Origin of the sequence: Brevundimonas sp., from assembly GCF_029946145.1 — a bacterium.
Classification (GTDB): Bacteria; Pseudomonadota; Alphaproteobacteria; order Caulobacterales; family Caulobacteraceae; genus Brevundimonas.
Window position 1 is genome coordinate 1 of sequence record NZ_JAQSDY010000011.1, and the last position, 44,833, is coordinate 44,833.

The 44,833-nt window shown below is 69.9% G+C and carries 46 protein-coding genes; 12 read left to right on the forward strand and 34 right to left on the reverse strand.

Going from position 1 to position 44,833, the window contains the following annotated elements; all coding sequences use genetic code 11:
• Nucleotides 1-109 precede the first annotated feature (109 nt).
• From pgsA to PSV23_RS04140, 5 genes are all read right to left on the reverse strand, one after another.
• Nucleotides 110-745 (reverse strand): CDP-diacylglycerol--glycerol-3-phosphate 3-phosphatidyltransferase, encoded by a 636-nt coding sequence (gene pgsA, locus PSV23_RS04120; RefSeq protein ID WP_300466252.1) that lies wholly within the window; start codon nucleotides 743-745, stop codon nucleotides 110-112.
• 73 nt (nucleotides 746-818) lie between these two features.
• Nucleotides 819-1,442: a carbonic anhydrase gene (locus PSV23_RS04125; protein ID WP_300466253.1), complete on the reverse strand. Its 624-nt coding sequence runs from the start codon at nucleotides 1,440-1,442 to the stop codon at nucleotides 819-821.
• A 40-nt stretch (nucleotides 1,443-1,482) separates the two neighbouring features.
• The gene (locus tag PSV23_RS04130) at nucleotides 1,483-2,760 is read right to left on the reverse strand and encodes a divalent metal cation transporter (protein ID WP_300466254.1); all 1,278 of its coding nucleotides are present in this window, start codon (nucleotides 2,758-2,760) and stop codon (nucleotides 1,483-1,485) included.
• A gap of 97 nt (nucleotides 2,761-2,857) precedes the next feature.
• Nucleotides 2,858-4,747 carry an excinuclease ABC subunit UvrC gene (gene uvrC / locus PSV23_RS04135; RefSeq protein ID WP_300466255.1) on the reverse strand — a complete coding sequence of 630 codons (1,890 nt, stop codon included), beginning with the start codon at nucleotides 4,745-4,747 and terminating at the stop codon, nucleotides 2,858-2,860.
• 16 nt (nucleotides 4,748-4,763) lie between these two features.
• Nucleotides 4,764-5,210, reverse strand: coding sequence for a DMT family transporter (locus tag PSV23_RS04140; RefSeq protein WP_300466256.1), 447 nt, complete (start codon nucleotides 5,208-5,210; stop codon nucleotides 4,764-4,766).
• A gap of 205 nt (nucleotides 5,211-5,415) precedes the next feature.
• Between PSV23_RS04140 and PSV23_RS04145 the strand changes: the two genes are divergently transcribed.
• The 6 genes from PSV23_RS04145 (at nucleotide 5,416) to PSV23_RS04170 (ending at nucleotide 8,944) form a co-directional block, all read left to right on the forward strand.
• A complete protein-coding gene (locus PSV23_RS04145) occupies nucleotides 5,416-6,177 on the forward strand; it encodes an SDR family oxidoreductase (protein WP_300466257.1) in 762 nt (253 codons plus the stop codon).
• A gap of 3 nt (nucleotides 6,178-6,180) precedes the next feature.
• The gene (folB, locus tag PSV23_RS04150; protein ID WP_300466258.1) at nucleotides 6,181-6,573 is read left to right on the forward strand and encodes a dihydroneopterin aldolase; all 393 of its coding nucleotides are present in this window, start codon (nucleotides 6,181-6,183) and stop codon (nucleotides 6,571-6,573) included.
• 76 nt (nucleotides 6,574-6,649) lie between these two features.
• A complete protein-coding gene (locus PSV23_RS04155; protein WP_300466259.1) occupies nucleotides 6,650-7,387 on the forward strand; it encodes a hypothetical protein in 738 nt (245 codons plus the stop codon).
• 14 nt (nucleotides 7,388-7,401) lie between these two features.
• On the forward strand, nucleotides 7,402-7,821 hold the full coding sequence (locus PSV23_RS04160; RefSeq protein WP_300466260.1) for a hypothetical protein: 420 nt from the start codon (nucleotides 7,402-7,404) through the stop codon (nucleotides 7,819-7,821).
• A 120-nt stretch (nucleotides 7,822-7,941) separates the two neighbouring features.
• Entirely contained in the window at nucleotides 7,942-8,229 is a 288-nt protein-coding gene (locus PSV23_RS04165) for a GNAT family N-acetyltransferase (protein WP_300466261.1), read from the forward strand.
• Between the two features lie 88 nt (nucleotides 8,230-8,317).
• On the forward strand, nucleotides 8,318-8,944 hold the full coding sequence (locus tag PSV23_RS04170) for a DUF4126 domain-containing protein (RefSeq protein ID WP_300466262.1): 627 nt from the start codon (nucleotides 8,318-8,320) through the stop codon (nucleotides 8,942-8,944).
• Here the strand turns inward: PSV23_RS04170 and PSV23_RS04175 are convergent.
• From PSV23_RS04175 to PSV23_RS04185, 3 genes are all read right to left on the reverse strand, one after another.
• Nucleotides 8,941-9,252, reverse strand: a complete 312-nt coding sequence (locus PSV23_RS04175) for a hypothetical protein (protein ID WP_300466263.1) — start codon at nucleotides 9,250-9,252, stop codon at nucleotides 8,941-8,943. The genes PSV23_RS04170 and PSV23_RS04175 overlap by 4 nt on opposite strands.
• Nucleotides 9,253-9,354: 102 nt before the next feature.
• Nucleotides 9,355-10,380, reverse strand: a complete 1,026-nt coding sequence (dusA, locus tag PSV23_RS04180) for a tRNA dihydrouridine(20/20a) synthase DusA (protein WP_300466264.1) — start codon at nucleotides 10,378-10,380, stop codon at nucleotides 9,355-9,357.
• A 40-nt stretch (nucleotides 10,381-10,420) separates the two neighbouring features.
• Entirely contained in the window at nucleotides 10,421-12,277 is a 1,857-nt protein-coding gene (locus PSV23_RS04185) for a monovalent cation:proton antiporter-2 (CPA2) family protein (protein WP_300466265.1), read from the reverse strand.
• A 150-nt stretch (nucleotides 12,278-12,427) separates the two neighbouring features.
• Between PSV23_RS04185 and PSV23_RS04190 the strand changes: the two genes are divergently transcribed.
• Entirely contained in the window at nucleotides 12,428-14,266 is a 1,839-nt protein-coding gene (locus tag PSV23_RS04190; protein ID WP_300466266.1) for a von Willebrand factor type A domain-containing protein, read from the forward strand.
• 196 nt (nucleotides 14,267-14,462) lie between these two features.
• Complete coding sequence (locus PSV23_RS04195) at nucleotides 14,463-15,653, forward strand: winged helix-turn-helix domain-containing protein (RefSeq protein WP_300466267.1); 1,191 nt, start codon at nucleotides 14,463-14,465, stop codon at nucleotides 15,651-15,653.
• Nucleotides 15,654-15,795: 142 nt separating this feature from the next.
• On the opposite strand, the gene PSV23_RS04200 is transcribed toward PSV23_RS04195, so the two are convergent.
• Together PSV23_RS04200 and PSV23_RS04205 are read right to left on the reverse strand one after the other, a co-directional pair.
• A complete protein-coding gene (locus PSV23_RS04200) occupies nucleotides 15,796-17,289 on the reverse strand; it encodes an aldehyde dehydrogenase family protein (RefSeq protein WP_370460996.1) in 1,494 nt (497 codons plus the stop codon).
• A 96-nt stretch (nucleotides 17,290-17,385) separates the two neighbouring features.
• The gene (locus tag PSV23_RS04205) at nucleotides 17,386-17,778 is read right to left on the reverse strand and encodes a hypothetical protein (protein WP_300466269.1); all 393 of its coding nucleotides are present in this window, start codon (nucleotides 17,776-17,778) and stop codon (nucleotides 17,386-17,388) included.
• Nucleotides 17,779-17,943: 165 nt separating this feature from the next.
• On the opposite strand from PSV23_RS04205, the gene PSV23_RS04210 reads away from it, so the two are divergent.
• The 3 genes from PSV23_RS04210 to PSV23_RS04220 all read left to right on the forward strand — a co-directional run bounded on the left by PSV23_RS04210 (nucleotide 17,944) and on the right by PSV23_RS04220 (nucleotide 21,540).
• Nucleotides 17,944-18,354, forward strand: coding sequence for a CBS domain-containing protein (locus PSV23_RS04210; protein WP_300466270.1), 411 nt, complete (start codon nucleotides 17,944-17,946; stop codon nucleotides 18,352-18,354).
• Between the two features lie 104 nt (nucleotides 18,355-18,458).
• Nucleotides 18,459-19,037: a hypothetical protein gene (locus PSV23_RS04215; protein ID WP_300466271.1), complete on the forward strand. Its 579-nt coding sequence runs from the start codon at nucleotides 18,459-18,461 to the stop codon at nucleotides 19,035-19,037.
• A 91-nt stretch (nucleotides 19,038-19,128) separates the two neighbouring features.
• Nucleotides 19,129-21,540: an ATP-binding protein gene (locus PSV23_RS04220; protein WP_300466272.1), complete on the forward strand. Its 2,412-nt coding sequence runs from the start codon at nucleotides 19,129-19,131 to the stop codon at nucleotides 21,538-21,540.
• A gap of 6 nt (nucleotides 21,541-21,546) precedes the next feature.
• Here the strand turns inward: PSV23_RS04220 and PSV23_RS04225 are convergent, their stop codons facing one another.
• The 17 genes from PSV23_RS04225 to PSV23_RS04300 form a co-directional block, all read right to left on the reverse strand.
• Nucleotides 21,547-22,047 (reverse strand): periplasmic heavy metal sensor, encoded by a 501-nt coding sequence (locus tag PSV23_RS04225; protein WP_300466273.1) that lies wholly within the window; start codon nucleotides 22,045-22,047, stop codon nucleotides 21,547-21,549.
• On the reverse strand, nucleotides 22,044-22,472 hold the full coding sequence (locus PSV23_RS04230; protein WP_300466274.1) for a hypothetical protein: 429 nt from the start codon (nucleotides 22,470-22,472) through the stop codon (nucleotides 22,044-22,046). The genes PSV23_RS04225 and PSV23_RS04230 overlap by 4 nt, the downstream gene beginning before the upstream one ends.
• 5 nt (nucleotides 22,473-22,477) lie before the next feature.
• A complete protein-coding gene (locus PSV23_RS04235) occupies nucleotides 22,478-23,041 on the reverse strand; it encodes an RNA polymerase sigma factor (RefSeq protein ID WP_300466275.1) in 564 nt (187 codons plus the stop codon).
• Nucleotides 23,042-23,106: 65 nt separating this feature from the next.
• Entirely contained in the window at nucleotides 23,107-23,721 is a 615-nt protein-coding gene (locus PSV23_RS04240) for an EF-hand domain-containing protein (RefSeq protein WP_300466276.1), read from the reverse strand.
• A gap of 68 nt (nucleotides 23,722-23,789) precedes the next feature.
• Entirely contained in the window at nucleotides 23,790-26,678 is a 2,889-nt protein-coding gene (locus PSV23_RS04245; protein ID WP_300466277.1) for a bifunctional [glutamine synthetase] adenylyltransferase/[glutamine synthetase]-adenylyl-L-tyrosine phosphorylase, read from the reverse strand.
• A complete protein-coding gene (locus PSV23_RS04250; protein WP_300466278.1) occupies nucleotides 26,675-28,081 on the reverse strand; it encodes a HAMP domain-containing sensor histidine kinase in 1,407 nt (468 codons plus the stop codon). Before PSV23_RS04250 ends, PSV23_RS04245 begins: the two co-directional genes overlap by 4 nt.
• Nucleotides 28,078-28,479: a DUF559 domain-containing protein gene (locus PSV23_RS17365; protein ID WP_366524206.1), complete on the reverse strand. Its 402-nt coding sequence runs from the start codon at nucleotides 28,477-28,479 to the stop codon at nucleotides 28,078-28,080. The genes PSV23_RS04250 and PSV23_RS17365 overlap by 4 nt, the downstream gene beginning before the upstream one ends.
• A gap of 80 nt (nucleotides 28,480-28,559) precedes the next feature.
• The gene (locus PSV23_RS04255; RefSeq protein WP_055830951.1) at nucleotides 28,560-29,231 is read right to left on the reverse strand and encodes a response regulator transcription factor; all 672 of its coding nucleotides are present in this window, start codon (nucleotides 29,229-29,231) and stop codon (nucleotides 28,560-28,562) included.
• A 69-nt stretch (nucleotides 29,232-29,300) separates the two neighbouring features.
• Nucleotides 29,301-30,851: a S1C family serine protease gene (locus PSV23_RS04260; protein ID WP_300466279.1), complete on the reverse strand. Its 1,551-nt coding sequence runs from the start codon at nucleotides 30,849-30,851 to the stop codon at nucleotides 29,301-29,303.
• 108 nt (nucleotides 30,852-30,959) lie between these two features.
• Nucleotides 30,960-31,451, reverse strand: a complete 492-nt coding sequence (locus PSV23_RS04265) for a cytochrome c-type biogenesis protein CcmH (RefSeq protein ID WP_300466280.1) — start codon at nucleotides 31,449-31,451, stop codon at nucleotides 30,960-30,962.
• Nucleotides 31,448-33,433, reverse strand: a complete 1,986-nt coding sequence (locus tag PSV23_RS04270; RefSeq protein ID WP_300466281.1) for a heme lyase CcmF/NrfE family subunit — start codon at nucleotides 33,431-33,433, stop codon at nucleotides 31,448-31,450. Before PSV23_RS04270 ends, PSV23_RS04265 begins: the two co-directional genes overlap by 4 nt.
• The gene (gene ccmE, locus PSV23_RS04275; protein WP_300466282.1) at nucleotides 33,430-33,900 is read right to left on the reverse strand and encodes a cytochrome c maturation protein CcmE; all 471 of its coding nucleotides are present in this window, start codon (nucleotides 33,898-33,900) and stop codon (nucleotides 33,430-33,432) included. Before ccmE ends, PSV23_RS04270 begins: the two co-directional genes overlap by 4 nt.
• The gene (gene ccmI / locus PSV23_RS04280) at nucleotides 33,897-34,721 is read right to left on the reverse strand and encodes a c-type cytochrome biogenesis protein CcmI (RefSeq protein WP_300466283.1); all 825 of its coding nucleotides are present in this window, start codon (nucleotides 34,719-34,721) and stop codon (nucleotides 33,897-33,899) included. The genes ccmE and ccmI overlap by 4 nt, the downstream gene beginning before the upstream one ends.
• A 19-nt stretch (nucleotides 34,722-34,740) precedes the next feature.
• The gene (locus PSV23_RS04285) at nucleotides 34,741-36,096 is read right to left on the reverse strand and encodes a hypothetical protein (RefSeq protein ID WP_300466284.1); all 1,356 of its coding nucleotides are present in this window, start codon (nucleotides 36,094-36,096) and stop codon (nucleotides 34,741-34,743) included.
• Between the two features lie 84 nt (nucleotides 36,097-36,180).
• Nucleotides 36,181-37,632, reverse strand: a complete 1,452-nt coding sequence (locus tag PSV23_RS04290; protein WP_300466285.1) for a sensor histidine kinase — start codon at nucleotides 37,630-37,632, stop codon at nucleotides 36,181-36,183.
• Nucleotides 37,629-38,309, reverse strand: a complete 681-nt coding sequence (locus PSV23_RS04295) for a response regulator transcription factor (RefSeq protein WP_300466286.1) — start codon at nucleotides 38,307-38,309, stop codon at nucleotides 37,629-37,631. Before PSV23_RS04295 ends, PSV23_RS04290 begins: the two co-directional genes overlap by 4 nt.
• Nucleotides 38,310-38,615, reverse strand: a complete 306-nt coding sequence (locus PSV23_RS04300) for a hypothetical protein (RefSeq protein ID WP_300466287.1) — start codon at nucleotides 38,613-38,615, stop codon at nucleotides 38,310-38,312.
• A 252-nt stretch (nucleotides 38,616-38,867) separates the two neighbouring features.
• Between PSV23_RS04300 and PSV23_RS04305 the strand changes: the two genes are divergently transcribed.
• Nucleotides 38,868-39,317 carry a hypothetical protein gene (locus PSV23_RS04305; RefSeq protein WP_300466288.1) on the forward strand — a complete coding sequence of 150 codons (450 nt, stop codon included), beginning with the start codon at nucleotides 38,868-38,870 and terminating at the stop codon, nucleotides 39,315-39,317.
• Between the two features lie 61 nt (nucleotides 39,318-39,378).
• Here the strand turns inward: PSV23_RS04305 and PSV23_RS04310 are convergent, their stop codons facing one another.
• From PSV23_RS04310 to PSV23_RS04340, 7 genes are read right to left on the reverse strand one after another with little or no spacing between them, the layout of a single operon-like run.
• Complete coding sequence (locus PSV23_RS04310; RefSeq protein WP_300466289.1) at nucleotides 39,379-40,197, reverse strand: PhzF family phenazine biosynthesis protein; 819 nt, start codon at nucleotides 40,195-40,197, stop codon at nucleotides 39,379-39,381.
• Nucleotides 40,197-40,778, reverse strand: coding sequence for a nucleotidyltransferase family protein (locus PSV23_RS04315; RefSeq protein WP_300466290.1), 582 nt, complete (start codon nucleotides 40,776-40,778; stop codon nucleotides 40,197-40,199). The genes PSV23_RS04310 and PSV23_RS04315 overlap by 1 nt, the downstream gene beginning before the upstream one ends.
• On the reverse strand, nucleotides 40,775-41,578 hold the full coding sequence (thiD, locus tag PSV23_RS04320; protein WP_300466295.1) for a bifunctional hydroxymethylpyrimidine kinase/phosphomethylpyrimidine kinase: 804 nt from the start codon (nucleotides 41,576-41,578) through the stop codon (nucleotides 40,775-40,777). Before thiD ends, PSV23_RS04315 begins: the two co-directional genes overlap by 4 nt.
• A gap of 51 nt (nucleotides 41,579-41,629) precedes the next feature.
• Nucleotides 41,630-42,439 carry a dihydropteroate synthase gene (gene folP, locus PSV23_RS04325; RefSeq protein WP_300466291.1) on the reverse strand — a complete coding sequence of 270 codons (810 nt, stop codon included), beginning with the start codon at nucleotides 42,437-42,439 and terminating at the stop codon, nucleotides 41,630-41,632.
• Entirely contained in the window at nucleotides 42,436-42,741 is a 306-nt protein-coding gene (locus tag PSV23_RS04330; protein WP_300466292.1) for a transcriptional regulator, read from the reverse strand. Before PSV23_RS04330 ends, folP begins: the two co-directional genes overlap by 4 nt.
• Nucleotides 42,742-42,744: 3 nt before the next feature.
• The gene (locus PSV23_RS04335) at nucleotides 42,745-43,410 is read right to left on the reverse strand and encodes a hypothetical protein (protein WP_300466293.1); all 666 of its coding nucleotides are present in this window, start codon (nucleotides 43,408-43,410) and stop codon (nucleotides 42,745-42,747) included.
• 60 nt (nucleotides 43,411-43,470) lie between these two features.
• A complete protein-coding gene (locus tag PSV23_RS04340; RefSeq protein ID WP_300466294.1) occupies nucleotides 43,471-44,691 on the reverse strand; it encodes an acyltransferase family protein in 1,221 nt (406 codons plus the stop codon).
• Nucleotides 44,692-44,833: the final 142 nt, after the last annotated feature.

Consider the following 44,833-nt stretch of genomic DNA (forward strand, 5'->3'; position numbering starts at 1 on the left):
AGTGGCTAGTGGCTAGTGGCTAGTGGCTAGTGGCTAGTGGCTAGTGGCTAGTGGCGCACGACGCCCAACCAGCGCAAGTCACTAATCACTAGCCACTAGCCACTGCTTCCTACAGCTGGCTCATCTTCTGCTGGGCCTTCGAGAAATACTGCCAGCCGGTCCACAGGGTGACGACGGCGGCCAGCCAGATCAGGATGTAGGCGAAGACCTGGAAGTGAGGCTGCCACTCCAGCGGCAGGCCGAAGCCGTCCCACAGCAGGGCGATCTGAAGGCAGCCGAGGGCGACCATCTGCAGCACCGTCTTCCACTTGGCCAGCAGGGTGACCGGCAGCTTGACCTTGCCGGCGACGGTCTCGCGCAGGGCCGAGACGGCGAACTCGCGGAACAGGATCAGGCCGCAGGGGATGGCGATCTGCGGCAGGGCGCCCCAGGCCAGGACGCCCAGGATGGCCCCCGTGACCAGCACCTTGTCGGCGATCGGATCGAGGATGGCGCCCCAGCGGGTCGTGGCGTGCCAGCGGCGGGCCAGGAAGCCGTCGACCCAGTCGGTCGAGGCGGCGACCACGAAGATGACGAAGGCGGTGCGGCCGAAGCGGAACTGGTCGTCGGGGCTCAGATACTCGGACAGGAACGGAATGCCCTGCGGCGCCGCCCCGGCCAGGATCAGGAACATGATGACCCCCGCGATCAGACGCAGGCCGGTCAGGATGTTCGGAATGGGATTGGCGTGGGGATTGGGTGTCATTGGGGGCGCTCCGATACCTCAACGCGATCTGCCACGCTTCGCTGCATGAAGCGAGACGTCTGGTCTCGCCGACCTAGCCCAGCACCTCGAACCGGGCGCCGCGCAGGGAGCGCAGAATCCCGTCGGCGATGCCGAAATGGACGCCGCTGAGCGCCAGCGTGCCCGCCGCCTCGCGTTCGGCGATCCACGGGAAGGTGCGCAGATTGTCCAGCGACAGGCGAACCACGGCCTCCTCGGCGGCCTGCATGAGATCCTCGGGCGGGCATTCCTCGCAGACGCGGCGGACGGCCGACGCGCCCTGCGCCACCCAGGGGGCGACGAAGTCCTGGCAGTCCGCGGGCGCGCCGTGGATCATGGCGTTCACGCCGCCGCAGAGAGCGTGGCCCATGACCATGATGCGCGAGACGTTCAGCACCTTGACCCCGAACTCCAGCGCCGCCGAGACGCCGTGCAGATGGCCGTCGGGTTCATAGGGCGGGACCAGATTGGCGACGTTGCGGACCACGAACAGCTGGCCGGGCGCCGTGTCGAAGATCAGGGCGGGATCGGCGCGGCTGTCGGAACAGGCCACGACCAGGGTGTGCGGCTTCTGGCCATCGGCGGCGAGCGCTTCGTATTCGGCCCGGGCCTCGGGCCAGTGGTCTTCACGGAAGCGGCGGTAACCGGAGAGCAGGGCGTCGCGGGATTCGTCGGTCATGGGATCGGTATAGGCAATCCGCGCTCATTGGGGGAGAGGGTCACCGCCAGCTCATGACGAACATCGTAACCGCCGCGGCGCCCATGCAGGCGGTGGCGAACCAGCCCATGACGCGCAGCGGCAGCGGGGCGACAAACACGCCCATTTCGTCGCGACGCGACGCGACGATCATCATCGCCGCCATCAGCGGCACCGCGATCACGCCGTTGACAACGGCGCTCCAGAACAGCGCCTTGATCGGGTCCAGCGGCGAATAATCGATCGCCACGCCCACCAGCACCGCCAGGCCGATCACCGTGTAGAAGCCTATGGCGTCGCGAGGCTTGTGCTCGAGCCCGACGGGCCAGCCCCGCGATTCACACACGGCGTAGGCGGCCGATCCCGCCAGCACGGGCACCGCGAGCAGGCCTGTGCCGATGACGCCCATGCTGAACAGCGCATAGGCCAGGTCGCCCGCGATCGGACGCAGGGCGCGGGCGGCGTCGGCGGATGTCTGGATGTTGGTCACGCCTGCGGCGTGCAAGGTCACAGCCGTGGTCAGGATGATGAAGAAGGCGGCCAGATTGGCGAAGCCCATGCCGAAATAGGTGTCCCAGCGAATGCGGCTGAGCTGGGCCGGCCCCTGCTCGGGATGGTCGATCAGCGGGTCGGTCGTCGGATCGGCTTCTTCGTCCTCGACTTCCTCTGACGCCTGCCAGAACAACAGATAGGGGCTGATCGTGGTGCCGAAGAGCGCCACGATCATCGTCACCGTCGCCCCGGTGAGCGCGAGTTGCGGCATGACCGTGCGCCGCGCGACTTCGCCCCAGTCGATATGCACCGTCAGCGCGACCGCGAAATACGCCAGAAGCGCCAGCGTCAGCCATTTGAGGAAGCGGACATAGCGGTGATAGGGCACCAGGATCTGAAGCGTCAGGGACAGGCCCGCGAAGATCAGGGTGAAGACGTGACGCCCCCAGCCCAGGGCCAGCTCCGCCGCCGCGCCCATGGCGGCGAGGTCCGCGCCGATGTTGATCGTGTTGGCGATGAACAACAGCGCGACCAGGCCGGTCACCACAGGCTGGGGAAACACCCGACGCAGATTGGCGGCGAGCCCGTGTCCGGTGACGCGGCCGATCCGGGCGCTGATCAGCTGGATCGAGGACACCAGCGGATACAGGAACACCATGGACCAGAGCATGTTGACGCCAAACTGCGCGCCCGCTTGCGAATAGGTGGCGATGCCGCTCGGATCGTCGTCAGCCGCGCCCGTTATGACCCCTGGGCCCAGCCGCTTGAACATCGCCGCGCGGCGCAGCTTGCCGGATGTGGGTTCCATCGCATGATCCAGTCCGACCGGCGCTCAGGGCGCATTCCCGATACAGCCGCGCGCACCGTACCCGATAACTGAGGGTGCTGCACAAACACCCGCTGACTCAGCGCTGCGCCGCCGGATGGAAGAAGGCGTGAATGCGTTCGGCCATGGGCTGGTTGATGCCCTCGACCTTGACCAGATCGACCACCGAGGCGCGGCCGACGCCCTTGGCCGAGCCGAAGGCGTGCAGCAGGGCCTTCTTGCGGCCGGGGCCGACGCCCTCGATTTCGTCGAGGGGGTTCTTCTTGATGTCCATCGAGCGGCGGGTGCGGTGGGCGCCGTTGGCGAAGCGATGGGCCTCGTCGCGCAGGCGCTGGATGTAGTAGAGGGCCGGCGATTTCAGGGGCAGCATGAAGGGCGGGCGGCCCGGCATGAAGAACCGCTCCATGCCCGCGTCGCGGTCCGGCCCCTTGGCCACGCCGACGGCGGTGATGTCGTCCAGACCCAGATCGGCCAGCACGGCCAGCACCTCGGCCAGCTGGCCGGCGCCGCCGTCGATCAGCAGCAGGTCGGGGCGGACCACCTCCTCGCCGGCGTCCTCGTCCTTCACGAGGCGCGAGAAGCGGCGGCGCATGACCTCGCGCATCATGCCGTAGTCGTCGCCGGGGGTCAGGTCCTCGCCGCGGATGTTGAACTTGCGATATTGCGACTTCTGGAAGCCCTCGGGCCCGGCCACGACCATGCCGCCGACGGCGTTGGTCCCCTGGATGTGGGCGTTGTCGTAGATCTCGATCCGCTCGGGCCGGCTGTCCAGGCCGAAGGCCTCGCACACCTCGTCGAGGATTTTGCCCTGGGCCGAGCCCTCGGCCATCTTGCGGCCCAGCGCCTCGCGGGCGTTGGTCAGGGCGTGGTCGACGAGGCCGAGCTTGTCCCCGCGCATCGGCCGCGCGATCTCGACCTTGCGTTCGGCCTTCATCGAGAAGGCCTCTTCCAGCAGCTCCAGCTCGTGCGGCCGGACATTGGACAGGATCAGGCGCGGGATCGGCTTGTCCTCGTAGAACTGGCCGAGGAAGGCGGCGAGGATTTCGGGGTCGGTGTCGGTCTTGTCGACGCGCGGGAAATAGGCCCGGCCGCCCCAGTTCTGGCCGCCGCGGTAGAAGAAGACCTGGACGCAGGCCTGACCGCCCTCGGAGAACAGGGCGAAGACGTCGGCCTCGGCGACGCCGTCGGCGCTGACGGAATTTTCCATCGAGATGGCCGACAGGGCGCGGATACGGTCGCGGACGCGGGCGGCCTGTTCATAGTCCATGGCCTCGGCGGCGGCGCTCATCTCGTCGGACAGGCGGGCGATGACGGCGCGCGACTTGCCCTTCAGGAAGGCCGAGGCCTCGTCGACCAGACCGGCGTAGTCCTCGAGCGAGATCAGACCGGTGCAGGGGGCCGAACAGCGCTTGATCTGGTGCAGCATGCAGGGCCGGGTGCGGGTCTCATAGACGCTGTCCGAGCACGACCGGAGCAGGAAGGCCTTCTGCAGGGTGTTCAGGGTCCGGTTGACCGCCCAGGTCGAGGCGAAGGGGCCGAAATAGTCGCCGGGCGTGGTGTGGGCCCCGCGATGCTTTCGGACCTGTGGGGCCCGGTGGTCCTTGCGGATCATCAGCTCGGCGAACGACTTGTCGTCGCGCAGCACGACGTTGAAGCGCGGCTTGAGCTGTTTGATGAAGCTGGATTCGAGCAGCAGGGCCTCGGTCTCGGAGGCGGTGATGACCAGCTCCATCGAGCGGGTCAGGGAGACCATCAGGCCGATGCGCTGGGTGTGGAACCGGCCCTGGGCGTACTGGAGGATGCGCTTCCTGATCGAGCGCGCCTTGCCGACATAGAGGCAGGTTCCGTCCTCGCCGTACATGCGGTAGACGCCCGGTTTGTCGGGCGCCCGCCGCGCCTCGTCGCGGATCAGGTCGGCCGCGACCAGGGCGGTCGGCGGCGAATCGGCGGGCAAGGTCTCCTCGGTCATCGGGACCGATATAGGCCTAGAAGCGGCGGACCATAAGCACACCGGCCAGAACCAGGGCGACGCCGGCGGCGCGGCCGAGGCTGATCGGAGCTTTCGGTACGCCGAAGGCGCCGAAATGGTCGAGCATCAGACCGGCGAGCAGCTGTCCGGCGACCATCAGGGTGATGGTCAGGGCGACCCCCAGACGCGGCACGCCCCAGGCCGCGGCGACGACGAAGATCGCGCCGTACAGGCCGCCGACCCAGGCGTACCAGGGCAGGGCGCGGGCGGCCGTGATGTCCGGCTTCGCCTGCAGGATCATGGCGACGATGCCCAGGGCCGCCGTACCGACGGCGAACGAGACGAAGGCGGCGTTCACCGGCGAGCCGACGGCGCCCATCAGCCTGGCGTTCGTCGGGGCCTGAAGGGCGGTGGCGCCGCCCGCGAGAATGACGGCGATCATCGAGAAAAGCGCGGGGTTCATTCCGTCGCCTGTATCATCCCGGCCGGCACGCCGCACCGGTCAAGATTCCGGTCGCGCCCAACGATCGCGCCCCGCCATCCTTGAACAGCGGGGCGCGGCGCTTTATTGCGGGCGGCGTTCAAGGAGCTTTCCATGCTGGCCCTCTACATCATCCTCGGTTTCGTCGCGGTTATCGCCGTCATCAACTTCATCGAGTTCGGCCGGGTTGACTGACCACCCCGTCCGTTCCGGCGCCGCGCTGGTTACGGGCGGCGGCAAGCGGATCGGGCGCGCGATCGCCCTTGAGCTGGCGCGAGCCGGCTTTGACGTCGTCATCCACTATTGTGCGTCGGAAGAGGCGGCCGAAGCGGTCGCCGAAGAGATTCGCGCGCTCGGCCGCAAGGCCGCGACCGTAAAGGCCGATCTGGCCGTCGAGGCGCAGGTGACGACGCTGGTCCCCGCCGCCGCCGAGGCTATCGGCGGGCCGCTGGCCGTGCTGGTCAACAACGCCTCTGTTTTCGAGGACGACCGGGTCGGGTCGCTGGGCCGCGACACCTGGGACGCCCATATCGAGACCAATCTGCGCGCGCCGATCGTGCTGGCCGAGGCCTTTGCCGGACAGGCGCCGGACGGGTCCGCGATCGTAAACCTGCTGGACCAGAGGGTGCTGAAGCCCGATCCCCGCTTCATCTCCTACGCCCTGTCGCGGAACGGTCTGTGGTGGGCCACGCGGACGCTGGCGCAGGCGCTGGCCCCCCGCATTCGCGTCAATGGCGTCGGGCCCGGGCCGACCCTGCCCTCGGTGCACCAGAGCGCGGCTGACTTCGAAGCCGAGGCCCGCGCCGTGCCTCTGCAACGCGCCGGCAGCCCTGAAGCCGTGGCCCAGGCCGTGCGCTGGCTGGTGGACGCGGAACTGGTGACGGGCCAGATGATCGCCGTCGACGGGGGCCAGCATCTGGCGTGGCGCACCCCGGACATCCTGGAGTAGGCCGTGAGCGTAACCCCCCTGCCCTTTGCCGGCGCCGGCGCCCCCCGTCTGGAGGGGCTGACGGTGTTCGTTCGCGGGCTGACGCTCGAGGCCGGAATCGGCATCCACGACCATGAGCTGGGACGGCTGCAGCGGCTGGTCATCGACGTGACGCTGGAGCTGTCGCCGGAGCCGGTCGAACGACTGGGCGACACCGTCAACTACGAGACCGTGGCCGCGGCCGCGCGCGCCATCGTCGCCGAGGGCCATGTGGGCCTGGTCGAGACCTTCGCCCAGCGGCTGGCGACCGCCTGCCTGACGGATCCGCGGGTGCGGCGCTGCGCCGTGCGAATCGAGAAGCCCGGGGCGCTGGACGGCGCGGCGGCGGCGGGTTGCGAGGTCGTGCTTTCGCGCTGACCGCGCCTTGGGACTGGGCGGTTGCGCGGGGCGCGAGGGGCCGTCATACCTTGGACCAGACGACAAGGACCCGTTGATGGCCGAACCGGGCGATCCCTCGAATGCTGACGATCACGACGACCTGATCGGCTTCGCCTCCCCGGCGTCGCTGCAGGGCCGCACGCGCGAGCCGGCGGCGGGCGCCGCGGACGATGCGGAACCGACAGCGGCGATCGAGCCGGAGCTTCCGCCGGCGTCCGAAGCCGAGCCGGAGCCGGAGGTTCAGCCCGAACCAGCGCCCGAGCCCGATCTGTTCGAGACACGCACGGTCTGGACGTCGGCCCCGGCGCAGCCTGAACCGGTCGCGGCCGCGCCCGAGCCGGCTGCCGTCGCCGCTCCCGCCGAGCCGGCCGCGAGGCCCGTCGAGGCGGGGTCCGTGTTCGAGCTGTCTCCCGAGACGCCGATGCGCCGACGCCGCCGCGATCCCGGCGCCGACCTGCCCAACGGAGGAATGGGTCTGTATGCGGTCTATGCCCTGATCCTGTTCGCCGTGCCGACGGTGGGGGTGTCGGCCGTGGTCGGCCTGCTGGCCGTGACGGGCCGTTCGGGGCCGGACGATGCACTGTCGCGCTCGCACTTCATCTACCAGCAGCGCACCCTGTGGACCGCCGCCGTCGCGACCGTGGCCGGCCTGATCCTTCTGGCCGCGCCGTTCGCCCTGGGCGTGCCGATTCTGTTCCTTCTGGCGCTGTGGCTGGTGCTTCGCGGCGCTTCGGGCGTTTGGACGCTGAAGTCCGGCCAGCCGATCGCTGATCCGCGCGGCTGGTGGATCTGACGGAGAGACGACCCATGGCCGATGCGAATCCCGTCGCGGGCAAGGCGATAGAACCGCGCCCGGGCCATGAGTCCGAGGGCAAGCCGGCGGCGCTGATCGCCTGGGGGCTGTACATCCTGTCCCTGCCCAGCGCGAACCTGCTGGTGATCGTCGGCCTGATCGTCGCCTATGCCGGACGGGGCGGCGCCACCGGCCTGGCCCGGGCGCACATCGAGGCCCAGATCGGCCTGTTCTGGTCGGTGTTCTGGTGGACCATCCTGCTGTGGATCGGGATCGCCATCTGCGGGATCAGCTTCTTCGCCGCGCCCGTGACGGGGATCGTCCTGGTGCCGCTGGCGCTGCTGCTGGGCCTGGCGCTGTTTTTCCTGACCGTCTGGTTCACGATCAAGAGCATCATCGGCCTGATCCGTCTGTTCGACGACAAGGCCCCCTGATCGCCTGAGGCGGCGGCGTCACGACCGGCGCCAAAATCCGCATTTCGGTGATTGAAGGGGGAACACCCTCCCGGCCGCCGTGTTGGCCCCCTGTCCGCCGGCAAACACGAGAGCACCGAGATGACCGAGTTCCGCGACGTTCGAGACGAACACAGATTCGAGCAGGGCTTCACGGACGCCGACGGTCAGTTGCGGACGGTGTTCGCCGACTATGCCGTGCAGGGATCGACGCGGGTGATCCTGCATGTCGAGGCTGATCCGGCGCTGCGAGGTTCGGGCGCGGCGGGTCGGTTCATGCAGGCGCTGGCCGAACATGCGCGGGCGGAACAGTTGAAGCTTCAGCCGCGCTGCAGCTACGCCGTCGCCTGGCTGAAACGCCACCCGGAATTCGACGACATCGTCGCCTGAAATCCTCCCCATCGGGTTTGACGGAATAGCCGATGGAGCGGGCAGGCGTTCCCGCGCATTGTCATGTTTGACGATACGGAGCCGCCCCATGCCCGACCTCGACCTGTCTTCCGTCAGCGCCGCCGCGGGGCCGTTGCAGACCTGGATCCTGCCTGCCCTGCTGGGGCTGGGACTGGCGTCGGCGACGGGCCTGCGGACCTTTCTGCCGCTGCTGATGCTGGCGTTGGCGGCGCGGTTCGAGATGTTCGGCGTGCGTCTGATCGATCAGATGGACTGGCTGGTCTCGTGGCCGGCCATCGCGGCCCTGACCACCGCCACGGTCGCCGAGTTCGCGGGCGACAAGGTGCCGGCCATCGACCACGCGCTGAACGCCGTCGGCTATGTCACCCGACCGGTGGCGGGGGCCGTGGCGGCGGGCAGCGTGTTCTGGGGCGTGGACCCGGCGGCCGCGGCCATCGCCGGGATCATCGTCGGCGCGCCGGCGGCCCTGGCCTTCAACGCGGCGCAGACGGGGGTGCGGGTGGGATCGACGGCCATGACCGCAGGGCTGGGCAATCCAGTGGTGTCGCTGGTCGAGGATTTCCTGGCCTTCGTGACGGTGATGATCGCGTTTCTGGCGCCGATCCTGATCCCCATCGTGATGGTCGTCTTCGCGGTGCTGGTGTTCCGGCTGGCGCGGCGCATCCGCGACCGGAACGATCCAGGGCCGGCCTAGAGGCTGCGGCCGACGATGGCCTTCAGGGTTTGCGCCCTGGCGGGCAGGTCGGACGCCAGCCGGCCCGCCAGTTCGCGGGCGCCGACGGGATAGGCGTCGCCTCCCCGGGCGATCTCCTCCGCCATGGCGGAGGCCTGCATCAGGACCTTTTCCAGGGCCTCGACCTGTTCAACCGCGAGGGCGCGGGCTTCCATCTGAAGCCGTTTGACGCGGTCCGAAGTGGTCTCGGGCGCGCGCATCAGATCGTAGATTTCGGACTCGGCCGCGACCAGGCGAAGGTCGGGTTTGGCGGTCGGGTTCTTGGTCATGGGTTCAGGTCTCCTGACCTGAAGCAATGCGAAGCGCCGCCGTGGCGTTCCCGCTTTAACCCTCTCGGACGCGTCATCCGCGCGGGCTGTGACTCCGGTGCATCAGGCGGCCTCGCCACGCCGGTCCAGGCGGGACTCGGCCTCACGCACGGCGTCCACAGCCTTGTCCACAACCTCGAGCCCGGCGCCCGGGCGAATGGCCTCGACGGTCAGGATGCGGCGGAAGGCGCGGGCCCCGGCGCGGCCGTGCATCACGCCCAGCATGTGGCGGGTCATGGCCGCCAGATGGACGCCCTCGGCCAGACGCGCGGCCATGTAGGGACGGTAGGCGTCGATGGCTCCGAAGGCGTCGACATCGGGCGTCGCCGCGCCATACAGGCGACGGTCGGCCTGGCCGAGAATGGCGGGCTCGTGATAGGCGGCGCGGCCCAGCATGACGCCGTCCAGCCGGACCCCGTCGCCAGGATCGTCATGGGCGTCCAGATGCGCCTCGGCCTCGTCCAGCGAGGCGATTCCGCCGTTGATCGAGATCGACAGATGCGGCCGCTCGCGCTTCAGCCGCCGCACCAGCGCATAGTCGAGCGGGGGCACGTCGCGGTTCTCCCTGGGCGACAGACCCTTCAGCCAGGCCATGCGGGCGTGGACGATGAAGGTCCCGATCCCGGCGGCGGCGCAGGCGTCGACGGTTTCGAACAGCGAGACCCGCGGGTCCTGATCGTCGACGCCGATGCGGCATTTGACCGTGGCGGGGACGGAGACGGCGTCCTTGATGGCGGCCATGCAGTCCGCGACCAGCTGCGGCTCGCGCATCAGGCAGGCGCCGAAGCGGCCGGACTGGACCCGGTCGGAGGGGCAGCCGACGTTCAGATTGATCTCGTCATAGCCGAAGGCCGCGCCGATGCGGGCGGCCTCGGCCAGCTGATCCGGATCGGAACCGCCGAGTTGCAACGCCACCGGATGCTCGACCGCGTCGAAGCCCAGCAGGCGCTGGTGGTCGCCGTGCAGGATCGCCGGGGCCGTGACCATCTCGGTGTAGAGCAGGGCGTTCGTCGTCAGGGCGCGATGGAACGCCCGGCAATGCCGGTCGGTCCAGTCCATCATGGGCGCGATCGAGAGGCGGCGGTTCATCGGGCGCGGGCTCTACACCAAAGCGGCGGCCGATGCGACATCAGACGCCGGCCTTCTGCCGCTCCTCGCCGTCCTCCAGCGCCTCGGCGGCTTCCTCGTTGAGCGCCTGGCCCTCGCGGCGGGGTTTGACATAGGGCTCGGGACGGGTGGTGCGGATGTTGCCGCGCATCAACGAGCGGCCCCCCCGGATGCCTTCGGCCAGCTGAAGGTCGAAGCGCGCCTCGTCGCGGCGACGCACGTCCTCGATGGTGTCGCGCGCCTCCTCCTCGGAGAAGCCCAGGTCGATCAGCACCTGATAGCCGAACACCAGGGCGCTCTCGAAGGTCTCGCGCAGCTGGTATTCGACGCCGGCCTGGACGAGGCGGATGGAGTGGCCGCGGTCGAAGGCGCGGACGAACAGTTTGGTCAGGGGGAAGGCTTCCTTGACCACCGACACGATCTGGTCGGCGACCTCGGGCTTGTCGACGCAGACCAGAATGGTCTCCGCCTTCCCGGCGCCGGAAGCGCGCAGCACGTCCAGCCGCGAGCCGTCGCCGTAATAGACCTTGAAGCCGAACGTGCCGGCGGCCTGGATCATCTCGACGTCCGTATCGATGATGGAGACATCGACATCGCGCGCCAGCAGGGGTTGGGACACCACCTGGGCGAAACGGCCGAAGCCGATGATCAGCACGCGCTCGCGCAGGTCGCGGGCGTGGTCCACGCCATCCGCGTCGTCCGCCGACAGGGATTCGTCGGGCCGCAGCCGGTCGGCCAGCATGACCCGGAGCGGAGTCAGGGCCATGGACAGGATGACCACCGCCGACAGGATCGCGGCCGTTCGGGCGTCGAACAGGCCCAGGACGAAGGCGGTGGAATACAGAACGAAGGCGAACTCGCCCCCCTCGCCCATCAGGGCGGCGCGCAGCAGGCCTTCGCCGTGCTTCTGCCTGAGCCGGGCCACGGCGTAGACCGCGACCATCTTGGCGGTCATGAAGGCGGCCAGCCCGCCCAGCACCCAGGCCCAGTCGGCGACCACGACACGCAGGTCCAGCGACATGCCGACGCTGAGGAAGAACAGACCCAGCAGGAGACCCCGGAACGGCTCCACGTCCGCCTCGAGCTGATGGCGGAAGGTCGATTCCGACAGCAGCACGCCGGCCAGGAAGGCCCCCATGGCCATCGACAGCCCGCCGAGGTTCATGGCCCAGGCCGCGCCCAGCACGACCAGAAGGGCGCCCATGGTCATGACCTCGCGCCCGCCGTAACGGGCCAGCAGGCGGAAGAAGGGGTTCACCACCCACCGGCCGGCGACATAGACCAGGGCCACGGCGGCCACGGCCAGACCGATGGTCATCCAGATCGGATTGCCGGTCTCGACCGCCGAGCCGTAGGTCCCGGCCAGAACCGCGATCAGGGCCAGCAGCGGCACGATGGCGAGGTCTTCGAACAGCAGTATCGAGACCACCCGCTGCCCCGCGGGGTCGGCGTTCTCGTTGCGCTCTTCCAGCAGCTGCATGACGATTGCGGTGGACGACAGGGCGAAGCCGAAACCGGCGATGACGGCGGCGTGCCAGGCCAGCCCGGCCAGCATGGCGATGCCTGTCAGCAGGATGGCGCAGGCCAGGACCTGGACGGCGCCCAGACCGAATATCTCCTTGCGCAGGCTCCACAAACGGGCGGGCCGCATCTCCAGTCCGATGATGAACAGGAACATGACCACGCCGAACTCGGCGACGTGCAGCACCGACTCCGGATCGTCCACCACGCCCAGCACCGAAGGCCCGATCAGCAGGCCGGCGGCGAGATAGCCGAGCACGGCGCCCAGACCGAAACGGCGGAACAGGGTGGCGGCCACGACCATGGCGGCCAGCAGGGCCACCGCGTGGCCCAGACCCATGCTGGTCGTCTCGTGCATGCCGGTCCCCTGTTGCGAGGCCGGATAGTGGGGGGTGATGCGCGGTTGCGCCACCCCGCGATTGTCGAACGCCGTCCGCCGAGAACGCCACAGTTTCGCCCGAGACGGGTCCGCCTCATGATGATCTGACAACCTAGGAGAGATGCGCCGATGACCGTCGTTCCGCTGAAACAGGCCATGGCCGGGGTGATGAGCCTGGCGTTGGCGTCTCCCGTCGCCCCCGGCGCGCTGGCGCAGTCCGGCGGGAGGCCGATCGATCCCGACAAACCGTCGGACGGCGTGGTCTCCGCCGCGGCCTGCGCGCCCTTCGGCTTCAACATTCCCGACCGGACATCGCTGGAGCACGTCGTGGTCACGGGCAGCCGCATAACCCCCGGCGCGCCGGTCACGGGCGGACCGCCCCCGCCCATGCCAATGGCTCCCCCACCTCCGCCTCCGCCACCGCCACCGCCGGCCTATGTCGCAGCGAACGGGACCCTCGCCATAGCGCCCACCCAGCGCCAGGACCGGCTCGCCCCTGCCTCTCCTCCGGTCATCGGCCGGATCACGCAACCCGACACCGAACGCTATCCCGACGCCACGCCCAATCCGGTCCGGCGGGTGGCCGACGAGCCGGTCTCGACCTTCTCGATCGACGTCGACACGGCCAGCTATTCCAATGTCCGGCGCTTCATCGACGAGGGCCGCGCCCCGCCCGCCGACGCCGTGCGGGTCGAGGAGATGATCAATTATTTCGACTACGGCTATGACCGCCCGGCCTCGGCGACCCAGCCGTTCGCCGTCACCACGGCGGTCGCGGCCTCGCCGTGGTCGCCGGGCCGTCAGATCGTGCATGTGGGCCTGCAGGGCTATGAGCTGCCCGCCGACGAGCAGCGGCCCCTGAACCTGACCTTCATGGTCGACGTCTCCGGCTCGATGCAGACGGCCGACAAGCTGGCGCTGGCGAAGAAGTCGATGAACCTGATCATCGACCGGCTGCGGCCGCAGGACCGGGTGGCTGTCACCTTCTACGCCTCGGACGTCGGCACCGCCGTGGGGCCCACGCCCGGCGACCAGAAGCTGAAGCTGCGCTGCGCCGTCGAGACGCTGAACGCCGGCGGCTCGACCGCCGGGGCGCAGGGGATGGTCAACGCCTACCAGCAGGCCGAGGCCGCCTTCGGCCGCGACAAGGTCAACCGGATCCTGATGTTCACCGACGGCGACTTCAACGTCGGCGTGACCGACAACCAGCGGATCGAGGACTATGTCGCCGCCAAGCGGGGCACGGGCATCTATCTGTCGGTCTACGGCTTCGGGCGCGGCAACTACCAGGACGACCGGATGCAGACGATCGCCCAGGCGGGCAACGGCGTGGCGGCCTATGTCGACGACCTGAACGAGGCGCGGCGGCTGTTCGGCCCGGCCTTCGGAAGGGGCGCCTTCCCCATCGCCGACGACGTCAAGATCCAGGTCGAGTTCAATCCGGCGCGGGTCAGCGAATATCGCCTGATCGGCTACGAGACCCGGTTGCTGAACGAGGAGGATTTCGCCAACGACCGCATCGACGCGGGCGAGGTCGGGTCCGGCGCCTCGGTCACGGCGCTCTACGAGATCACGCCGGTCGGCGGTCCCAGCCAGATTCCGGAGCGGCGCTATGACCAGAACCGGATCGGCGTCGGCGGCGGCGATCCGGACGGCGAGGTCGGCTTCGTCCAGGTGCGCTACAAGCTGCCGGGCGAGCGGGACTCGCGGCTGATGCAGCATGTGCTGTCCAACGCCGGGGGCGGCCGGGTCAGCGCCCAGCCGCCGGAAAGCACGCGCTGGGCCATGGCGGTCGCGGCCTTCGGCCAGCGGCTGCGAGGCGATCCGTGGATGGCGGAAGGCTATGGCTGGAACGACATCCTCGAACAGGCGCAAGGGGCGCGCGGCGAGGACCCGTACGGTGAACGGGCCGAGTTCGTGCAGATGGTCAGGGCGGCGCAGGGGCTGCCGGCGCGGGCGAGGCCGTAACGATTCCCTTCTCCCCTCGGGGGAGAAGGTGGGCCGCGAAGCGGCTCGGATGAGGGGGCTTTCGCCGATACGACACGGCGGCTGGCGAGCGAACCGAGCCAGCCCCCTCATCCGTCAGGCCGCGCCTGACACCTTCTCCCCCGAGGGGAGAAGGACGAGGGTCGCGCCGGCTATCGATCCCGCATAGCTTCCTGACGTGACCGAAACCCTCTCCCCCAGAACCGCACGCCGCATCGCCCTGGCCGCCCAGGGCTTCGGCAAGCTCCGCCCGGCGGCGCCCGGACGGACCCATGTCCGCGACGTCGCGCGCCGCCTGGGCGTGATCCAGATCGACAGCGTCAATGTGGTGACGCGGACCCACTATCTGCCTGCCTTCTCGCGGCTGGGCGACTATCCGCGCGAGGCGCTGGAGGCCGAGGCCTGGGGGGCGCGCCGCGGTCTGTTCGAATACTGGGGACATGAGGCGTCGCTGTTGCCGCTGGAGATGCAGCCGCTGCTGCGCTGGCGGATGGAGCGGGCGCGCGGCGGGGCCATGTGGACCGGGCTGTCCCGGTTCGGACGCGAGAAACGGGACTATATCGACGGGGTCCTGGCCCGGATCGAACGGCGCGGACCGGTGACCGGCGCGGACTTCGCGGAGGGTCCGCGCGGGGCGCCCGGCTGGTGGTCATGGTCAGACGGCAAGCGGGCGCTGGAATGGTTGTTCTGGTCCGGACTGATCACCACGAAGACGCGCAATGGCTTCGAGCGGGTCTATGACCTGACGGAACGGGCCCTGCCCGCCCGGATCGTCGACCTGCCGACACCCGACGACGCGGACGCCCAGCGCGAACTGGTGCGCATTTCGGCGCGGGCCATGGGGGTGGCGACGGGAGCCGATCTGCGGGACTATTTCCGGCTGCCGCTGGCCGACACGCGCGAACGGGTGGCGGAGCTGGTCGAGGCCGGGGAGCTGACGCCGGTGTCAGTGAAAGGATGGCGGCAGCCGGCCTATGTCGCCGTCGGCGCAAGGACGCCGCGCAAGGTGGCCGGTGCGGCCCTGCTGTCGCCCTTCGACAATCTGATCTGGGCGCGCGACCGGACCGAGCGCCTGTTCGACGTGAAGGTGCGGCTGGAAATCTACACCCCGGCCCACAAGCGGGCCCACGGCTATTACGTCCTGCCCTTCCTCGAGGACGAGGCGATCACGGCGCGGGTCGATCTGAAGTCGGACCGCAAGGCGGCGAGACTGCTGGTGCAGGCGGCGTGGCGCGAGCCGGACGCGACGGCGGAAACAGCCGTGCGGCTGGCGGCGGAGCTGCGGCGGATGGCGGGGTGGTTGGGGCTGGAGAGCGTCGAGGTGGTCGGCAAGGGCGACCTGGCCGCCGCACTGAAAGACGCGCTGTAGCTCTCCCTCCCCCTGCATGGGGAGGGACGATGGCGAAGCCATCCGGGTGGGGTTCGAAGGGGCCGGAGCTCGGACTGACATGCCCCACCCTGTCGTCGCTGCGCGCCGACATCCCTCCCCACAAGGGGGAGGGAGAAGCAGGTCAAACGTCGAACTTCACGCCCTGGGCCAGCGGCAGGCTGGTGGAAAAATTCACCGTCTGGGTCTGGCGGCGCATATAGGCCTTCCAGGCGTCAGAGCCGGATTCACGACCGCCGCCGGTGTCCTTTTCGCCGCCGAAGGCCCCGCCGATCTCGGCGCCGGACGGGCCGATGTTGACGTTGGCGATGCCGCAGTCCGAACCCCAGGCGGACAGGAAGGCTTCCGCCTCGCGCACACTGTCAGTGAAGACACAGGAGCTCAGGCCCTGCGGGACGTCGTTCTGCATGGCCACGGCTTCTTCGAAATCAGACCAGGTCAGGACGTAGAGGATGGGGGCGAAGGTCTCGTGCTGAACCACCGCGGTCTGGGCCGGCATACGAACGATGGCGGGATGGACATAGACGCCGTCGCACTGGACCCGGTCGCCGCCGACGACGATCTGGCCGCCCTGTTCGACAGCCTGCGACAGGGCCGTCTCGAACCCGTGCGCCGCCGCGTCATCGATCAGCGGGCCGATCAGGACCCCGGCCTCGCGCGGATCGCCGATGGGCAGGGTTTCGTAGGCCGCCTTCAGCCGGGCGATCAGGCCGTCCGCGATGCTCTCGTGCACCAGCAGACGTCGCAGGGTGGTGCAGCGCTGGCCGCAGGTGCCGACGGCCGAGAAGGCGATGGCGCGGACGGCCATGTCGAGGTCGGCGCTGGGGGTCACGATCATGGCGTTGTTGCCGCCGAGTTCCAGCAGACTGCGGCCGAGGCGGGCGGCCACGGTCCGGGCCACGGCCTTGCCCATCCGGGTCGAGCCGGTGGCGGAAACCAGAGCGATGCGCGGATCGGCGGTCAGGGTTTCGCCGGCCTCGCGGCCGCCGATCACGAGTTGGGACAGACTCTCGGGGGCGTCCCCGAAGCGGGCGGCGGCGCGATCGAAGATGGCCTGTGTCGCCAGCGCCGTCAGCGGCGTTTTCTCAGACGGCTTCCAGATCACCGGATCGCCGCAGACAAGGGCGAGGCAGGCGTTCCAGGCCCAGACCGCGACCGGGAAGTTGAAGGCCGAAATGACCAGCACCGGCCCCAGCGGCTGCCACGTCTCGCGCATGTGGTGGCCGGGACGTTCGGAGGCGAGGGTGAGGCCGTACAGCTGGCGCGACAGGCCGACGGCGAAGTCGCAGATGTCGATCATCTCCTGAACCTCGCCGAGGCCTTCGGAGACGATCTTTCCGGCTTCCAGCGTGACCAGGCGCGCAAGGTCGTCCTTCGACGCGCGCAACTCCTCGCCCAGCAGGCGGACCAGTTCGCCGCGGCGGGGCGCCGGGACGCGCTTCCATGCGTGGAAGGCGGTCACGGAACGGGCCGTGACGCCTTCGAGATCGCCTGTTTCGGCCAGGGCGCCGGCGCTGGAGCCATCGACCGGCGAGCGGGTCGTCAGCGCTCCGCCCCAGACGGCCCCGTCCACACCCAGTCGTTGCAGGATGGCCTTCGCCTCGTTCGCCGCCGTCATCGTCATCTCCGGTTCGAGGCTGCGGCTTAGCCGCAGAGCCGGACAAACGAAAGGCCGCCCCGTCGCCGGGGCGGCCTTCTGTTCTCCCCGCCGGTCCTACCAGCGGTCGCGGCGGTCCATCCGGAGCATGGCCTGGATGCGGTCCAGACGGTAGCTCAGGGCCGCGTACTCCCGCTGGCCAAGTCGGCCGTCGCGGGCGTAGCGCCATTCCAGGCTGCGGTACTGCTGCATCTCCCAGCCCAGGCGCCGGGCTTCGCCCCGGCTGACGCGGCCGTTGTAGGCGACGCGGTTGATCTGCTGCGCGAGGCGCTGCGCGCGGTACTGCAGGTCGTTGCCGTAGCCGCGGTTGTAGCCGTAGCCCTGGTCATACCCCGGCGAGCCGACGCCGATGGAGAAGGTGACGTTCTGGGCCAGCGCCGGCGTGGCCGTCATGACCGCCGTCGCCGCCAGCGTGGAAAGCAGGGCCTTCCGGATCATGGCGGTTTTCATTGTCGTATTCCTCATCCTTCCGATCCGGAGCGGACCGTGGAGGCAGAAAACCACGCGGGGCCTGACACGACCCTGAGGGCCTCGTTGTCTGGCAGTCATGTGGCTGAACCGGAACCGGCGGCGCGGGCGGGGGTTTTGACGGCAACCCATCCAAGGAGAGACCCGATGAAAGTTCGCGACGTAATGAGCAAGGACGTCCAGGTCGCCCGCCCGGGCGATACCGTCCAGGAGGTCGCCTCGCGCATGGCGGCCGGCGATTTCGGCTTCATGCCGGTGGCCGACGGCGACACGCTGATCGGCACGATCACCGACCGGGACCTGACCGTCCGGGCCCTGGCCCAGGGCGCCGCGGCCAGCGCGCCGGTGGTGGAATACATCACCCGTGATCCGCATACGGCCAATGCCGACGATGACCTGAAGACCGTGCTGGACGCCATGGGTACGAAGCAGATCCGCCGCCTGCCCGTCCTGGACAAGGACAGCCGTCTGGTCGGGGTCGTCTCGCTGGGCGACCTGTCGACCCGGGTGAAGGAAAAGTACGCGGGCGAAGCGCTGGAAGACATTTCGCGGGCCTGATCCGGCTCGGGTGAAGCCGGCGTTTACGTCTGCTTCACCCTATCGCGGAACCGGCTGTTCATCCGCGACGGCGCACTCTGGGCGTCCAGGATCGGGAGACATGGATGGCGCGCGCGCAGTTCCAGAAGGGACAGAAGGTCTGGGTCGAATGCGTCGGCGCATGGGCCCAGATCGAGAAGGTCCAGCCCGTCTGGGCCAAGGGATTCGAGGAACCCGTCCGCGTCACCTACGACGTCGGCCTGGGCCGGGAATTCCTGGGGCACGAACTTCTGCTGCCGACCGAGGACCCCGCCGCCAACACGGGCGAGGCGTGGCGGCTGATGCGGGCCCGCAACAAGTGGCAGAGTGCGGACGACTGTCCCCATCATCCCTTCCCCGGCACCTATCCCGTGGTCGTGACCGACAAGGCCGACTGGGGTGGATGGCGCGTGCCCGGCGCGGAGTATGACCGCGACCCCGACCAGATCGAATTCCAGGCCCGCCTGATCGCGGCCTCGCCCCGGCTGCTGGCCCTGGCCGAGCGCCTGGTAGGGTCGGTGGACGAGGCGCCCGACGACGCGCCGCCGGAGCTTCAGGAACTGGCGCGCGTGGCGCGCGCGGTGCTGAAGACAGTCACGGACGTTCTGGTCTCGCCGACCGAGATCGCGGGCGGCGCAACCCAGCGGGAAACGCAGGCCGCCTGAAACCGTTGATGGTTCCGAACCAAGGCTCGACAGGAATCCGCGACGCAGCCTAGATTCCTCTGATCGACGTCGATTTCTCGGGGAGAGCGCCTTGCGGGGCAACGAGCGCCGCATAACCAGCGAGGGAAGGCGTTCAGCGGACCGGCGCAAGGGCCCGCCGGCGTGGCTTCGCATCGCCCTGCTGACCGTCACCCTGGCCGTCGCCGCCTATGTCTTGCTGTTCGCCCGTGAAATGGCGCGACCGGGACTGGAGGCCGACGCCCTGCGCCTGAGCGCCATCGATCGCGAGGCCCGCCTGCTGGCCCTCGATCTCGAAACCCGCATCGCCCCCGTACAGGCCGCCGTCCGCGTCGCCGCGGTCAGCGCCGGTTCTCCCGCGGAAATCCTGCAGCGCGCCCGCGCCGCCGCACCGGGCGGAGCTTTCGCCGTTCTCGACGGCGCGGGGCGCCCGGTCGCGGTCACGGGCGGAGACGCCCGGCTGTTCATCGCCGCCCTCGACCGCCCGCGCCTGAGCGCCGACGGCAAGGCCGTCCTGATCTCGCATCCGCTTGGCGGCGGACGCCGACTGGTCGGCCGCGCGCCCCTGCCGGCGCTGGTCGCTCAGGATGGCGTCAACCGCTCGATCCTGTCCGCGCCGGACACCGTCCTGACCAGCGCCCGGATGGACGCCGCCGCACTGGGCCTTTCGGTTGTGCCCGTGGCCGCCAACGGCCAGGGGGTCACCCTGCGCGACGACGGGCACGCCATCCGCCGCACTGGCGCGGCGGTCGGGGACTCCGGCCTGATCGCCGTCGCCTCGACGCCGGTCACCGTCGGGACCGACGCCCTGCTGGACGATGTCTGGGTGCTGACCGCGCCGGTCGGAATCGGCGCGTTCGTGGTCCTGCTGGCGCTGCTGCTGCAACGCCGGCAGCAGGGCATAAGCCAGGAATGGGCGGCCTCGGAACAGCGGTTCCGCGGCGCCGTCGAGGCGGCCCGGTGCGGCGTGTGGGAATGGGACACCGACAGCGACGTGGTCACCATCTCGGACTACATGGCCCAGCTGATGGGCCTGGAGCAGCGCGGCACGGTCACGAGCGACGAGATGCTGGCCCGGATCCACCCGCGCTATCACGAGGCGGTGCTGCACGCCGTGCGTCAGGCCCAGACCTTCGGCACCTTCGACGTCAGCTTCCCCGTTTCGGACGCCCAGGGCAGGGCGCGCTGGATCGACGCACGGGGCCAGGCGCGTGGCGACCGGGGCGATGAAGGCTTCACCAGCGTGCTGGGCGTGGCCCTGGACACCACCGAGGCCCGCCGCGCCAAGGCCCAGGCCCAGGCCGCCGAGAGCCGGCTGCGTGACGGAATCGAGAGCGTGTCGGACGCCTTCGTCCTGTTCGACAAACAGGGCCGGCTGATCCTGTCCAACCAGGCGTTCCAGGACGCGTTCGGCTTCGAAGAGGGCGTCGTTCGCCGCGGCGCCTTCAAACAGGACCTGAACCGCATCGCCGCCCTGGCCATCACCTCGGACCAGCCCGCGGCGGGCGGACGGGCCGGCGCGCGCGAGATCGAACTGAACGACGGGCGCTGGCTGCAACTGGTCGAGCGTTTCACCTCGGACGGCGGCTCGGTCGTGACGGCGGCGGACATCACCGCCATCAAGCGCAAGGAGGCCGAGCGCCAGCGGGCCACCGAACGACTGCACGTCACGATCACCGAGCTGGAGGACCGCGAGGAGCGCCTGTCGCTGCTGGCGCGCAAATACGAGGTGGCCATGACGCGGGCCGAGGCGGCCAACCAGGCCAAGTCGGAGTTCCTGGCCAATATGAGCCATGAATTGCGCACCCCGCTGAACGCCATCAACGGCTTCTCGGAAATCATGGCCGGAGAGATGTTCGGACCGCTGGGCGACGCCCGGTACAAGGGCTATGCCGCCGACATCCTGAGGTCGGGCCAGCATTTGCTGAGTCTGATCAACGACATCCTCGACATGGCCAAGATCGAGGCCGGCAAGCTGACGCTGCACTATGAAACGGTGTCGCTGAAGGAGGTGGTCGAGGACGCGACGCGGCTGATGCGCGGCAAGATCCAGGAGGCCGGTCTGAACCTGCTGGTCGACGCCCCCGAGATGCCCGAGATCGACGCCGACTATCGCGGTCTGAAGCAGGTGGTCCTGAACCTGATCTCGAACGCGGTGAAGTTCACGCCCGAGGGCGGCGACATCGTCGTGGCCCTGTCACGCGAGGACGATGACCGGGTGCGGGTGGCCGTGACCGACACCGGCATCGGCATCGCGGCCAAGGACCTGGACCGGCTGGCGCGGCCGTTCGAACAGGTCGAGGGCCAGCACTCCAAGACCACCCAGGGCACCGGCCTGGGCCTGGCCCTGACCAAGTCGCTGATCGAGCTGCACGGCGGTGTCCTGACCATCGCCAGCGAGCCCGGGCGGGGAACCACTGTGGGCTTCGTCCTGCCGATCCGGCGGCCCGGCGCCGCCCGGACGGAACAGGCCCGCGCGGCCTGAGGCCGTTCAGTTGGCCGGAGCCGACCCCTTTTTCTGATTGTCGCTGCGCACGACGCCGCGGCCGCGACGCGTCAGGATTTGCGACAGGGCCTTGCGATCGGCGGGCTCCAGCGTGTCCAGCACGGCGACGGCGTCCGTCTCAAGCCGGGCGCGGCCCCGCAGTTCGGCTTCGCGGGACTCCGCCAGCAGGGTGGTCACCCGGGCGCTGTCGAAGGCGTCGGACGAGGCGATCCGGACCGCCTCGCGCCGCTTCTGGCGGGCTTCCTCGAAATCCGGACGGCCCTCGAGAGCCGAGGCGCGCAGGGTGTCGCGCACCCGGTCGCGCACCGCCGGGTCCAGCTGGCCGATCAGCGCCATGGGCGAGTTCGCGCGGGGCGCCCGGTGCTGCGCCTCGACCCGCTTTTCGACCTGGGCGCGGGTGACCAACAGGCTGCCCCCCGCGGCGATGGCGAACAGATTCAGGGCCACCGAAGCGGCGAGGGCGATCTTCAGCGTTCGGGACGTCATCCCAGCACCTCGGTGTCATCCACGCCCATCAACGACGCCTGATACAGGACCGCGTCAGCCTGGGCGTCGGCGGTCAGGTGGGTCGTCATCATGAAGCCCGCGGCCACGCCCGCGCAGGCGGCGGCAGCCCAGCCGGCGCCGAACGCCAGGGTCAGGCGGTCCAGCCAGCGACGGCCTTCGCGCCGCGCCTTCAGGCCGGCTTCGGCAGCCGAGGCGATCACGCGGTCGCGCAGCGCCATTGAAGGATGGGGCGCGCGCGACAGGTGCAGCAGGGCGTCCACCGCATCCGCTTCGGCCAGGGCCGCGTGCGCGGTTTCGGGATGGGCCGCGGCGAAAGCCCGGGCTTCCGCACGTTCGTTTTCGGGCCAACGCCGGGCGTCGGCGCCCCAGGCGGCGATCAGGGCGAGGAACCGTTCGGATGTCATCGCTCTCAAACTCCTTCAGTCCCCGGCCGGATATCGGCCAGGGCCAGTCTCAACGCCCGCCGCCCACGCGCCAGCAGACTTTCCAGCGCATCGACGCTGATCTCCATCAGGGCCGCGGCCTCGATATTGGTCAGTTCCTGATAATGACACAGGACGACCGCTTCGCGCTGACGAACGGGCAGACGCGCAAGCGCCGCATTCACCCGCGCGCCAACATCCGCGGCCATCAGGCCCCGGTCGGGCGAGGGGCCGTCGTCGGGCCGGTCCGGCGGAGCATCCGTCGGGACCTCGCGCCGCCGGCGCAGCCGGTCGTAGCAGAGATTCAGACCCACCCGGTGAAGCCAGGTGTCGAACTTGGCCTGCCCCGGCGTCCAGCGGGGCGCCTGTTTCCAGGCCCTCAGCATGGCGTCCTGGGCCACGTCCTCGGCCTCGACGGGATCGCCCAGCATGCGCTGGGCGAGCGCCAGCATCCGCGGCAGCTTGCGGGCCACCATGGCCTGGATGGCCGCGGGGTCGCCCTGACCCACGCGGCGCACCAGTTCCTCGTCGGGGTCGGCGATCAACGCCAATCCTGCCCTCTCCCGTCGTTCGCGAAAGGGTCAGTCGGCCAATGACCGTCGCCCCATCCATCATCCTACTCCGAAGCGGGCGCCGGAGGCGACGCCTGGCGCGCGGCGCGGTGTTCGCTCATCCGCCCGTGGCGCTGTTCGCGCATCGCCTGCATGCCGGCCTGGCGTTCCGCCGCGGTGATGAAGCCGTCGCGGTCAGCGTCCATGCGGGTGAAGGCCTGTTCGGCCTTGCCCTGCGCCTCGGCGATCGAGACCGGGCCTCGTCCCTCCATGTGCTGGCCGCGATGGGCCATGCCGGCGCCGGGATGCATACGGCCCGGACGGGCGGCGCGTTGCGAACCGGCCTCGGCGCGTGCCGCACGCCGGCTGTCGAACTCGGCGCGGCTGATGGCGCCGTCACTGTTCGCGTCCAGACGCTGGAAACGGGCGTCGGCGCGTTGGGCCATGTGCGCCTGGGCGGCGGCGCGCATTTCCTCGGGCGCGACAGAGCCGTCGCCGTTGGCGTCGGCGGTGGTCAGGCGCTGCACGCGTCGGCCGACGAACTCAGCCCGGCTGATGCGGCCGTCGCCATCGGCGTCGGCCCGCAAGCCCCGGGCCGGGGATTGCTGCGCCAGGGCGACGCCGCCCGCGGCGGCCAGGGTCAGGGCGGCGAGGGCGCCGGCCAGAAGGGTCTTTCTCATCAGATGATCTCCAGGGCCGCCCAACGCGGCCGTTTCGTCCCTGTCTGGAGAGTGAAACGGCGGCCGGGTCAGTCTCCGTCGCCGACGGCCGGCAGGGCGTTTTCAAAGGCCGCCCGCGCCGCGATCCGGATCCCGGCCAGATGCGCCTTCAGGACTTCGAAATCCTCCATCCCCGCCGCCTCGGCCAGGCGGCGGCGGAAGCCCTCGGGCTCCTGGTCCGGGTCCGGTCTGTCGTCAAAGGCGGCGCTGAGGATCTGGTTCAGCGCCTGCTGCAGCCGCCATGCAGCCGCCAGGGCCGGCTGGTCCGACAGGGCGTCCAGCGTCGACACCGTCAGCGGGCCGCCGACCGCCGCTCCGGCCAGCTGCCCGGCCTGGGCCACGAACTCGGCATCGACCTGGCCTCCCGGTGACAGCTTCAGATCCCAGAAGCCCTGCCCCGACCGCTCGCGGGCCATCAGGTCCCGCATGCGCCGGGCGTCCGCCGCCACGTCCACGCCCGGACGGGGCCGACGCAGGATGGCCTCGATCATCGCCTCCACCCGCGCGCCGAACGCGGGGTCGTCGGTCCAGACCACCCGCGCCCGCGTCAGGGCCATGAACTCCCAGGTGTCAGCCTCGGCGGCGTAGTAGTCCCGCACCGCTTCCAGTCTGAGCGACACCGGGCCCTTGGCCGCGCCGGGCCGCAGCCGCATGTCGACCTCGTACAGTCCGCCCTCGGCCGTATGCGCTGACAGGGCCGCGATCAGCCGCTGGGTGAAGCGGGAATAGAAGACGCCGGGCGCCCAGCCCTTGCCGCCCGATACGGCCTCGGCCGGGGCGTCATAGAGGGTCATCAGGTCGAGGTCGGACCTGGCTGTCATCTCCCGCGAGCCGGCCTTGCCGAGGGCGATCACGGCCGCCGCGCCGCCGGTCAGGGCCCCGCCCTGCCGCACGGCCTCGGCCATGGCGGCGGGCGCCAGGGCGGCGATGACGGCGTCCGCAAGGGCCGTATAGGCGCGGCCCGCCGCTTCGGGGTCCGCGCGGCCGGTCAGGGTCTGGATGCCGATGCGGAACATCTGCTCGCGATGCACCCGGCGCGCGCCGTCGAGCGCTGATTCGAAGTCGGGCGCCGCGGCGGCGTCCGCCAGAAGCTGGTCAGCGAGGCCGGAATCTTCGTCAATGACCTGTGCGAAGCGGGCGTCCAGCATGCTGTCCAGCGCTGCGGGATAGCGGCCCAAGGTTCGCGCCAGACGGGGCGCGAAGGCCATCACGCCGACGACCTGTTCGAACAATCCAGGCTGGGCGAGGAACAGGGCCTGGACCTGGACCCCGGCGCTTAGCCCGGCGAAGAAGACCGCGAACCGGCGGAAGGCGGCGTCCGCCGCGCCGGTGTCGGCCAGCAGGGTCAGCAGACGGGGCGCCAGGCGGGTGAACAGTTCTCGCCCGCGCGACGAGCGGGTGGCCGGAATGCGTCCGTGGTGCCAGCTGCGGATCGTATCGGCCACGCCCGCCGGCTCGGCGAACCCCATCCGCGCCAGGGTCAGCAGGGTCTCGGGGTCGTTCTCCACCCCCGTGAAGACCAGTGAGCCATAGGGGGACGACAGCGCTTCCTCGCCCTCGAACAGTTCGCCATAGCGGCGGTTGACCCCGACCAGCAGCGTCTCCACCCCGGCGTCGAAGACGGCGAGATCGCCTTCGCCCGCCAGCGCCGCCACGGCCGCGCGACGGACGGGATCGACCGGCAGGGTGTGGCTCTGTTCGTCGTCGAGCATCTGCACCCGGTGTTCCAGACCGCGAAGGGTGGCGTAGGCGGCGGTCAGTTCGGCGCAGGCCTCCGGGGTCACGTGGCCGGCAGCACGCAGCAGGGCCAGCGCCTCGACCGTGCGGGGATTGCGCAGGGCGGGGTCACGCCCGCCGAGGATCAGCTGCTGGGTCTGGGCGAAGAATTCGATTTCGCGGATACCGCCCCGGCCCAGCTTCAGATTGGCGCCGGCGGCGTCCAGCCCCTCGCCGGTCTTGTGCACGTGGATCTGCCGCTTGATCGACTGGATGTCGAGGATGGCGGGAAAGTCGAGGCTGCGCCGCCAGATGAAGGGCGTCAGGGCCTTCAGGAAATCGCGCCCGGCGGCGATGTCGCCCAGCATGGCCCGGGCCTTGATGAAGGCCGCCCGCTCCCAGTTCTGGCCGACGCCCTCGTAGTAGGACAGGGCGAAGGGCGTGGCGACGACCGGCGGGGTCGATGACGGATCGGGCCGCAGCCTCAGATCGACGCGGAAGACATAGCCGTCGCCGGTCCGCTCCTGCATCAGGGACGACAGGGCCTGGGCGACGCGATCGAGGAATTTCTGCGGCTCGACGCCCTCGGCCAGGGCGCTTTCCAGCGCCTCGGGCTCCCAGAACAGGCTGATGTCGATGTCGGAGGAATAGTTGAGCTCGAACGCGCCGTGCTTGCCCATGGCCAGGCCGAAGAGGCCGGGGATCGGGCCGCGCGGATCATCCGTGGCCGAGATCAGCTTGCCGCGGTCCCGCTGGTCATGCGCCACGGCGCGCAGGGCGGCCTGCGTCGAGGCGTCGGCGAAGCGGCTGAGGGCCCGGGTGACGCCGTCGAGGTCCCAGACCCCGCCGAGGTCGCAGAGAGCGGTCAGCAGGTGGAGTTCGCCCTTCAGCCGGCGCAGGGGCGCCCGGACCTCGTCGGCGCCGCCGGTCAGGGCGTCAGTGGTCGCCAGAATCTCCGCCAGCCGCTCGTCGGGCCCATCCTCCAGCACCGCGCGCAGCCGCTCGGGCCAACGGCGGGCGAGGCCGAACAGATAGGGCGAGGCGGCGAACGCAGGCGCCAGGGCGGGCCAGGCGGCTCGCAGGGGCGAGGTCCAGCCGCCCTCCGCGGCCGCCTCGGTCAGGCGCTCCTCGGCCCGGGCGGCGGCGGCGGCGTCGACGACGGGACCACAGGCGCCCAGGCGCGAGCCCAGGGCGGCGGTCATTCCGCCGCCGGCAGAACCAGCGCCACCCGCAGGCCGGGACCGAAGCCGCCGTAGGCGCCGGGACCCTCGTCCAGAATGATGCGGCCGCCGTGCGCCTCCATCACCGCGCCGACGAGGGACAGGCCCAGACCCGAGCCCGCCTCGGTGCGGCTGTTGTCCAGACGCACGAACCGTTCGATGACGCGCTCGCGGTCCCCTTCGGGCACGCCGGGGCCGGTGTCGGTGACCGAGTATTCGATCTCGCCCGACGACCGCCGCCGCGCGCGCAGCATCACCGCGCCGCCGGTCGGGGTGTATTTGATGGCGTTGTCGATGATGTTGGCCAGGGCCTGGGCGAGGAAGGGCTGGTTGCCCTCGATCATCAGGCCACGCTCGATCTCGGCCGAGAATTCCAGTCCCTTGTCCTCGCTGGCGGGCTCGTAGAGTTCGGCCATGTCGGCGGCGAGGTCGGCGGCGTCGAACAGCCTGGGGTCCGGCGTGCGGCCCGCCGCGGCCTGCAGGCGGGCGATGGCCAGGACGGTGTTGAAGGTCTTGAGCAGGCTGTCCGCCTCGTCCAGCGCCAGCTGCACGGCGTCGACGCCGTCGATCTTGCCGGCTTCGGCGTCCATCAGGGCCACTTCCAGCTTGGCCCGCATCCGCGTCAGGGGCGAACGCAGGTCGTGGGCGATGGCGTCCCCGGCGTGCCGGATCGAGGCCATGGACCCCTCGAGCCGATCCAGCATGGTGTTCAGCCCCGCGCCGAGCTCGTCCAGTTCGTCGCCGGAGTTCCTGACCACCGCCCGCGCCTTGAGGTCTCCCTCCTGAACCGCGGTGACGACCTTGCCGAGCCGGCCCATGGCCCGTTCGAGATTGCGGCTGACCAGAATGCCGCCCGCGAGGCCCAGCAGCAGGACGATGCCCATGGCGGCCCACAGGGCCTGGGTCAGACGGGCCAGATAGGCCTCCGTGTCGCTGAGCGAGGCGCCCACGAGCAACATTTCGCCACCTGACAGGCGCTGCTGCACGGCCCGCACCTGCGGCCGGGTCACATTCCCTTCAGCGTCCGTGTCGGTGAAGGTGAAGGTGATCCACTGGCGATCGCCCTCCATCGTCTCGATCGGCGAGATGCTGAGGCTGCCGGTCACCCGGCTCTCGTCCGGATTCATCAGCAGGTAGACGAACGAGCTGCGCGTCAGCGACCGGTCGATCAGCGCGCGGTTCAGGGCGTCGAAGCCGCGCTGGTTGTAGATGCCGGTCAGGACCTGCATCTCGCCGCGCACGTCTCGCTCGGCCTTGGTCCGCGCCTCGGACGCAGAGGCGAAATAGACCCAGGCCAGGATGGCGCTGGCCGCCGCCGCGAACAGGGCGAGGAACAGCAGCGTCAGCCGGAAGGGGGTGCGGCGAAGGAGGGAGGGGAGTTTCATACAGATTCTCCCTCCCCCGCCGGGGGAGGGCGGTTGGCGCATCGCGCCAACCGGGTGGGGAGGGCTCGGCAACCGGCCCGAACCTCCTCGACGATCCGCTCAATGTCGTGAAGCACGGTCTCGTTTGCATACCGCAGCGTCAAAAAGCCTTCCCGAGCCAAAACAGCGTCCCTAACCCGATCCTTCCGCGCCCGATCATCATCGTGATGCGAACCGCCGTCCACCTCCACGACCAGCCTGCGGTCCAGGCAGACAAAATCCAGAATATAGCCCCGTCGGGGCGACTGGCGACGGAAATGAAGCCCTTCGTTTCGCAAATCTCGCAACCGAACCCAAAGGCGGGCCTCAGCCGGCGTCATCTTCTTTCGCAGGGCGCGGGCCCGGGCAATTATCGCCATGTCGCCGAGCCCTCCCCACCCGGTCGCTTCGCGACCACCCTCCCCCGGAGGGGGAGGGAGAAACAAGGCGCCTGACTCGCCTACGGCTCCAGCCGGTAGCCCGCCCCGCGCACGGTCTGCAGCATGGCGTGATCGAAGCCCTTGTCGATCTTGGCGCGCAGGCGGCTGATATGGACGTCGATGACGTTGGTCTGCGGATCGAAATGGTATTCCCAGACCTTCTCCAGCAGCATGGTGCGGGTCACCGACTGGCCGGCGTGGCGCATCAGGAACTCCAGCAGCTGGAATTCGCGCGGCTGCAGGTCGATCTCCTTGCCGGCGCGGTGCACCGAGCGCGAGATCAGGTTCATCTCCAGATCGCCGACCTTCAGCATGGTGGCGACCGAGCCGGTCTCGCGGCGGCGCGACAGGGCCTCGACGCGGGCGATCAGTTCGGAGAAGGCGTAGGGCTTGACCAGATAGTCGTCGGCGCCGGCCTTGAGGCCCGTGACGCGGTCCTCGACCTCGCCGAGGGCGGACAGGAACAGCACCGGCGTCTGGTCGCCGTCCTTGCGCAGGGTCTCGACCATGCCGATGCCGTCGAGGCGGGGCATCATGCGGTCGACGACATAGACGTCATAGCCGCCCTTCTGGGCCTCCAGCAGGCCGAAGGCGCCGTCGACGGCGTGGGTGGGCTCATGGCCCGCCTCGGTCAGGCCCCGGACCATCGCGGTCGCGGCCTCGGCATCGTCCTCGACCACCAGAATACGCATCGATCAGTCCCCCAAAACGAGAATCGCCGCCGATGTTAGCGCATCGGCGGCGATCGGGGCAGTTAAGGCTTATTCAGACTTCGGAACGTCCAGCACCACGGGCACGCTGCCCTGATCCGGCGTCCAGACCACGAGGAAGACCCCCCGGTTGGCCCGACGGGCGGCGCTGATGGCGGCGGCGAAATCGGCGGGGGTGCGAATCGGCCCCGAGGCGCTGTTCGTAATCACGAAGCCGGGCCGGAAGCGGAGTTCGCCGACCGTGTCCTGGGCCGTCACGACGAGGCCGTTGATATTGGCCGGAATCGAGTAACGGCGGCGCAGGACGTCGGACATCGGCGCGACGGTCAGACCGCCGACCGACTGTCCGGCCCCCTCGGGCGCTTCCTGATCGGCCGATCCCGGCGTGGCCGGATCGGCGTTCAGTTCGGCCTGGGACGGCCTCGCGCCGGCGCGCACGCTCACGGTCTGGAGACGGCCGTCGCGCAAAACTTCCAGCCGGATGGTCTGTCCGGGTTCGACCGAGCCGATGCGCCGGGTCAGGTCGTTGCGGTCCCGAACCGGTTGGCCGTTCAGACGGGTGACGATGTCGTTGATCTGCAGGCCGGCCTTGTCGGCCGGTCCGCCGGGCGTGATCTGTCCCACCCAGGCGCCGGTGAAGTCCGCCCCCTGTCCCAGCGCCGCGATCTGCTCGCGGCTCAGGTTCTGGATGCCGACGCCGACATAGCCGCGGGCGATGCTCTCACCGCGCATCAGGCGGTCGGTGATCGGCTTGGCGACCGTGGCCGGAATGGCGAAGCCGATACCGACCGAGCCACCGGTAGGCGAATAGATGGCGGAGTTCACGCCGATGACGCGGCCGTAGATGTCGAAGGTCGGGCCGCCCGAGTTGCCCCGGTTGATGGCGGCGTCGATCTGCAGATAGTCGGTGTAGGGCGTGTTGTTATCGATGTCGCCGCGCCCCTGCGCCGAGACGATGCCCGCCGTGGCGGTGCCGCCGAGGCCGAACGGATTGCCGACGGCGATGACCCAGTCGCCCACGCGAGGCTGGGCCGTTTCCTCGAAATTGACGAACGGGAAGTCGCTGCCCTCGACCTTGATCACGGCCAGGTCGGTGTCCTCGTCGCGGCCCACCAGACGGGCGACCAGTTCGCGCCCGTCGGCCAGCTTGACCTTGATCTCGGTGGCGTCGGCGACGACGTGGTTGTTGGTGACGATGAAGCCGTTGGCGGCGATGAAGAAGCCCGAACCGGCGCCCATGGCGGTCGCGCCCTCCTCGCCGTCCGCGCCCTCTTCACCCTGCTCACCGCCGTTGGGGTTCGGAATGGCGAAGGGGGTGCCGGGGATCTGGATCATGTTGGGCCGCGTGATCCGCGTCTTGACGTCGATCTGGACGACGGCGGGTGCGACCTGCTGGAAGATGTCGGCGAAGCTGAGCGGGGCGCCTTGCGGCGGCGCGAAAGCGAGACCCGAGGCGCCGGCGCTGGGCGCCAGACGTCCGCTGACGCCCGCGACCGGACCGGCCTCGGCTGTCGGCCAGTCGATCACCCCGCCCGCGGTGGCGGCGGCGGCGAAGGCCAGGCCCGCGACGGCCCCGAGCATGAATTCCTTGCGCTTCATCATGGAGTTCTTTGCGATCCTCTCGGGCGTGGAACGGCCCGTTTCGACAATGAATATAGGACAGTGACCCGTTTCACCAACGCATCGCGCGATGATAGGTCCCGTCAGACGTCAGTCGTCAGACGCCTTTGCGTCAGGATCGCGGCGATCCGCTTCAGAGGCGAGAATATCAGCCAGGCGGGCCTCTTCATCGGCCGAAAGCGCCGGCGTTTCTTCGCGACGGCCCCGTGCGAGGGCCAGAAGGCCGATCCCGACAGCCGCCAACGCCGCAAGCGGCCCGAACCACAACAGCCAGGTCCCGGCCCGCACGGGCGGCTTGAACAGGACGAAATCGCCATAGCGGCGCACCAGGTCCTCGCGCACCTGGGCGTCGGTGCGGCCGGCGGCGATCTCCTCGCGCACCAGCCGGCGCATGTCGGCGGCGATGCCGGCGGGGCTGTCGGCGATGGCTTCGTGCTGGCAGACCACGCAGCGAATGTCGGCGAACAGGGCCTTGGCCCGGGCCTCCTGCGCCGCGTCCGGCAGGGGGCGGTCGGGCGTGGGCGGCGGTTCGGCGGCCATCAGGCCGACGGCGGCCAGGGCGATGAGCAGGGCGCGTTTCACGCCGCCGCCGTGCGCTTGCCGAGGCCGAGCCTCAGGCGCCGGTCGAGCAGGGACAGGACCCCGCCCAACGCCATGATGAAGGGACCGAGGAAGATCAGCCGCGCCCACGGGTTCCACCAGACGCGCACGCTCCAGGCCGGGGCGCCGGCGGCGGTCTGACCCCGCTCGCCCAGGACGACATAGACGTCGTCCAGACCCCGGAAGTCCAGCCCCACCTCGGTCGTGGTCTGCCCGCCCGCGGGGAAGAACCGGCGCTCGGCCGTGACGGTGCGCGTCGCACCGCCACCCCGCGGGGAGACGGTCAGTTCGCCCTGCTCTGACAGATAGTTCGGACCCTCGACGACACGGACGCCATCCAGCCGCACGCTGTAGCGCCCGGCAGTCACGATCTCCCCGACGGCCACGGTCCGCGCGGCCTCGACACGGTAACCGGTCTCGACCACCGCCCCGAGGACGAACACCCCCAGCCCGGCGTGGGCCAGAACCGTGCCCCACGAGCCCAGCGGCAGGCCCCGCGCGCGGCGCAGGCTCTCGGCCGGAGCCACGCGGAAGAGCCGGATACGATCGGCGACCTCGGCCAGGGCGCCGAGCACCAGCCAGCCGCCCAGTCCGATCCCGGCGGCGGACAGGGCCTTGCGCGGTTCGAACGCCATCCAGCCCGCCAGGGCCGCCAGCAAGGCCAGTCCGGCGGCGACGGCCAGACGCTGGCCCACGCCTTTCAGGTCACCGCGCTTCCACGCCAGCATCGGTCCGGCCGGCAGGATCAGGAAGGCGGCGGCCATCAGCGGGACGAAGGTCAGGGCGAAATAGGGCGGCCCGACCGAGATCGTCGCTCCGTTCGCCGCCTCGAGGATCAGCGGATAGAGCGTGCCCAGCAGCACCGTGCCGCAGGCGGCGGTGAGGAACAGGTTGTTCAGGACCAGCGCGCCTTCGCGGCTGACCGGAGCGAACTGGCCGCCACCCTTCAGGCGGGGCGCCCGCCAGGCGAACAGGGCGAAGGCCGCGCCCGCGGTCGCGCCCAGGATGGCCAGCAGCATCATGCCGCGTTCGGGATCAACGGCGAAGGCGTGCACACTGGTCAGCACGCCGGAACGCACGAGGAAGGCCCCCAGCATGGAGAAGGTGAAGGCCAGCAGGGCCAGGAAGGCCGTCCAGCCCGCCAGCGCGCCGCGACGCTCGGTGACCACCGCGCTGTGCAGCAGGGCCGTGCCCGCCAGCCACGGCATGAAGCTGGCGTTTTCGACCGGGTCCCAGAACCACCAGCCGCCCCAACCCAGTTCGTAATAGGCCCAGAAGGCCCCCATGGTGATGCCGACGGTCAGGAGGGACCAGCTGGCCAGGGCCCAGGGCCGGACCCAGCGGCCCCATGCGGGCCAGAAGCTGGCGTTGGCGCGGCCCTCGATCAGGGCGGCCACGGCCAGCGAGAAACAGACCGAAAACCCGACATAGCCGCTGTAGAGCATGGGCGGATGGAAGGCGAGCGCGGGGTCCTGCAACAGCGGGTTCAGCGACGCCCCCTGGAAGGGCGCCGGGTCCAGCCGCTCGAACGGGTTGGACGTGAAGACGGCGAAGGCGAGGAACAGCACGCCCAGCATGCCCTGTGTCCCGATGGCCGAGATCTTGAGCCCGAACGGCAGGTTGCGGGCCCGCGCCAGCACCGCGCCGAACACCGTCAGGACCAGGCACCACAGCACCAGAGACCCTTCGTGGCTGCCCCACGCGGCGACCACCTTGTAGAGCATCGGCTTGTCAGTGTGGCTGTTGCCGGCGACGTTGGCGACCGAGAAGTCCGACACGGCGAAGGCGAAGATCAGCGCGCCGAAGGCGATGGCGACGGAGGCCGCGGCGGCGATCGCCGCGCCCTGGGCCGCGCCCGCCAGCACGGGGCTGTGGCGCATCCGGCCGGCCACCGCCATGGCGGTCTGCAGCGCCGACAGAACCAGCCCAAGGACGAGGGCGAAGGCGCCCAGTTCGACGATCATGAGCGCGGAGCCCCGCCTTCGGGTCGCCACTCGCCCTTGGCCTTCAGCCGATCGGCCACTTCGCGAGGCATGTAGTTTTCGTCGTGCTTGGCCAGCACCTGGGTGGCGCGGAACGAGCGGTCGGGCAGGAAGGCCCCTTGCGCCACCACGCCCTGCCCTTCGCGGAACAGGTCAGGCAGGTCGCCCTGATAGACGACCCGGGTCGCGGCGACATTGTCGGTGACGGAGAAGACGACCTCGCCGTCACCGCCGCGCTTCACGCTGCCGGCCTCGACCAGACCGCCGAGGCGAACGACACGGCCCGCCGGAGCCTTGGCCTCGGTGGCTTCGGACGGAGAGAAGAAGAAGGTGACGCTGTCACGCATGGCGTACAGCGACAGGCCCACGGCCAGCACCAGAACCGGCGCGACCGCCGCCACGACCCACAGACGGCGCCGCGCCCTGGGCGACTTCGGAAGCCAGTTCAAACGCCCGTCTCCATGGCCTTCAGCCGTTCTTCCAGACCGGCCCGGCGCGGATCGGAAGGATCCAGCGCCGCGATCAGCGGATTCCACATGGCGCGCACCGTTGCGCCGTCGCCACGGGCCATGGCGGCCTCGCCAAGGAAATAGCGCGCGCCCAGCTGGCCGGGGTCGCGGCGAAGGGCCTGAACGAAGGCCGCTTCGGCCTCGCCGTCGACCTTGCCGGCGTTGGACCGGACCAGACTCTCGCCCAACCGCGCCCAGCTCTGCGCGTCGTCCGGCTGCAGGGCCAGGGCGCGGCGGAAGGCCGAGGCCGCTCCGATCGCATCCCCGGCCTCGAAGCGGGCGGCGCCCAGCATGGTCAGGGCCTGATGATCGTCGGGCCGCTCGCGCACGACGCGCGCCGCGACCGCCGCGATCTGCGGCGCCTCAAGCGTGTCGAGTTCCGTCGACCACTGGTCCACGCGGCGTTCATAGGCCTGATCCGGCAGACCGGGCGTTCCGGAGAGGGCATACAGGCCCAGCGCCCCGACCGCGGCTATCCCGACCCCGACCAGCACCCAGAGCCGGTCCCTCGGTCCCGCACGGACGGGGACCGATTCCCGTTCGGCCGACAGGATGCGCCGGCCCGCCTCGGCGCGCGCGGCGGTCCAGCCCGCCTCGTCCAGCAGGCCGCGGCTCTTGAGTCGATCCAGTTCGGCCAGTTCAGCCGCCGCGGTCAGGGCGGCGACGCCTTCGCCCGCGTCCGCGCCACGCCGCGCGCCGGCCAGCACCAGCAGGCCCGCGAGCGCGGTGATCAGCGCCGTCATGATCCAGAAAACCGTCATCGACGTGGGCTGTAGCCGATCAGGCGGCGCGCGACGAGACCCCGCCGCCGCCTGAGGGCCCTGCCGCGACCGCGGCCCGACGCCGCACCGTGCGGGCGGCCTCCGTCGCGGCGACGAGATCGAGGCACTGGGCCGTGAAGGCGATCAGCTTCATGGCGTGCGCTTCGTCAGGCGTCTCACCGTCATTGACCATCCGCAGAACCTGATCGGCATAGTCGCTGAGTCGCGCGGTCAAGGTCTCGACGAGGGTCTTCCGGTCGGCCTCGCAGCCGAAGGTCGAGGCCGGACCGCGCACGGAACCCACCAGCCGCAGCAGGCTGCGCGCGGCCAGAATAGTGTCGCCCCCGATCGGGGCGTCGAGTTGCGGCGCCTTGCGGGTCATGCGGCCCGCTGTCTGGACGCGTTCCATCGGCAAGGCCTGATCCACGGCCTTGTCGGCGGCCCGAAGGAGGGCCGACAGCCGCCCGGCGATGGCCACGCGGCCGTCCCGTACAGACTTGCCCCAGACGCTCTGGGGATTGAGGGTCAGGGTCACGTCCAGCTCGCCCAGCACATTGGCGCACCAGGTCAGGTCGGCGATGACGTCCTTGACCCGGGCTATGTCGGCGGCGGGCTTGAAGGCGGCGATCCGTACGGCGCGCTCGTCGACGCCCGCGATCAGCCGGTCGACGAAGCCGGCCAGTTCCGAGGCGCTGAGGAAGCCTTCCTGGTCCACGGCGCAGGAGGTCTGGGTAACGATGCGGAGGATCAGAACGGCGTCTTCGAGATGGGAGAACAGGATTTCCAGCACCCGCTGGGCGCCGTCCAGGCGGATGCCTGCGCAATCCTTGAGCAGCAGGCGGAGTTCGGCGATCTGGTCGCCGTCCGGACGTTTCAGCCAGACCTCCAGCGAGGGCAGACCGCGCCGCGCCATGTGGGCCAGGTCCAGGCAGGCCGCCAGATCCTCAAGCCCGGCGACGCGCGCGGGTTCGTTCCCCCCGGGCCAGATCAGGTCGGGCTTGTCGCGCACGATGGCGGCGCCGGCCAGGCAGATGCGGTCGGCGACGACGACTGACGGCTGATCGCCGTCCAGGCGCGACAGCAGTTCGGGTTCGCGGTTGCTGGCCGCCTTCCACAGGCGCGCCAGGACGGGAGAGGGAAAGGTCAGGGCCTCGACGCCGTCGACGCGGGCCCGGAACATGGGGATCAGGGGAGCCATGACGAACTGGCGGCGCACGCGATCGCGCTGCTCGTCCGCCAGCATCATGCGCAGTTCCGCCGCCCGGCCGCCCGACAGGGGCGCGACGGCGGAGGCCACGGTTTTCAGCATGGCGTCGGGGCACCGCTCCAGCATGGCGGCGAGCGCGACTTTGTGGGCGACGGTCAGCCCCGACATTCAGCATTCCCAGGGTCGGAAGACGCCCGACCGTCTCCCACAGTGCACAGTCAGGGTTAACAAGCGCTGTTCGACCAGGCTCTGTCAGGCCTCGGCGGCGGGCAATTCCAGCAGCACTTTCAGCCCGCCCAGATCGCTGTCGGCCAATGTGATGCGACCGCCATAGGCCCGGGTCAGCTCGACGACGATCGACAGGCCGAGACCCGATCCGGGGGTGGTCTCGTCCATCCGGGCGCCGCGCTCCAGGGCGGCTTCGCGCTGATCGGCGGGCAGGCCGGGGCCGTCGTCCTCGACCACCACCACCATCTGCCCCAGACCCGTCGGGCCGGCCGAGATGCGGACCCGGTGGCGCGACCATTTGCAGGCGTTCTCGATCAGATTGCCGAGGATTTCCTGCAGGTCCTGCCGTTCGCCCCGGAAGCCCAGTTCGTCGGGCGCGCGCCAGTCGATCTCCACGCCCTTGGACTCGAACACCCGTTCCAGCATGACGGCCAGCTCGTCCAGCACCTCGGCGATCGGGGTGCGCTCCCCCAGCAGCTGGGCGCGGGCGGCGGCGCGGGCGCGGCGCAGGTGGTGATCGACCTGGGCCTTCATCACCTCGGTCTGTTTGCGCACCATATCGGGCAGATCGCCGGGCTGGTTTCCCGCCTCGGCCAGCATGACCGACAGCGGGGTCTTCAGCGCATGGGCCAGATTGCCCACATGGGTCCGCTGGCGCTCGACGGTTTCCTGGTTCTGGTCCAGCAGACGGTTGACCTGTTCGGCCAGGGGCTGGATCTCGACCGGATAGTTGCGTGCGATGCGGGAGATGCGGCCCTTGCGCACGTCGGCGATCTCGTTTCGCAGGGCGAACAGCGGGCGCAGGCCGATCTGGACCTGCAGGAACACGGCGATCACCAGGCCTGTGCCGAGGATCAGCAGGGCGCTCCAGGCGAAGGTCGCGAACTGCCGGGTGTCGTTCTCGATATTGGTCCGGTCCACCGCGGCCATGAAGACCAGGGGCTCGCTGCGCCCCGGCAGCGACTTCAGGCTGGCGGCGACGCGCAGGGGCTGGCGCAGGGGCGGGTGCAGGAAGCCCGGATCGTTGTAGCTGATGGTGGTCCCCGTCGCGGCGCGAAGCCGGCTGGGAAGATCGCGCGGCACCGCCAGTTGCTCACCCGCCAGCGAGGGCGAGCCGGCTATGAAGCGCAGGCCCTCTTCGCCATCCAGTTCGGCGACGGCCCAGTATTGGCCGGACAGGGCGCGGTTCGTCTGTGCGTCATTGATCTCCGCGACCACGACGCCGTCGGGCGTGGCGTTGGTCGCGATCACCACCTCGTCGATGGTGTCGGCCAGCATGTTGCCCAGCCGGCGCAGCGCTGATTCCTGGTACTGGGACGTCAGCATCCAGCCCGTCAGGACCAGGGCGATGACGATCCAGGCCGATGCGAGCCAGATCAGACGCCGCGTCAGGCTGTGGCCCGGACGCCCGAACCAGCGCCCCCAGGTCCTGCCGTCGGCTACCGGATCCGCTTCGCCCCCCGCCCCTTCGGTCACGCCGCCTCGGACTCCCCGATCAGCGGCGTCAGCCGATAGCCAAGGCCGCGCACCGTCTCGATCCGGTCCGGGCCGATCTTCTTGCGCAGTCGGCCGACGAACACCTCGATGGTATTGGAGTCGCGGTCGAAGTCCTGGTCGTACAGGTGTTCGACCAGCTCGGTGCGGCTGATCACCCGGCCCTGGTGCATCATCAGATAGTGCAGCAGCCGGTATTCCAGCGAGGTCAGGCGCAGCGGCTCGCCGTTGACGGTGGCGCGGGCGGCGCGGGGGTCCAGTCTCAGGCCGCCGCACGACAGGGTGGCCGAGGCGATGCCGGCCGAGCGGCGCAGCAGGGCGCGCAGGCGGGCCAGCAGCTCCTCGGTATGGAAGGGCTTGGTCAGATAGTCGTCGGCGCCGGCGTCGAAGCCCGCCACCTTGTCGGACCAGGCGCCGCGCGCGGTCAGGATCAGCACCGGCGTGGTCTTGCCGTCCCGGCGCCAGCGCTCGAGCACCGAGACGCCGTCGATCTTGGGCAGCCCCAGGTCAAGCACCACAACGTCATAGGGTTCGGTGTCGCCGAGGAAGTGGGCTTCCTCGCCGTCCGCGGCGTGATCCACGGCATAGCCGGCGTCGCCCAGGGCGAGTTTCAGCTGGCGCGACAGGTCTACGTCGTCCTCGACAAGCAGTACGCGCATTCAGCGTTCTCCAATGACGCGGCCGGTACGGCCATCCACCATTATGTCGGCGATCCGGCCACCGGGGTATTCCCAGCGCACCACGATGGTTCCGCCCCGGTCGCTGGCGCCGAGGAAACGGCCCGGACGGCCCGACGAGGCGCGTTGCACGGCTTCGCCGACGCTGACGCGCGGGCGCTCGTCCCGTTGTGGCCGCTCGTCCTGCTGCTGGCGCTCGCCGCGCGGACCGCGATCCTGCGCAACCGCCTGCGACAGGGGCGCGGCGGCGATCAGGGCGGCAAGTCCTATGGCGGAAAAACGGATCATGGATCGAGGTCTAGGCCGCAGCCTCTGAACGCGGGCTGAACAGACAGCATAGACATATTTTACCGTTCGCGCCGCCTCTCGCGCGCGCCTGCGGACGGGCATTCCGGAACAGGGCAGGCGCGCGTTACGACGATTTCACGCCGATGAACGGTAGCTGACGCGGACCGTTCAGATCGGGCTCAGGCTCGAAATGGTTTTCTCCGTCCCAACGCCGGCCACCTGGTCCGCGTCGAACCGCCAAGGAGACGTCAGATGAAGAAGTTTCTCATCCCCGCCATCGCCCTGGCCGCGGCCTCCATCGCGGTCCCGGCCATGGCCCAGAACTATCAAGGTCAGTATCGCGGCGATCGCGATGATCGCGGCCGCTACGAGCAAGAGTATCGCGGTGATCGTGGTGACCGCTACGAGCAGGACCGTCGCGGCGACCGTTACGAGCGCGACAACCGCGGCGGCTGGCAGGCGATCTCCCAGCGCAAATATCAGCTGGACCGCCGGATCGACCAGGGCGAGCGCAACCGCCAGCTGAGCCGCCGGGAAGCGCTGCGCCTTCGCGCCGAGCTGAACCAGCTGGTCCGGCTTGAAGCCGGCTACATGCGGGGCGGTCTTTCGGCCCGTGAACGCATCGAACTGGACCGCCGCTACGACCGCCTGTCGGTCCAGGTGCGCGCCGAACGCCGCGACAACGACAACCGTCGCTACTAGGGCCTGATCTTCCTCCCCGAGGATCCGGGGGGCGCGATCCGCGAGGGTCGCGCCCCTTTCCTTATTCGATCAGCCGCAGCCGGCTTTCGATCACGGTCGTCGCCCGGCCGCGCAGCAGGACGCGATCGCCCCGAACCTCGGTCTCGATGTCCCCGCCCCGCCCCGGGAACACCTGCCGGAAACGCAGGATGTCGCGGCCCAGCTTGTCAGCGTACAGCGGGCCCAGGATGCAGTGCGCCGATCCGGTCGCCGGATCCTCGTCAACGCCGCAGCCCGGGGCGAAGAACCGGTCGACGATATCCACGCCATCGGACGCATCAGCCAGGGCGCAGACGATCACCTGCCCGATCTCGCCCGCATCGCCCTGGATGGACGTCAGGGCGCGGACATCGGGCGAAACGGCATGCACGGCCGCGGCGTCGGCGAGCACCGCGACCAGATAGCGGCCCGCCCAGACCTCGACCGGTTCGACCCCCAACGCTTCGGCCAGCCCGGCGGGCGGTGTCGGGCATCGGCGCGGCGGGTCGGCCGGAAAATCCATCTCGTAGCCGGAGGCCGCGCGCCTGACGGTCAGCGGACCCGAGCGGGTATCGAAGGTCAGGCTCGCGGCCTCAAGACCCGTTTCGGCCAGCAATACATGGGCCGAGGCCAGGGTGGCGTGGCCGCACAGATCGACCTCCATCCCGGGGGTGAACCAGCGCAGGCCGAAACGTGCTGGATCGGCCGTACGCAGCAGGAAGGCGGTCTCGGCCTGATTGTTCTCCCGGGCCAGGGCCTGCATCCAGTCGTCGGACGGCCACTGGTCGAACGGTTCGACCACGCAGGCGGGATTGCCCATGAACGGGACGGAGGCGAAGGCGTCGACGGTCCACTGGCGCATCAGGCGGTTTCCGGTTCGATTATGGTCAGTTCCGGCCAGCGCGACAGCGCGCGCTCGACCACCCGCGCCCAGTCCCTGGCCAGTCCCCGGTTCGGGTTGGGCCGCAGCGTCAGGGCGAACATGTCGTTCATGCCCAGCGGCGCGGCCACGCTGATCGTGTCGTCCTTCTCCAGCCGCACCCCGATGGCGAAGGCGGGGGCCACGAACCGCTCAAGGGCCTCGTCCGTGCCCGCAATGGGGTCGTAGGGTTCGCCGAAACGGGCCGGAAACCAGATCGGCACCCGCGCCTGGTTGCGGACCTCGACGATGCCGCGGAACGGTTCGTCGAAGGCCGCCGCGACCCGCTTGATGACGGCGTCCTCGGCGTCCCAGCTGGTATCCGGATCGAAATAGCCGACGTCATAGTCGCGGACGCCATAGCCCGCCGGCCGGCCTGTCAGGGCGTTCCAGACGCTCTGGTAGACCGCCCCCGAGAATATCCGCCAGTCCGGCAGATCCTGATCCCGCACCGTCTGAAGCACATGCATCAGGCCCGGGTCGGCGCGGACGATGCCGACCAGCCGTGCTTCCGGATCGCTCACGTGTCGCGCCTCATCGGCCAGCCGTGGTCCAGCGGTCCGTGTCCGCCCCCCAGACCCGGCGCGCGGCGGATGGCCTCGGCGACATAGGCCCAGGCCTCGGCCACGGCGGCCTCCAGCGGCAGGCCCTTCGCCAGCCCGGCGGCGCAGGCGCTGGCCAGGGTGCAGCCGGTGCCGTGGGTGTGGCGGGTGTCCAGGCGCGGTCCCTCCAGCAGGGTTTCGCCGTTCGGAGTGACGAGGACGTCGATGACGGTCTCGCCCGCGATGTGGCCGCCCTTCATCAGCACCGCCCTGGCGCCGAGGCCGAGCAGGAATTCGCCGGCCCGCCGCTGGCCGTCGAGATCGGCGACGTCGAGGCCGGTCAGGGCCTCGGCCTCGGGCGCATTGGGCGTCAGCAGGGCGGCGCGGGGGATCATCAGCGCCCTGACCGCCGAGATGGCGTCATCGGCCAGCAGACTCTGCCCGCCCTTGGCGACCATGACCGGATCGACCACCGCCGGGGCGTCGCAGCTGTCCAGGATGGCGGCGACCCGCTCCACGACCTCGCGGGAGCCCAGCATGCCGGTCTTGACGGCGTCGGCGCCGATGTCGTCCAGCACGGCCCGCGCCTGGGCCTCGATCAGATCCAGCGGCAGCGGATGGACGCCGTAAACGCCGAGGGTGTTCTGCACCGTGATCGCGGTGATGGCCGTGGCCGCGTAGCCGCCCATCGCCGTGACGGCCTTGATATCGGCCTGGATTCCGGCTCCGCCGCCCGAATCCGAGCCGGCGATGATCAGCACGCGTCCAAGGGGCGAAGTCATCCGCGCTGGATGGTCGATCGCGGGCGACTCGGCAAGCCGGATCATGGCGTATCAGCCCATCGTGGCGCCGACGGCGGCCTGAACCGCCAGCGCCTGGACGGTTTCGCGGACGTCATGGACGCGGACGATGTCAGCCCCTCGACGCGCCGCTTCCAGCGCCAGAGCCAGCGAGCCGCCGAGGCGGTCGCCGGCGTCGGTCGCCGTCGGGTCGATCGACTGGATCGTCCGTTTGCGGCTGGCTCCGTACAGGACGGGGAAGCCCGTCGCGGCCAGCCGGTCGAGCTGCGCGGTCAGGGTCAGATTGTGCGCCGCCGTCTTGCCGAAACCGATGCCGGGGTCGAGCCAGATCCGCTCGCGCGCCACCCCCGCCGCCAGGGCGGCCCCCGCCCGGGCGACCAGCCAGCCGGTCACCTCGGCGACCACGTCGTCGTAGCGGGGCTCGGCCTGCATGGTGCGCGGCTCGCCCCGCATGTGCATCAGCACCACGTCGCAGCCGAGTTCGGCGGCGGTGGCGAGACTGTCGGGGGCGTGGCCGAGGGCGGTCACGTCGTTCCACATCGTCGCCCCGGCGGCGACGGCGGCGCGGGCGACCTCGGGTTTCATGGTGTCGATGCTGATCGGGCCGTCCCAGTTGGCGCGCAGACCTTCGATGACAGGGACGACGCGGGCGATCTCGTCCTCCGCCGTGACGGGCTCGGCGCCCGGCCGGGTGCTCTCGCCGCCGATGTCGAGGATGTCCGCCCCCTGCCCGACCAGCGTCAGGCCGTGCGCCACCGCCGCCCTGACGTCCGCCAGCCGGCCGCCGTCCGAGAAGCTGTCGGGCGTGACGTTGACGATGCCCATGACGCGGGGACGGCTCATGCGTCCCTGCCCCCGATCAGGCTGCCGAGGGCGTCCAGATAGGCGGAGAAGGCCTTGCGGCCCGCGGCGGTGATCGACACCCGGGTCAGCGGCTTGTTGTCCCGGAAGCTCTTTTCGATGGCGACATAGCCGGCCTTTTCCAGCGTCTTCAGGTGGACCGAGAGGTTGCCCTGGGTCGCCTCCAGCACGGTCTTCAGCTCGGTGAAGTCGGCGGCGTCGGAATCGGCCAGATAGACCATGATCCCCAGCCGCATGCGGCCGTGGATGACGTCGTCGATCCGTCCGAGATCGGCCAGTCCCATGGATCAGGCCGCCTTCGATCCGGAGCGGGCTTCGCGGAACATGATCCAGCCCGGCAGGGCGAACAGCAGGAACAGGGCGACGGTGCAGACGCCCAGATACCACAGGGGTTCGCGCACCAGCACGCCCAGCGCCACGGCCGTCACCCAGCCGCCCAGCGCCGTGGCCAGCATCCAGCCCTTCCGCTTCAGCGTCCAGGCCATGTACCAGGCGGCGGCCTGGAGGGCGAAGACGATGGCCGCGTAATAGAGCCAGATGGCGAAGTCATTGTCGCGGAAGGCGCCGACGCCGAAGACGATGATCACGGCGGTGTTGGCCATGCCGGTGGCGCTGAAGGCGGCGTTCAGGGTGCGGGAGGCCATCGGCCCGCGGTTGGCGCCGCCGTCCTTGCGGTCCTTGAGGATGGCCCAGGTCAGGACCGACAGGAAGGCGACGGTGATGCCGACGACGAAGGCCAGGTTGGCGAGATCGGGCCAGCGGATCAGGCCCGTCGCCTGGCCGACGTGGAACAGGCACTGCAGGCCGTACAGCAGGCCGCCGGCGAGGTAGCAGATCGCGAGAGTCAGCGAGGGACGGCCGCCGCCCTCGACGATCGAGCGCATGAAGGCGAGGTCGTCTTCGGGCGAATGCAGGCGGGACCTGGCGGACGGGTTGGCGGCGGGGGCGGGCATGAGGCGATTCTCCGGGGCCGGCTCGTCCATGGCGTGGACGAGCCGGGGGATGTTGGCAAGCTATTCGGCGGGGGCGAGCACGGGCCCCGCCTGACGACGCCAGGGGATGCGGCGGCCGTTCAGCCAGCGGCCGACGAAGGTGTGGCGGACCAGCAGTTCATAGGTCAGCAGGCTGATCGCCATCGTGCCGCCGATGACGGCGCCGAACTTGACGAACCAGGGCCAGGTCTCGTTCACCACCAGAATCTGGCCGGCCATGACCAGCGGCAGGTGGACGATGTAGACCCAGTAGGAGGCGTCGGCGAGGTAGCGGCGGACGGCGCTGTATCCGGAGGCGAAGCGCAGGGCCAGCGACAGGACCGCGAAGGTCGAGGCGAAGACGGCGAGGGCCATGACCGCCGCCAGGGGGGCCTTCAGTTCCGGATCGGTGACCGGCGCGAGCTCCGGGACCGGCCCGCCGAGCATGACCATGGCCGCCGTCCCGACGCCCAGCGCCACGATCGTGAACACCGGCCACAGGCGTTCGATGCGGACCAGCAGGTCGCGGCGGCGATCCAGCAGGAAGCCGAGGCCGAAGGCGGTCCCGAAGGCGGTCAGGGCCGTCGCGTTCGGGACCAGCCCCGTGTCCGGAGTCGGTATGCCGAAGAAGGGCGTCCAGTTGGGCGTCAGCCAGAAGGCGATCGCCAGCGGCGCGGCCATCAGGGCCGGAGACCACGGCCCGATCAGGGCGCCGGTGATCCGATCGACGAACCGGCCCCGGCCGCCGTCGCGATCCGCCATCGCGAACGGCGCGCGCAGGACCAGCATGGCGACATAGAGGATCAGCAGCACCCACAGGAACCACAGATGGGTCAGGGGGAAGGTCTCGAGCATCAGCGGCGGCGGCGGCGGTCCGTCGGTCGGAATGGACCCGCCATTGCGGATGGCCGCCATCCAGACCAGTCCCGCGATGATGGCGGCGAGGACCGGGGTCCAGAAGGTCGCGAGCGGTCCGGCGATGCGGATCACGCGGTCCTTAATGAAGCCGAAGGCGCCGCGCCGCGCGAGCATCATATGGGCGAACAGACCGGCGATCAGGAAGAAGCTGGTCATCCGGAACAGGTGGATGGCGAAGAAGATGGCGCTGGCCACCGGCGAGTTGTCGGTATCCGGGACGATCCAGATCGTGACCGGGAAATAGGACATGGAGGCATGCAGGACGACGCCCAGCAGCAGGGCGGCGCCGCGCAGGGCGTCGAGGCCGTGCAGGCGGTCCGGTTGATGGATTCCAGATGATGACATGACGTCCTCCCCCTCGGTTGCAAACCCCGTCTACGTCAGACTTGTTTGAATTGCAAACTTGTTGATCATACATCGATCCACAAACATGGGAGGCAGGGCGGAGCGTCCGGGCCTTCGCCCGGATGAAGATAGAGATTACCGT

Bases quoted from the DNA above. Each gene is read 5' to 3' on its own strand.
- PSV23_RS04285 (WP_300466284.1), bottom strand. From the start codon at position 36,096: ATGTCGGGGCTGACCGTCGCCCACAAAGTCGCGCTCGCCGCCATGCTG.
- PSV23_RS04260 (WP_300466279.1), bottom strand. From the start codon at position 30,851: ATGATGAAGCGCAAGGAATTCATGCTCGGGGCCGTCGCGGGCCTGGCC.
- PSV23_RS04305 (WP_300466288.1), top strand. From the start codon at position 38,868: ATGAAGAAGTTTCTCATCCCCGCCATCGCCCTGGCCGCGGCCTCCATC.
- PSV23_RS04200 (WP_370460996.1), bottom strand. From the start codon at position 17,289: ATGACGGCGGCGAACGAGGCGAAGGCCATCCTGCAACGACTGGGTGTG.
- PSV23_RS04175 (WP_300466263.1), bottom strand. From the start codon at position 9,252: ATGACCAAGAACCCGACCGCCAAACCCGACCTTCGCCTGGTCGCGGCC.
- dusA (WP_300466264.1), bottom strand. From the start codon at position 10,380: ATGAACCGCCGCCTCTCGATCGCGCCCATGATGGACTGGACCGACCGG.
- PSV23_RS04335 (WP_300466293.1), bottom strand. From the start codon at position 43,410: ATGCCCGCCCCCGCCGCCAACCCGTCCGCCAGGTCCCGCCTGCATTCG.
- PSV23_RS04230 (WP_300466274.1), bottom strand. From the start codon at position 22,472: ATGACATCCGAACGGTTCCTCGCCCTGATCGCCGCCTGGGGCGCCGAC.
- PSV23_RS04185 (WP_300466265.1), bottom strand. From the start codon at position 12,277: ATGCACGAGACGACCAGCATGGGTCTGGGCCACGCGGTGGCCCTGCTG.
- PSV23_RS04245 (WP_300466277.1), bottom strand. From the start codon at position 26,678: ATGACCGCCGCCCTGGGCTCGCGCCTGGGCGCCTGTGGTCCCGTCGTC.
- ccmI (WP_300466283.1), bottom strand. From the start codon at position 34,721: ATGACGGTTTTCTGGATCATGACGGCGCTGATCACCGCGCTCGCGGGC.
- PSV23_RS04300 (WP_300466287.1), bottom strand. From the start codon at position 38,615: ATGATCCGTTTTTCCGCCATAGGACTTGCCGCCCTGATCGCCGCCGCG.
- PSV23_RS04330 (WP_300466292.1), bottom strand. From the start codon at position 42,741: ATGGGACTGGCCGATCTCGGACGGATCGACGACGTCATCCACGGCCGC.
- PSV23_RS04240 (WP_300466276.1), bottom strand. From the start codon at position 23,721: ATGAGAAAGACCCTTCTGGCCGGCGCCCTCGCCGCCCTGACCCTGGCC.
- uvrC (WP_300466255.1), bottom strand. From the start codon at position 4,747: ATGACCGAGGAGACCTTGCCCGCCGATTCGCCGCCGACCGCCCTGGTC.
- PSV23_RS04205 (WP_300466269.1), bottom strand. From the start codon at position 17,778: ATGAAAACCGCCATGATCCGGAAGGCCCTGCTTTCCACGCTGGCGGCG.
- PSV23_RS04155 (WP_300466259.1), top strand. From the start codon at position 6,650: ATGGCCGAACCGGGCGATCCCTCGAATGCTGACGATCACGACGACCTG.
- PSV23_RS04225 (WP_300466273.1), bottom strand. From the start codon at position 22,047: ATGACGTCCCGAACGCTGAAGATCGCCCTCGCCGCTTCGGTGGCCCTG.
- PSV23_RS04270 (WP_300466281.1), bottom strand. From the start codon at position 33,433: ATGATCGTCGAACTGGGCGCCTTCGCCCTCGTCCTTGGGCTGGTTCTG.
- pgsA (WP_300466252.1), bottom strand. From the start codon at position 745: ATGACACCCAATCCCCACGCCAATCCCATTCCGAACATCCTGACCGGC.
- PSV23_RS04340 (WP_300466294.1), bottom strand. From the start codon at position 44,691: ATGTCATCATCTGGAATCCATCAACCGGACCGCCTGCACGGCCTCGAC.
- PSV23_RS04165 (WP_300466261.1), top strand. From the start codon at position 7,942: ATGACCGAGTTCCGCGACGTTCGAGACGAACACAGATTCGAGCAGGGC.
- PSV23_RS04210 (WP_300466270.1), top strand. From the start codon at position 17,944: ATGAAAGTTCGCGACGTAATGAGCAAGGACGTCCAGGTCGCCCGCCCG.
- PSV23_RS04190 (WP_300466266.1), top strand. From the start codon at position 12,428: ATGACCGTCGTTCCGCTGAAACAGGCCATGGCCGGGGTGATGAGCCTG.
- PSV23_RS04125 (WP_300466253.1), bottom strand. From the start codon at position 1,442: ATGACCGACGAATCCCGCGACGCCCTGCTCTCCGGTTACCGCCGCTTC.
- PSV23_RS04255 (WP_055830951.1), bottom strand. From the start codon at position 29,231: ATGCGTATTCTGGTGGTCGAGGACGATGCCGAGGCCGCGACCGCGATG.
- PSV23_RS04310 (WP_300466289.1), bottom strand. From the start codon at position 40,197: ATGCGCCAGTGGACCGTCGACGCCTTCGCCTCCGTCCCGTTCATGGGC.
- PSV23_RS04215 (WP_300466271.1), top strand. From the start codon at position 18,459: ATGGCGCGCGCGCAGTTCCAGAAGGGACAGAAGGTCTGGGTCGAATGC.
- PSV23_RS04160 (WP_300466260.1), top strand. From the start codon at position 7,402: ATGGCCGATGCGAATCCCGTCGCGGGCAAGGCGATAGAACCGCGCCCG.
- PSV23_RS04170 (WP_300466262.1), top strand. From the start codon at position 8,318: ATGCCCGACCTCGACCTGTCTTCCGTCAGCGCCGCCGCGGGGCCGTTG.
- PSV23_RS04250 (WP_300466278.1), bottom strand. From the start codon at position 28,081: ATGAAACTCCCCTCCCTCCTTCGCCGCACCCCCTTCCGGCTGACGCTG.
- thiD (WP_300466295.1), bottom strand. From the start codon at position 41,578: ATGACTTCGCCCCTTGGACGCGTGCTGATCATCGCCGGCTCGGATTCG.
- PSV23_RS04140 (WP_300466256.1), bottom strand. From the start codon at position 5,210: ATGAACCCCGCGCTTTTCTCGATGATCGCCGTCATTCTCGCGGGCGGC.
- PSV23_RS04295 (WP_300466286.1), bottom strand. From the start codon at position 38,309: ATGCGCGTACTGCTTGTCGAGGACGACGTAGACCTGTCGCGCCAGCTG.
- folP (WP_300466291.1), bottom strand. From the start codon at position 42,439: ATGAGCCGTCCCCGCGTCATGGGCATCGTCAACGTCACGCCCGACAGC.
- PSV23_RS17365 (WP_366524206.1), bottom strand. From the start codon at position 28,479: ATGGCGATAATTGCCCGGGCCCGCGCCCTGCGAAAGAAGATGACGCCG.
- PSV23_RS04130 (WP_300466254.1), bottom strand. From the start codon at position 2,760: ATGGAACCCACATCCGGCAAGCTGCGCCGCGCGGCGATGTTCAAGCGG.